This is a genomic window from Microcoleus sp. FACHB-68, assembly GCF_014695715.1.
In the GTDB taxonomy this organism is placed as follows: Bacteria; Cyanobacteriota; Cyanobacteriia; order Cyanobacteriales; family Oscillatoriaceae; genus FACHB-68.
The window spans coordinates 403700-461370 of record NZ_JACJOT010000006.1 but is presented as its reverse complement, the minus strand read 5'-3'; the positions used below and the strand labels follow the sequence as shown (position 1 = coordinate 461370).

Sequence of the window (57671 nt, the reverse complement as noted above, 5' to 3'; positions counted from 1 at the left end):
ATCGTAGATGCAGTCGGCGTCTGATTTTTTCTCTGAACACTGTCTGGACGTCTGCCACTCTCCGCATCTTTGCGTCCTTCAAACCCCGATGGCCCAGTTGCCTTTTTGATGACTTCGTAACACTCGCAGACTTGATTTTCTAATCCGACGCGGTCAACAATGGTGATCCGACCGCGTGAGCACTCGATCAGTCCAGCGTCGCGCAGTAGTGCAGCCGCCACCGTGACTCCAGCACGGCGAACGCCTAACATCTGACTGGCAAGTTCTTGAGTAATAGCCATTTCTTCGTTGTGCAAACGGTCGGCAAATGTCAGCAGCCAGCGGCACAATCGCTGATCTAATGCGTGCATTTGATTGCAAAGAGCGGTTTGGGAAGTTTCAATAATCCGCGATTCTAACCGGCTCAACACCAACTGTTGCAGCACACCACCTCGGTTGAACTCTTTTTTGAATAGGTCTGGGGGCATCTTATAACCCCAACCTTTGGTAATCATCACGCATCGAATCAACTGCAAGCCATTGCTTGCAAAAATTGCTCTTTCGCCCAGGATACCTTCGTCTCCGACGATGCTCAACTCTATTTCTTTACCTTCCACACTGCCCAGTGTTAAAGACGCGATGCCCTCAGTGAGAAAGTAAACGCTCTGGGGAGGTGAGCCGGCTTCATGCAGAACTTGACCCTGACGCAGAGACACTTTTTTTAAGTGAGGCGAGAGCCTTTGATATTCTGCATCAGGCAAGGCACCCAAAAACGAGTTTGTGAGAGCAGAAGCACTTTGATATCTTGGGTACATGATATTTGTCCAATTTTTCAAAGATGATATATAACTAAGTTTTTTGAGTATTAATGCAACTATTAAGCTTGCTGCTAGCTTTCGCCTAGATATTATAAGTGATTAATATCTGTATGGTGCGGTCTAATTTGACGATCTCAACAATTCCCCACACAAGACTGCCTACCAGAAAATTCAGTTGCACCTCACTTACGGTCAAGGCAAGGGTATTATCCATCGGTGTCAATTTAAGGCTGAAATGTCCTCAATAGGGCCTGATTCAGATCCTCCAAGCCCCTCTTACCAAGCTATCCATTAGTCGCATCTTTCTTAACCTTTGGGAGAGCGATCGCCTTTGGCACAAGCGTTGCTGATCGCTCTCCCGCTATCAAACTCCTATTCCCTCATGACAAATTCTCATGCTGCCGGTGGTGATCGAACTGCTGGCAGAAGTCATCGACTTCATAAAAAACTTGGGTGATGTCGAGTTGCGAGCTGAACTTTTTGGAGATTTAGTACAGTCGCCACATTTCGTCGAGACTGTTGCTGACAAGTTGAGCAGTTTGCATGAGTTTGGTGCTAAAGGAATATTAGTCCGATTCTCGCAGACACCATCCACATCCGTAACAAGTTAAGGTGGGGAGCGGTTTGTCTATGGGCACAATTGCTTTAGAAACAGGGAAAGGGGATAAATCAAGCTTGTGAAAAGACTTATGTAGGGCATTGACAATCGCCAAATCTTGATTGAATTAAAAACTAACTTCAGCATCAATCTTCAGGCGGATTCTCCTCAGGGAGTAACTCAGCTTGAATAGAGAAGACCGTGTATGCATACGGATGGCTCTTCATGAAGCGCGACGCCATAGGCAAGTTTGTTAGCAATTGGAACTCGGAGACGAAACAACGAGTGAGCGTATCTCTGACTAATACAGCATGGCGAGCGCTCGATAAAGAGGCTCACAGGCGAGGAATTTCTCGCTCTGAAGTCATTGAACGCTTTGCCCGCACTCTGGAAGGCGAACAGTTGCTGGTTGCCCAAGAAACTGAAGGTAAGGTGGAAACAATTCTTGAAAGCATTACGGATGCTTTTGTCGCCTTCGATCACGACTGGCGCTACACCTACGTGAATCAGGCGGCAGCTAAAATCCTGCACAAAACGCCAGAAGAACTACTGGGAAAGCACGTTTGGAATGAGGTTTTTCCTGAGTTGGTCAATGGAATTGCCTATCGCGAACTACATCGGGCAGTGGCACAACAGGTTCCTGTTTCCTGGGAAGAATTTGCGGAACCTGTCCAGTGTTGGCTAGAGGCAAATGCCTACCCGTCTGCGGAAGGTGTCGCAGTTTATTTTCGGGATATTACAGAACGCAAGCAAGCGGAGGCAGAACGAGAACGGTTATTGCACGAGCTTGAAATTGAACGTGCCCGATTTGAAGCCGTTTTACGACAGATGCCGGCTGGTGTAATGATTGCCGATGCGGCATCCGGTAAATTAGTTCTGGCGAACGAACAAACCAAGCAACTGGTTGGGTATGGCTACGAACAGTTGCTTGAGCTTGAGGAATATACACCAATTCTTCCATGTGAAATCTTTCGCTTAGATGGTCAGCTTTATGCCCCTCACGAGTATCCATTGGTGCGATCACTAAAAACAGGTGAGGTTGTTACCAACGAAGAGATAGAAATTCATCGAGATGATGGTAACCGCCTTTTCATTAACGTCAACTCAGCACCAATTTTAGATAACCAAGGGCAGATTGTTGCAGCCGTTGTTATCTTCCAAGACGTGAGCGAGCGCAAACTTGTAGAGCAAGCCTTACGCGAAAGCGAATCGCGGCTACGAAGTTTATTTGATGCAAATCTTATTGGCATCATCATCGGTAATTTTCAAGGCAATATTTTAGAAGTCAACGACGCTTGGCTTGCCACTTTAGGTTACACGCGAGAAGAAGTTTTATTGGGAGAAGTAAACTTCCTTGAGATTACTCCACCGGAGTTTCGGCATTTAGACCAACAAGCAATGGCACAGATGAAACAAGTTGGTCGCCATGCGCCGTTTGAGAAGGAATACATTCGTAAAGATGGTAGCCGGGTTCCCGTTTTAATTGGGACTGCCTATTTAGGAGGACCTAACGATTTAGGTGTAGGCTTCTTGATCGACTTAACAGAGCGCAAACGCTTGGAATCAGAACTGCGCCAGCGAGAGCAACAGTTCAAAATGGTTGCTGAAAATTCCCCAGACATTATTAGCCGAGTTGATGCAGAATTTCGCCATATTTATGTCAGCCCTTCTGTAGAACTGGCAACAGGTATTCCATCAGAGCAATTTGTTGGCAAGACCAATGTTGAGCTAGGAATGCCAGAAGACCTCTATCGTTTTTGGCATGATAGTTTACGGCAAGTCTTTGCAACCGGGCAGGAACAGACGATTGAATTTAAGTTTCCGAGTCTAAATGGTATTCGATGGTATCAGGCGCTTATTGTACCTGAATTGACAAGTTATGGCTGCGTGGAAACGGTACTAAGTATTGCTCGTGATGTAACGGATTACAAACAAGTTGAACAGGCATTACGAGAGAGCGAAGAACGCCTGCGATTGGCATTAACGGCGGCTCAGATGGTGGTCTGGGATATGGATTTGCCGACCAATCGAGTGGTGTGTTCTGCCAATGCTCTAGAAGTTTGGGGTCTTCAAGAAGGCACAGGAGAAGACTTTTTTGCGCTCATCCATCCAGACGATCGACAACGGGTGATGCAAGCGGCGACAGGAGCAATTGCTGGAGAACAGTCCTACGTGCAGGAGTACCGGGTAATTTGTCCCGACGGCGTTGTGCGCTGGATCAACAGTCAGGGGCGAGTTTATCTGGATGAAACCGGACAGGGAGTTCGCATTGTTGGCGTTTCGGTTGACATCACCCAACGCAAACAGATCGAAGCAGAGCGTGATCGCCTTTTAAAACGAGAACAAACTGCCAGACTGGAAGCAGAAACCGAACGCAAGCGGTTGCATGAGATCCTGATGCAATTGCCTGCCATGATTGGCATTGTTAAAGGTGCCGATCTTGTGTATGAATTTGCCAATCCAACCTATCTGCAAGGGACTGGGCGCACTCCAGACATGATCGGGAAATCAATCCGGGATGTTTTCCCGCAGATAGAGGGGCAAATTTACTTTGATGTCCTTGAGCGCGTTTACCGGACGGGAGAAACGTTCATTCGGAATGAGTCACCTGCTTACTGGGATCGCAACGGCGATGGTGTGTTGGAAGAGGGATTTTTCAACTGCATCTGTCCGGCTTGGCGGGATGCTGAGGGAACTATTCAGGGCGTGTTGATTTATAACATTGAAGTGACAGCCCAGGTGCGGGCAAGGCAACAGATTGAACAACTACTCAAGAACCTCCAGCAGAAAGAAGAAATTCAGCAATTCCTGCTCGAATTGAATGAGGCGATTCGTGCCATTCAAGACCCCAAGGAAATTATGTGGCAAGTGGTTTGTGGCACAGGACAACATTTCCAAGTCACTCGCTGTACCTACGGTGAAATTGATTCCACTCAGGAATACGTCATCGTTGAGCGCGATTTCTGCAATGGTGTAATCAGCGTGGTGGGCAAACACCACCTGGATTCCTTTGGTCCTGAAATCATCGCTGAATTAAAACAGGGTAGAACAATCGTCGTGGACGATGTTGATAGCGATCCTCGGACTGCCGGAGTCGGGGCGGCTGCCTTTGACGCAATTCAAACCAAATCTCTCCTATGTGTTCCCTTGGTGAAAGAGGGACGGTTTGTCGCATTGTTGGTGTTGCACCATGTCTGTGTTCGCCACTGGACGGAGGAAGATGTGGCGGTGATGGAGCGAATTGCTGAAAAAACCTGGCTAGCCGTGGAGCGATCGCGGGCGGAAGAGGAATTGCGCGAAAGTGAAGCTCATCTGCAACTGGCAGTAAAAATCGGACGCATGGGAACGTGGGACTGGGATATGCAGACCGATGCATTGCTTTGGTCAGAAGGACACTTCATGGTGGTAGGTCTTCAACCGAATGAGTGCGAACCGGGCTATGAAGTTTGGGCAAGTCGGGTTCATCGCGATGACCTAGCAGAAGTTGAGGCGAAACTTCAGCGAGCCATAGCTGAGAAGAAAGAGTATCACCATGAATATCGCCTGTGTTGGTCAGATGGCTCGATTCACTGGGTCGAAGCAAGAGGACAGTTTACTTATGATTCTCAGGGAAATCCCAAGCACTCGATCGGCGTCGTCATTGATATCACAGAACGCAAGCAAGCGGAACAGGAACGGGAACAACTCCTAGAGCGCGAACGCATTGCCCGTTCTCACGCAGAAGCCGCACAGCGCCAACTGGAAACCATCTTTGAAACATCACCGATTGGACTTGCTCTGTTAGATTCCGAGCAGCGATTTATTGCCATCAACGAAGCATTAGCAGAAATTAATGGATTAACCCGCGAGCAACACTTAGGCTATTCAATTCCAGATCTTTTTGGTCAGTCCGATCCAAAATTAGTTGAAGTCTTTCATCAGATTTACGCCACAGGCAATCCTTTCATTTCACCGAACTTTGCGGTGAATGTTCCCGGACGCAGTGATCGCCGGCCCGGCTACTACAACGTTTACTATCTTCCGACCGTTAACTCAAATGGTCAGGTCGAAGGCGTTCTAGTTTATGTGGTAGATGTGACTGAGCGCGTCAGATTAGAGCTTGCCCAACGGTTTCTCTCTGAGGCAAGTGCCGTCCTTGCATCCTCACTCGATTTTCAAACGACTCTAGAACGAGTCGCGCAGCTTACAGTGCCGGAATTAGCGGACTGGTGTACGGTTCACATGATAGAAGAGGATGGTGAGATCGAGCAGATTGCAGTTGCTCACATCGAGCCGGCTAAACTGGAATGGGCCTATCAGATTAGAGACAAGTATCCACTGAACCTGAATGACCCTCGCGGTGCTGCATTTACATTGCGAACTGGGCAACCTGATTTAGTGCCGGAGATTCCCGATGAACTGTTGGTACTCTCAGCGCGTGACCCAGAGCATTTGGAAATACTGCGGCAGGTTGGATTCAGCTCGGTAATGACGGTGCCACTACGAACTCAGGCACGAATTCTAGGGGTCATTTCCTTTATCGGTGCCGAATCTGGACGACGGTATACCTCAGCAGATTTGCAACTGGCAGAGGAATTGGCTCGTCGTGCTTCTTTGGCGATCGACAATGCTCAGTTGTACCGGCAGGCTCAACGCGATCGCACAAAAGCAGAAGCCGCTAACCGAATTAAAGACGAATTCTTGGCGGTGTTGTCCCACGAGTTGCGATCGCCCCTCAATCCGATTCTGGGCTGGACAAAATTGCTACGAACTGGGCGACTCGATGCCACAAAAACCCAGCAAGCCCTGGAAACGATCGAACGCAACGCCAAGCTGCAAGCGCAATTAATTGAGGACTTGTTGGATGTCTCGCGCATTCTCCAAGGAAAAATGACGTTAAACGTCGCTCCAGTGCATCTAGCGGCAACGATTGAAGCCGCCCTGGAAACGGTACAACTAGCAGCCGAAGCCAAACACATTCAAATCCACACCACGTTTAATCCTATTTCAAAAACGGTTTCAGGTGATACCAATCGCCTCCAACAGGTAGTCTGGAACCTCCTTTCCAATGCCGTGAAATTCACCCCAGCCGGCGGACGAATCGAGGTGCAACTAGAGCAAGTTGCCACGTATGCTCAGATTCAAGTTAAAGATACTGGAAGAGGCATCAATCCAGACTTCTTACCCTATGTGTTTGACTACTTCCGTCAAGAAGATGGCACAACGACCCGACAATTCGGCGGATTGGGATTGGGACTCGCGATCGTCCGCCATCTTACCGAATTACACGGAGGAACCGTTCACGCAGACAGCTTAGGACAGAACTTAGGGGCTACATTTATCATCCGGCTCCCATTAAACATTGTCGAGCCGGAACCCTCTTGTGATGACAGGCACCCAGAAAGTGCAACAGATTTAGCAGGTATTCAGGTCTTGGTTGTGGACGACGATGCAGATATGCGGGAGTTGGCAGCATTCACCCTAACGCAATCTGGCGCACAAGTTGCCACAGCCGCTTCGGCTGCACAGGCGTTGACCCTCCTGAATCAATCTATCCCCGATCTGCTGTTATGTGACATTGGGATGCCAGAGATGGATGGCTATTCCCTGATTCGGCAAATTAGAAAGTGGTCACCTGAACAAGGAGGCACGATTCCAGCGATCGCACTAACTGCCTATGCCGGAGAAATCAATCAGCAGCAAGCCTTAGCTGCCGGATTTGGGATGCATATCTCGAAGCCTGTGGAACCTGAGGAATTGGTGAAAGCGATCGCGCGTTTGCTGAGATCGGCCAGTTAAATACAATTAACCATGTTCTTGATCTGTTGAACCAGTGTTTCTGGGTCCACAGGTTTGGCGATGTGCCGTTGAAAACCTGCGGCAAGTGCCTGTTGCTGATTCATCTCTCCAGCATAGGCAGTTAGTGCGATTGCAGCAATATTATTTTCTTGCTCTGATTCCAGCAATCGCACCTGACGCATCAGCATATAGCCGTCCATCTCCGGCATCCCGATGTCGCTGATGAGAATATCTGGCTTCGATTGCGTCAGTAGTTGTAATGCAGCGATTGCGGATGCTGTTGCCGTCACTTCTGCACCTGCTTGTTCCAAGACGAAAGCGAGGAAATCAAGAGAGTCTGCTTCATCATCGACAACCAGAATCCGGATGTTTGTTAGGGGTAAAGTGTCAGGAACAGTCGTGAACAAGTTAGTGGTAGCGGTTTCATCTTTCGGCGTGGCACTTTCCCTTCTCAACGGCAGTCTGACTGTAAAAGTCGCCCCTTGTCCCTCTCCTGGACTGTCTGCTGCAACAGTTCCTCCGTGCAACTCGACGAGCTGGCGCACGATGGCCAACCCTAACCCTAATCCCCCAAACTTGCGGGTTGTGGTGCTATCCGCTTGCCGGAAATACTCAAACACATGGGGCAAAAAATCTGGAGAAATTCCCTTGCCCGTATCCCTCACCTGAATTTGTGCCTCAGACGCGATTTGCTCTAATGTGATTTCTATCTGTCCGCCAGTTGGAGTGAACTTAACCGCGTTGGATAGCAGATTCCACACCACTTGTTGCAAGCGGGTTGAATCACCGGCAACTTGACCAATAGCCGGTTTAAATCGCATCTGAATTTCAATTGACTTCGCCTCTGCTGCCAGACGGACTGTTTCCATTGCCGCTTTAATGATGGATGGCAAATTAACGGGACAGACATTGAGGCTCAACTTTCCTTGAAGAATTCGAGAGACATCGAGCAAATCTTCAATCAGTTGCGTTTGCAATTTAGCGTTGCGCTCGATCGTTGCTAGGGCACGATCTGTGGCTTTTTCATCCAGCTTGCGTTCGCGAAGGAGCCTTGCCCAGCCCAGAATCGGATTGAGGGGCGAGCGCAACTCATGGGACAACACGGCTAAAAACTCATCCTTAATCCGGTTCGCTGACTCTGCTTGTGTGCGGGCACGCTGTTGGGCTTCATACAGCCGCGTGTTTTCAACAGCCACCGATGCCATTTGTGCCAGTTGCACCAGAATCGCTTCGTCTTCTTCTGTAAACTCACCTTCGTACTTATCGGATAGCTGGATTAACCCAATGTTGCGTCCGTCTCGCCCCACGAGAGGAGCAACCAACCAACCGCGCATGGGGGGATGCCTGTCTGCTGCCTCGCCAAACCCTTTCCACCTGGGGTGAGCTTCCAGTTCTGCCTGGGTCATTCGCATGGATCGGTTCAAATGACAGACACAGGCATAGATTCCAGATCCATCCGTCTGGTCGTTATAGTCTTGCCACTGGGCATACTTGTCGGACAGGTAAACAGCATTAATTGCCTGTGCCCAGTTTTGATCGATTGTCAGGCTTGTGACCGACTGGTGAGTGCCAATGATTTGATATGCCTGCTCGGTAATCACTTGCAGCACTTCTTCAACAGAAAGGGTTGCGTTGATCGCTAATGCTGCCTGCGTCAAGCCATGCAGTTGCCGGCTATAATGCTGCTCTTTGATCAGCGTTTGTGTTCGCATCTCCTCGGTCTGTTGCCGCTCTAGTTCAGTCGCAACCCGTAGGGCAAAAATTGTCAGCAGGGATTCTGCAAGCTGAACATTTTCCAACGGCTTGCCGTCCATCACGCCTAGCAAGCCTAACGGTTTGCCTGCCGAGTCAAAGAACGGAATTGCCACATAGCTTTCCACGTTCAAGGGTTCTAGAAGGGGAGCTTTGGGAAATAACGCTTGCACACCACGGGGGTAGCAACACATTTTTTGTTGTCGAATGACTTCTCGGCAAGGTGTGTCCTGCAACAGATATTCAAAGTTGTCGATAATTTTACCTTTAGCACAAGCCACGATTGTTGTAATCGCTTCCGGGTCGCCTCCAGTGAGCAAACCAATATAGGTATAATCGCTTCCCAGTGCCTTCGTGAAGTGTTGTACCAGAGCCGAAAAAAATGCCTCACCCGTCACGGCAGAAACGCCCTGCGTCACCTCTAGCAGAGCCGCATCCAGTTGAGCAATTTTACGCGCTGCCAGCCGTAGCTCTAATTCGTCCACAACCATTGCCGCCAAATCTGCCAAAGTCGCTTTTTGCTCATCAGTTAAGGCATTACGCGGTTTCATATCTAACAAACAAAGCGTGCCGAGGTTAAAGCCATCTTGGGTAATCAACGGTGCACCCGCATAAAACCGCAGACCTGGTTCATTTTGTACGAATGGATTACAGGTGAGGCGCTTGTCTTGCCGGGTGTCGGGAATGACTAGAACATCGTCAGATAACAGCGCAAAGCTGCAAATGGTAGCATCCCGTTGCACTTCCCGTACCTCAAAGCCGTAGCCGGACTTGAACCAGGCTCTCGATTCGTCTACCAGAGAGACTAGGGCGATTGGCACATCAAACAGACGAGCCGCTAGTGACGTAATGCGATCGAATGCCGATTCAGGTGGAGTATCCAGAATCTTGTATCGCCGCAGTGCCTCTAATCTTTCTACCTCATTGGCAGGTAAAGAGGCGGTTATGGCAATGGGTTTAGAAGAAGTTTCAGTCATGGGTTTTGAGTCAGCGAGCGAGTGGAGAATGGGAAATGCAACGGGAATGAGATTGCGTTATTCAGAGGTGCCTGACCAAGGCTGCGTTAGCAGCGCTTAACGAAGTTATCGCCTGAATTAGGTATTCTGGCTCTACAGGTTTGGCGATGTGCCGTTGAAAGCCGGCGGCGATCGCCTGTTGCTGGTTCATTTCCCCCGCATAGGCAGTGAGGGCGATTGCAGGAATTTGTCCACCTCGATCAGATGGTATCGCTCGCACGCGCCGCATCAGCATATAGCCATCCATCTCTGGCATCCCAATGTCACTGAGTAAGATGTCTGCGGTTGATTGCACCAATACTTGCAGTGCTTCATCTGCCGATGCGGCGCAAATCACCGTTGCGCCGGCTTGCTCCAACACAAAACTGATATAGTCACGAGTATCTGCGTCATCATCCACAACCAGGATAGAAAGACCGGCAAGCGGTGAAGTTGCAAGCTCATCGGCTGAAGAATTGGGACTCGGTTCGTTCTCTAAGCCGGCAGTTTCCTTGATCAGCGGTAGCCTGACGGTGAAGGTTGCTCCCTGCTCTTCACCCAGACTTTGGGCTATTACCGTGCCACCGTGTAATTCTGTGAGATGGCGGACAATTGCCAACCCTAGCCCTAATCCGCCAAATTTTCGGGTTGTGGCACCATCTGCCTGACGGAAATAGTCAAATACATAAGGTAAAAACTCGGAACTGATGCCCTGGCCCGTATCGCTGACCGTGATTTGAGCATCAGAGCCAATACGCTCCAGGCGAACTTCTACCCGTCCTCCTTCGGGTGTGAATTTCACAGCATTCGATAACAGATTCCAGATGATTTGCTGTAGACGACCTGAATCCCCTGAAACCTTCCCTATTGCGCCGTCAAGCGCCGTGTGGATTTGAATCGACTTGGCTTCTGCGGCTAAACGCACTGTTTCCATTGCTGCCGTAATCGTGGCGGCTAAATCAACAGGAGCAATGTTGAGACTCAGTTTGCCTTGCAGGATGCGGGAAACATCCAGCAAGTCTCCAATCAGTTGCGTTTGCAAGTTAGCATTACGCTCGATCGTTTCTAGTGCTTGAGCCGTCTTTTGTTCATCCAGCTTGCGGCTGCGGAGCAGTTTTGCCCAACCTAGAATCGGATTGAGAGGCGATCGCAACTCATGCGACAACACTGCCAGAAATTCATCTTTAATGCGATTTGCTGCTTCTGCTTGCTCACGGGCGGCTTGTTCCCGCACCAGCAGTCGTTCACGTTCGGCTTCTGCCCGTTTGCGCTCAGTAATATTGCGGCTGACGGTTGCCAGTCCAATCGGCTGGTCGTTCTCGCCTCTGATGTAAAAAACGTTGTATATCATCCACAACGCTTCGCCAGTCTTGAAATGACGGAAACGAATTTCCACTTCCGCCTGTCCAGAGCGCAAAACGCAGGGGAAAAATTCATTGACGATAAAATCCTGATCTTCGGGAAAGAAAAATTCTCTGACTGGAGCTTCGTTGTATTGCCGCGTGTCATCCAGCCCGACCATTTGCCTGCCGGCTGCATTGATATAAAACGACACTCCATTCAGATCGCACATTCCGATAAAATCCGTGCTGTTATCAGTGAGGGAAACAAATTTTCGGATTTCAAGTTCCGCTTGTTTGCGATCGGTAATATCGGTATGCGTCCCCAGCATTCGCAATGGCTGCCCCTGATTGTCCCAAGAAACAATCTTGCCAATCGAAAGAATCCATTTCCAATCCCCTGATTTGCTTCGCTGTCTGAACTCCACCCGGTACTCATCGCGTCTAAGAGCAACGTAATCTTCATAAGCCTGATAGACTACTGCTACATCATCAGGATGGAGGCGATCTGCTGCAAGCATCACTGCTTCGCTATCGCGCCACTTAGCGTTCGTTTCCTGAAATTCATCCGGCTCATAGCCGAGCATCCGGGCGTACTCTGGAGAGACGATCGCATCACCCGTTTGCACATTGAGGTCATAAAGTCCTTGATTTGACGCGATCAAAGCCAAACGGAGGCGTTCTTCGCTATCTCGCAGGGCTGATAATGCCTGCTGTCGTTCTGTAATGTCTTGAAGAATGAGCAAAATTGCATTGACACTGCCGCCCTCGTCGTAAAGTGGAGCTGCCGAGATATTCAGAATCACATTTGAACCATCGCGCTTGCGGCAATAGGTTTCCACGCCAGAAAAGACTTCTCCATTGGTTACTGCCTCTCGAAGCTGCCGGCATTCTTCCTGCTTCTCTTCTGGGACAATGGGCAGTCGTTGACCTAAGAGTTCTGCTTTACTCCAGCCAAATAATTGCTCTGCTGCTGCATTCCACAGTTGTACGGTCATATCCGCTTCAATGACAACTATGGGCAGCGGCGAAGCCTGGATGAGCGTACTCAAGGTTTGTAAGGTTTGCTGGAGTTCTTGTTGGACTCGCTTGCGCTCGCTGATATCTAGAAGGGATACCAGCACACGATCATAGGATTCTGAAGTCGATGGGAAGGCGATCGTAACCCAGACATGGAAGCGATCACCTTGTAAGGTTCGCAGTACAGTTTCTGCTGCAAAAAAGGGTTCTTCAGCAGCGATTGCTATTAGTTCTCCAATAAACGCTTCCTGGGTTTCAGGGACAAAGATTTGGTGCAAAGAAGTCAACAATTGAGCCTTGTCTTGTGCGCCAAACATTTGCAGTGCTGCCTGATTCACATCCCGAACTCGCACCATATCCGCCGCTTGTTGCACAAATTCGGGATGCTCGACAAAGTACTGGTGAAAATCGCGCACACCTGCCACTTTGAGTTGGTTGATCGCGGCTTTTACTTGAGAGAAATCTTCTTCCCAAATGGCAACGCTCACCGCCTCAAAAATGTAGCGGTAACGCTGTTCTTTAGCTACCAGCGCGGCTTGTGCCTGTTTGCGTTCCGTGATGTCCCAGGCAATACCGAGGCAAGCCAGATTTCCCTGCACATCGTGAGTTAAATTAGCCCAAATCTCTAAATCCACCATTCGACCGTCTTTACGCTGATGTTGGGCTTCCAACCCATCCAGCGATCGCCCACTCAACACACTTTGAATGCTGGCAAGAAATTCTTGAGGTCGATGGGGAATAGTAGGCATAAACTGCCCGATCGCTTCATCTGCACTCCAACCAAAGATCTGCTCTGCTGCGCGATTCCACAACTTCACAATTCCTTGTGGATCGAACAAAGCAATGGCGACTGGACAGGCATCAATTAGGGTTTGTAGCGTCTGGTTTGTTCGCTCAAGTGTCTCCTCTGCCCGTTTGCGTAAGCGAAGCTCGTCGTAGACAGCGGTAATTTCGGTAACCAAGACAGATAAGCCCGTTGCCGAGGGATAGATGTGGTTCTCAAACCAACGTTGCCAGGAAGAGTAGAAGTACTCGAAATGAACAATTCTTTGCTCTGTCGCTGCCCGATGCAATTCCATGTAGAACTGAGTCCCAACCGTCTCCGGAAACAGCTCCCAGATACACTTGCCTAAGAGGTCTTCCCTAGACATTCCTACAACTTCCACAACCCTGTCGTTGACGTAGGTATAGCGCCACTCGCGATCCAGGACTAAAAACTGGTCGTTGATACTCGCTAACACGGTTTCTAGTTGTTCTTTTGCAGCTTGCTCTTTAACATATAATGCTCGCTCCCGACCGGCTGCTTCTTGCTGTGCGGCTTCTGCTTGTTTGCGTTCGGCTTCGCTGCGTTTACGTTCGCTCAAGTCAAGCACAAAACCGATGACGGTCGTTTCTCCCGTAATGGCAGCGCCATGCAGTACGGGAACACGAGAACCATCTTTGCGGATGTATTCTGTCTCAAAAGGCGTACAGACTCCCGTAGTTGTGAGTTCTTGAACTGCTCTGTTACTCACCTCACGGGATTCTGGTGCAGTCATCTCGCGCCAACGCACTCGACCAGAGCGTAACTCCTGCTGTGTGTAGCCAACCATTTGTAGAAAAATATCATTGGCTTCAAGGATGGGTCCGTTCAACTGGGCCACAATCATCCCAATGATGTTAGACTCTGCCAAACGACCAAACCGTGCTTCGCTTTCGCGCAGGGAGTGCAAGTTTGCTTCGGCTCTTCGCAGCGCAACTCGTTGTGCTTCATTGAGTGAATTAATCAGGATGGCTGCCATCACGAAAACGCCCAGCTGCACTAGGGTTCCCAGATTAGGGATATTGAGCGAGTAGCTTGGCTCAATAAAGAAGTAGTTAATTGCCAGCGTAGACAAAGCCGTTGCCAGTAGCCCTGGTCTTAAGCCCCCATACCAAGCACTGACCATCACGGCGGCGAAAAAGGGTGGAGTCGGTGTTGGGGCAAGATAGGGACTGAACTGAAGGTTTGTCCCTACTGCTAAGGCAACAGATAGCAACGCAACGCCATAGTGCAACAGTTGGGCCGGCAAAATCCTCCACCTTCCTCGCCTACCCTTGACAAATTCTGAATTCGCCTCAGTCATGGAACACTCGACTCCTCTGGTGAAAAGTATGGGTTTAATAGTTTCTGGCTCCTATCCTGAAGGATAGCCTCAGGTGAATTTTTCAGCTCCTTTAGTAGGGTTTTAATTTGCTTTAGTGCCAATGCCGAGGGCTGAATGTGACCATTTTCCCAGCGATTGACGGTACAGTAAGCGACTCCCAATCTTGCTGCAAACTGCTCCTGACTGAGCGCCGTTAACTGCCAAAGTTCACGAATGAGATGGCTAACTTCTGGTTTCTTAAGCATGATCGCCTCTTGAAGCACCAGAGTTCGAGGAGGAATTAGACAAATTCAGGCAGATGTAGCATTTGCTATATCTGATTGTCTGTTACTAGAGGGATATACTTATCTATCTTGCAGGAGAAGTCGGTAGACAATGCCGGCGCCATTGCTATTGTGGTTGTGATCGCCTTCTCGTGTTGCAACAGGAGCTAGATAGCCACAGTTAAGGCACATCGCCACACCCATTGAACCAAAGGGGTTGATACAAGCGATATCCATCTTATTTGAACCTCCTTCGCCAGAGCCATCTCGCCAAAGCATCTGTATTAAGGCAGATTTTCCTTAGGCAGCAACTGAGCTTGAATGAAGAAGACCATCTTACTGCCTATGCTGGAGAGGTCAATCAGCAGCAAACAAGCCATTCTGCCGAATTTGGGCTGCATATCTCCAAGCCTGTCGAACCTAAGGGATTGGTAAAAGCGCTCGCCCATTTGCTTCAACACTGAATGATTTGAGTTTTAAGCACGTTGTATCTTGATTTCCTCAAAATAACTGACAGAATAGGTAAGTAGGCAGGACTAACCGCAATGGATGTTGATCGCACAAACTCCTTAAATCATCGAGAAGAACTTACTGTAAATTTTGCTCAGGAGTTTTGTGCGGACTGCAATGCGATCGAAGCACGATTTGCGGCGATCGTAGAGCACATGGCTGAGGCATTCATTTCCATTAATTCACAGTGGCACTGCACCTATGTCAACCGTAAAGCAGAGCAGCTTTTAAATAAGAAGCGGCAAGACCTAATTGGCAAAACGATATGGACAATATTTGCAGTCGAGCCTACCTCTGAGCTATATCAGCATAGTCATCGAGCGAGCGCAGCGCAAACGGCGATCGAGTTTGAAGAACACTACCCCTCACTCAACAAGTGGTTGAGAATTCGCCTCATCAACAGTGAAGATGGCTTACTTCTTTACTTCCAAGACACGAGTGAAACATCTCAAGCCGATCGACAATTGAAAGCCGAAATCGCCAAGTGTCAGCAGGTGGAAGCCACTCTTCAGAAAGAACAGGACTTTTTGAAGGCAGTTCTAAACAACGTTCAAGCCGGCATTGTAGCTTGCGATGCAGATGGCATATTGACGGTATTTAACCAAGCCGCTAAAGATTTTCATGGATTACCTCAGCAGCCAGTCCCACCCGATCGCTGGGCTGCATATTATAACTTGTATTTGCCCGACGGCAAAACATCCATGAATACAGAGGATATTCCCCTGTTTCAGGCATTGCAAGGATACAACGTTCGTGATGTGGAAATGATGATTGTTCCGCAGCAGGGAACTGCGCGAATGCTGTTAGCAACTGGACAGGCGATTATTGCCCCAACCGGCGAAAAACAGGGTGCTGTTGTCGTGATGCACGACATTACACAACGCAAGCAGGCAGAAACGGCTCTGCGTGAGCGTGAAGCGCAATTATCGAGCATCTTCCAAACTATTCCTGATGGCATCACTATTCTAGATTCTACCGGAAAGATTATTGCTGCAAATAGGGCAGCAGAGAGGATTTTAAGATTGACTCGCAGTGACATTGTGGAGCGAGGCTATAACGATTTATCCTGGTTCATTACAACCGTGGATGGTCATCCTTTCCCAGAAGATGAACTGCCGTTTGTGCGGGTGATGCAAACAGGTCAGGCTATTTATGGCATTGAACATGCCATTAACCATGCCGATGGAACCCGCACGATTCTCTCGATCAATGCTTCCCCTTTGTTTGACAAAGAAGGGCAAATCATCAATGTCATTGCTGCTTTAAGTGACATTACAGAGCGCAAGCAAATCGAAGAAGAACGAGTACAGCTGGTTCAAGAACAGGCAGCCCGCGCCGTAGCAGAGGTTTCTCAGCAACAATCAGCATTTTTAGCAGAAGTGAGTGCTGTTCTTTCCTCTTCACTGGAGTATGAACAAACTCTCCAAAGCGTTGCAAAGCTGGCAGTTCCTTATTTTGCAGATTGGTGTAGTGTCGATCTACTGAATGATGATCGCACGATCAGTCGTGTTGCGGTGGCTCATTGTGATCCCGAAAAAGTCCAGTTTGGCTGGGAGTTGGCTCAACGCTTTCCCAGACATCTCGATGATGGGTATGGCATTGCTAAAGTCATGCAAACAGGACAGGTTGAAATTGGAATTGAGATTACAGATGAACAGTTAGTTGCCGCCGTGCCGAATGCCGACTACCTGGAAATGTTACGGGGAGTTGGGTTAAAGTCCTGCATCATTGCACCGCTACAGGCACGCGGACGCGTGTTGGGTAGCATTACGTTTGTGTTTACTGAATCTGATCGCCACTATCGCCTGGAAGACATTCCCTTGGCTGAAGATTTAGCTCGTCGGGCAGCGATGGCCATTGATAATGCTCGTCTCTATAATGAAACACAACAAGCGAAATTAGCCGCCGAACTCGCTGCTAACCGGACGGCTCGATTGCTCGCGGTGATGAAGGCGCTTTCTGAATCGCTAACCTCGGCTCAAGTGGCTCAGGTGATTATTGAACAGGGAATGTCCGCACTGGGAGCGAGTTGTGGCTTGGTTGCCGTATTAAACCAGGATGCAAGCGAACTGGAGATTATTCAAGGGATCGGGTATGAGCACGTCGGAGAGTTTCAGCGTAGTTTTTCGATTCATGCACCCTTTCCTCTGGCAGAAGCTGTGCGAACAGGGCAACCTGTTTGGGTAGAAACCATCGAAGATCGAATTGCCCGCTATCCTGATTTAGCCCAAATGTATGCCAAGGTTGGTTTTAAAGCCTGGATTTCAGTGCCATTGTTGATAGAAGGACAAGCCGTTGGTGGACTGTCGCTCAGTTTTTCCACCGTTCCCCAGCTTTGTGAGAGCGATCGCGCTTTCATTCTGGCACTGGCACAGCAATCAGCACAGTCAATCGACCGAGCAAAGCTCTACGAGTCAGAACGGCAAGCACGGGCACAAGCCGAAACGGCTAACCGGATTAAAGATGAGTTCTTAGCTGTCTTGTCGCACGAATTGCGAACTCCGTTGAATCCGATTTTAGGTTGGACTCGACTGCTGCGAAGCGGAAACCTAGATTCCAGCAAGATGGCGGCAGCTCTCGAAACGATTGAACGCAACGCCCAGTTGCAAGTTCAACTGATTGAAGACTTGCTCGATATTTCTAGCATTCTGCAAGGCAAGCTAAGTTTGGACTCTACTCCAATTAATTTGAAAACAACTGTTACAGCCGCGATCAAAACAGTTTGTCTGGCCGCCGAAGCGAAGAACATTCAAATTCAAACCCAGCTTGAACCGACTGTGGGGGAGGCGTTAGGAGATGCTACCCGATTGCAGCAGGTTGTCTGGAATCTGCTCACTAATGCCATTAAGTTCACCCCAGCCGGCGGTCGAGTTGAAGTTGAGTTAAAAACGATTGATTCCTCTGCTCAAATTCAAGTTAGGGATACCGGAAAAGGAATTAAGCCAGAATTTATTCCTTATGTCTTTGATACGTTTCGACAAGCCGATAGCAGTATTACGAGAACCTTTGGTGGGTTAGGGCTAGGATTAGCGATCGTGCGTCACCTCGTTGAGCTACATGGTGGAACTGTCAAAGCGGAAAGTTCTGGAGAAGGACAAGGCGCAACATTTACCGTCACGCTTCCCTTGTTAGCCAAGAGCAAGGACGCCAACAGTGACACGAAGGACAATTTATCCCTCAATGGTCACACTTTACCCTTGGCTAGATTATGCATCCTGGCAGTCGATGACGAAGTAGACAATTTAGAGTTAGTTCAATTTATCTTGGAGCAAGCGGGAGCCACCGTGATCTCTGTCTCTTCAGCAACGGATGCGCTACAACAACTGAATGAATCTAAGCCAGATGTTTTGATTGCTGATATTGGGATGCCACACATTGATGGCTACACGCTGATTCGTCAAATCAGACAACTATCCCCAGAGCAGGGGGGACAGATTCCTGCGCTCGCGCTCACAGCCTATGCAGGTGAGACAAATCAACAGCAAGCCCTGGCAGCCGGCTTTCAAAGGCATCTTTCCAAGCCGGTTGACCCTGAAACGTTAGTGCAGACAATTGAGCAATTCTTCATCGAATCGGGTAAGGCACAGTATTAATAATAGTGTGGGGGATGTCACGTATTGAGGATTAGCCATAATGCTGCTTGGCATAGATTTAGGAACAGGCTCTGCTAAGGCATTGCTCATAGCGACAGACGGAACCGCTATCGGTGAGGCGTCAAGCTCCTATCCTGTTCATGCACCTCACCCCGGATGGGCTGAGTCGGAGCCTGGGGATTGGTGGTTAGCTGTTGGCGAGGCTGTTAGGAAGGCAGTGGGAAATCACGCCGATCAGGTACAGGCGATCGCACTTTCAGGGCAAATGCACGGTATTGTCCTAGCTTCGGAGTTAGGTCAGCCTCTGCGTCCTGCTATCCTCTGGGCCGATACTCGCTCCAGTGCCACGCTTAACACTTATCATTCGCTCGATGCCGCTATTTTAGAGCGCTTGGGCAACCCCATTACGGCTGGAATGGCCGGCCCAACTTTGTTGTGGCTACGAGAACACGAGGCTACTGTCTACAGCGCAGCGCGTTGGGCACTTCAGCCAAAAGATTGGCTACGGTTACGGATGACTGGAGAAGTCGCAACCGAACCATCTGATGCTAGTGGTACTTTGCTTTACGATGTTGTGTCGGACAACTGGGCAGAGGATGCCATCTGGGCGCTGAATCTACGTGGCGATTGGTTACCAAAAATTATCCCCTCTAGTGCGATCGCCGGCTACCTAACAACTATTGCTTCAGAGCATCTTGGCTTAAGAGTTGGCTTACCCGTAATTGCTGGTGCTGCGGATACGGCAGCGGCGGCACTTGGTAACGGACTACTAGAGCCTGGTTTGGTTCAACTAACCATCGGCACAGGCGCTCAAATCATTACACCTCGCTCCCAACCGATTATCGATCCTCATGGTCGTACACATCTCTATCGAAGCGCCGTACCTAAGCAGTGGTACGCCCTTGCAGCAATGCAAAATGCGGGCTTAGCGCTTGAGTGGGTGCGAGGTATCCTCGGCTTGAGCTGGGAGCAAGTCTATACTAGAGCGTTTTCTGCTCCCCCAGGATGTGAAGGGTTGACATTTTTGCCATACCTCACGGGTGAGCGAACTCCACACCTTGACCCATATATACGCGGGGCATGGGTGGGGCTTGGACTTCATCACACACAGGCGCACCTGATGCGGGCAGCTTTAGAGGGAGTTGCTTTTGCCTTGCGACAAGGTTTTGAAGCACTGGAGGCAACAAATTTTAAAGCGACAGAACTGCGTTTAGCCGGCGGTGGAACGGCAGAAATGCCTTGGAAACAATTACTGACCGATGTATTGAGAATACCCCTCTATGCAACTACAGTTGCTGCTGCTTCCGCGCGTGGTGCTGCTCTACTGGCGGGTATCGGAATTGGCGTATACGCAGATGCTAATGACACCATCAAACTGGCAGCCACACCAACGCTTGCTGCAACTCCCCAATCAGTTGATTCAGCCTTAGAAGAGGCTTGGATGCGGTATCAATCCCTTTATCCACGGCTTAAAAAAATCTCATAGGAGTTATGCCTCACGGAGGAAGAAGTAGAAGGTATCTACAAATTAATTAGAGCCATTCTCGAAATCATGAGGTACAATCGCAACAATGAGTAAACCCGTTACGAATATTTTTTTGAGTTACATCAAGCATTGCGTTAACGATGCCATCGATTCAATCTTTTTTCCGGGTTAAACAGCAGATTGTCCCCCATCTATGACAATCTCAGCTCCTGTAACAAACTTAGATTCATCTGAAGCAAGATACAGAATTGCATAAGCAACATCATCAGGTTCACCCCAAACTTTCAGGGGAATGTCTTTTACAACCTGATTCATCCGTTCCTCGCGTTCTTCTCCGCTAAGAAATGGCTCCCACAAAGGTGTTAAAATTGCTCCAGGCAGAATAGAATTGCAGCGAATTTTATAGCCTTGCTGGGCACAATATAGGGCGATAGATTTAGAAAACTGCTGAACACCGGCTTTACTCGCACCATAAGCCGTTGCAAACGGAGTGCCGATGATGCCGGCATAGGAGGAAACATTCACAATTGAACCGCCTCCATGTTCTTTCATCACAGGAATCGCGTATTTACATCCCAGAAACACGCCTTCCATATTCACACTCATTACCTGCCGCCAAGTCTCCAAAGTTGTGTTTTCTGGATTTTGTGGAGCTGTCATGCCGGTGACTCCCGCACAATTCACCAAAATATCCAACTTGCCAAACGTAGTGATCGTTTCAGAAATCACCGATTTCCAGAGTGTTTCATCCGTTACATTATGCCACAGAAAAATTGTGCCGGCAATTTCCTCAAGCGCTTTCCCCTCGCTCTCATTCATATCTGTTATGACAACTTGAGCGCCTTCACGTACCAGCATTTGAACAGTCGCTTTACCAATTCCTGAAGCGCCTCCCGTTACGAGAGCAACTTTCCCTTCAACACGTCCCACCATCAATCTTTTCCTATATATTTCTAGTTTGTTTTAGAGCAGAGATGTTGGCTTTATCTGCCCCTAAAAAATAGAGACAAAAATAGAATAATTTTTTAACAAATCTCTAACCTTTTTTCAATCAACTAACCGATTCCACCGCGTATATCTGCTAGCTTTAAATTAATAACAGACAAACCTAAAATGAGTAAAAACAGCACTAAACCAATTGTACAAGCATAGCTCATTTCTAATTCTCGAAAAGCCTTTTCATAAAGATAATATACAATGGTTTTAGAACTGCTTCGCGGCCCTCCTTGAGTCATGATATAGACTTCTTCAAACACTTTGGTTGCAGAAATTGCTGAAATCACTGCAACCAATAATAAATAAGGTTTCATTAAAGGAACGGTGATATCCCAGTGCTTGCGAATGCCATCTGAACCATCAATCGCACCGGCTTCATACAGCTCAGCAGGAATCGCTTGCAAGCCGGCTAAATAAATCACCATGTAATATCCCAAACCTTTCCAAATCGTAACCGCCATGACGCTAAAAAGGGCAAATTTGGGGCTAGTCAGCCAGGGAATTCCCTCACCGGCACGTACCAAGCCAAGCATTTGAAGCAGTTGGTTTAGCAAGCCGGTTTCTGCATAAAGCCACTTCCAAGCAATGCCGGCAACCACCATTGAAATCACCACCGGCGTGTAATAAGCTGCCCGAAACCAAGCGATTCCGCGTAGTTTTTGATTCACCAAAATTGCAAGTGCCAGAGGTGCCGCCACCAAAATCGGCACGACACAGAGCAGATAAAGTAAGGTATTCCAAAGCGTTTGTAAAAAAATCGGATCTGCAAACAATTTCCGAAAATTAGCGAACCCCACCCACTGCGGTGCTTCAGTTAGATCATATTCAAAGCGGGTGAAACTGAGGTAAAAAGCTTGAAATGCCGGCCAAAAAACAGTTAGCCCTAACAACAACAGGGCGGGAAGCAAAAACAGGTAAGGCGTCAGACGCTGCCGGTTAATACTAGAGTTTAAGGATTTTAGATTCATTTTTTACTGGGGGACTGAAGACGATAGGCTAGAAACTTTCAATCCCTAATTTTACGTTCTCGGAGCATATATGGGCATTGCCAGTGTTCTTAAGTTATGATTTAGATGGCTACTTTACAGGAAATTAACACCCTGAACAAAGAAAACCACGAAACAATAAGAGAAGTTAAAACCGGCACTCTTCAGCAGGGAAGCATCACAAAAACAGTCGTTTCTTGATCAGGTACACTCTCGATAGTTAATTCACCTCCATGTAATTCTGCTAAGCGTTTAGAGAGGCTTAGCCCTAATCCCGTGCCTTGCTGTTCATATATCTTACGCTCAAATTGCATATAAGCTCCCACCTCTGCAATTTGTTGCGCCGTCATGCCCCGTCCCTGATTCGTGACAGATAAAATAAATTGATTATTTTCGATGCGGCTGGCAACTTTCACTGGCGTGCCGGTTTCAGAAAACTTAAAAGCATTATCCACCAGTTCCTCAACGAGCTTCATGAGCCGCTCTGGTGATATTTTCACGCTCGTCTCTTCAATATCTAAATGCAGATCGGGGGCGCGACAGACTTGTTTGGCGTGAGAGGCAGCAGCATTTTTAATAATGGTCTTGACAAAGCTTGTCTCGCTGTTTTTCAGCCCTTGAACTCGTTCTGTATCGGTTGCGATTAGCTCTAGTTCGGCATACAGCAAAAAATTTTGAGTAAGCCGATATAACCGCTTTCCAGACAGATGGATATGCTCTAGCATTTCCCGGACTTCTGATGGTTCGAGAGAATTGAAATCGTCAAGGAGAAGTTCTGAAAAAGCCATAATTCCATTCAGGGGAGTCCGCAGTTCGTGTGGCAACGACAGGATAATACTACTGCGTAATTTCTCAAGCTTTTGGGTTTGTTGCCGCTCAATCGCTGCTTGCTTTTCGAGCCGAGCGGTAATTGTTCTCAATAGTTCTTTAATCGTACACGGCTTAGATACATAATCGTCTGCACCCAGTTCCATTCCCTTCCGAGTCTGTGCTTTGTCTGCGAAAGCAGTCAGGAAAATGAAGGGAATTGTCGCTGTAACCGGATCTTGACGCAATGCTTCCAGTACGGCATAACCATCGATTTCTGGCATCATTACGTCGCACAAAATTAAATCCGGCAAATGTTCAGCAGCCAGTTGAAGGCCAATTTTGCCGTTTTCCGCTCCGATTGCTTTGAAATTTTCCGCCTCAAGCAATTCTCTAATGTTCTCGCGGATTTCACTTTCGTCTTCAATGATTAAAATCTTTGTCATTTGTTAGCTATCATTTGTCAGTTGGCAGGGTCGTAGCCAAGGGGCAATCAATCTCTGAATCTGTTTTTAAAGTTATCGCATGATAAGCTTCTCCTGTATAGCGATCAGATGCTCATAGCTCATTACCAATTTGAGAAGTTTAAGCATTAGTTATTCACTCATGACTCATCATCCTTCAGATAGAATTTTGTGAAAGTTGCAATCGATTACCGCCGGCAAGTAATTTTTCAAACTCAAAACTTGGCACAGGCCGGCTAAAATAGTAGCCTTGAATTTCATCACATTGATGCTGGTATAAGAAAGCCAGTTCAGCTTCGGTTTCCACTCCTTCTGCAATCACTTTCAAGTTTAGCTGATGAGCCAATTGAATTAAGACAGTCGTAATCGCTGTATTTTTAGCATCTTTATGAAGATTACTAACGAAACAGCGGTCTATTTTCAAAATATCAAATGGGAATTGCCGCAAATAACTTAATGACGAATAACCTGTGCCAAAATCATCAATCGCTATCCGCACTCCAATCGCTTTTAAAGCATTTAACTGCCGGATGGCTACCTCTGCATTTTGCACCAGAATGCCTTCAGTTAGCTCTAAATCTAAATACTCAGGATTGAAATTTGTTTTAGCTAATATCTCTACAACGCGTTGGCACAAATTGAGTTGAGTGAATTGCCGGCCTGATAAATTTACCGCCACGCGTAAAGATTCATACCCATTAGTTTGCCACGCTTTAGTTTGCCGGCAAGCGGTACTTAAAACCCATTCGCCAATCGATTCAATCAAGCCGGTTTCTTCAGCCAGCGGAATAAATTTTGCCGGCGAAATAGAGCCGCGATCTCGATGATGCCAACGTACAAGTGCTTCACAGCCAACTATTTTGCCGGTTTCCAGGCTCACTTGAGGCTGGTAGTGTAATGCAAGTTCTTCGCCTTCTAAGGCATAGCGTAGATCGGTTTCTAGAGCTAGCTGATCAGAATCTCCAACAGGGAAAGCCGGTGTGTAAAATTCATAGCCATTTCCCCCCTGCTGCTTCACCCGATCCATTGCCTTTTTGGCATATTGCAATAATTTATCCAGTTCGCTGCCATGACGAGGATAAAAAGCGACGCCAATGCTAGGAGTAACAAAAACTTCTCTACCACCTATAAAAAAAGGTCGGCATAAATTGTGTTGCAGAATTTGAACAGATTCGGCAACCGCTTTTTTGTGTTCAACAGGTGCTAAAAGAATGGCAAATTGATCGGCATTTAAGCGAGCAACTGTGCTGCCGTCACAAACTCGATTTGTGAGCCGATCTGCCACAGCTTTCAGTAATAAATCACCAAACTCATATCCTAGGGTCTCATTAATTCGGCTAAAGCGGTCTAACCCTACACACAAAATTGGTACAGTTAAAAATCCCAAGTTTTTTGTTGAGGATTTCTCAGGATCTTTTGCTGTGAGTGCAGCCATCATTTGATTGAACCGATCTTGCAAAGACAGCCGATTTGGTATCTTGGTTAAGCTGTCGGAATAAAGCAAATTATTCAGCCGATCTGATGCCTGGTTTAGTTGTGTAATGTACTGCTTTTGCAAAGCTGCGGATTTTTTCAGCCGCGTTGCAATCGCCCTCAGCAGTTCATCCGGTGTACACGGCTTCGTCAGATAATCATCCGCACCCAGATCCATGCCGGCACGCACATCAAGCCGGTCGGCTCTGGCAGTCAGAAATATAAAAGGAATGGTTGCCGTACTCGGATCATTTCTTAACGCATTCAAGACGCTGTAGCCATCCATTTCTGGCATCATCACATCGCAGATAATTAAATCTGGCAATTTTTCAGTTGCCATCTGGAAACCGATTAGCCCATTTTCCGCCCCAATGGCTTCAAATGCCTCTAACTCCAGCAGTTCTAAAATGTTTTCCCGGATTAATTCTTCATCTTCTATGACTAGAATTTTTGGCATAGTTCTTGCAAATTATTAACAAGGTTACAACTCAGTAAATTCGTTTAAGTTTTGTATTTTTTTAAAATACTATTCTTTGAAATTTGAATTGAGATTAAAAGTTCTGATAAAATTTATTCGACTAAACAGTTTAGCATTTTCATGCGTGAGCAAATCTTGCAAGTTAGCAAGCTGATTAATGATGGCGATTTCGCGGGCGCACTCTTCTTGTAAAATTTTGAGATAGCGGGTGCGAGCTTCTTCAGTTGGAGAAATTTTTAGCATCTGAATTGCCATTGTGATATTCGACAGCGGATCGCGCAACTCCTGAGAAAGGCTTTGGAGCAAATCTTCTGCGGTGGTGTTCATCTGCTGAAGCTCTCGCACTCTTTGCTGTAGTCCTTTGGCTCGCTCGCGCTCAGTCGTGTATTGTTGCTTATAGGCAGCGTGTTTTTCTAGCCGAATTGAAATCGCTTTGAGCAATTCATTCGAGGTACAGGGTTTCGTTAAATAATCGTCTGCTCCTAATTCCATTCCCTTTCGCGTAGAACTTCTATCATCTTTTGCTGTTAGAAAAATTAAGGGAATTGTAGCCGTCACCGGCTCACTTCTTAAGGCAGCCAGCACGGCGTAACCATCAAGGTTTGGCATCATAATATCGCAAATAATTAAATCGGGCAGATGTTCTTGAGCTAACTGAATGCCTAGAAGGCCATTACTTGCCTCAAGCGCTGCAAAATTTTCTGCATCCAGCAGTTCTAAAATGTTAGCGCGGACTGCTTCTTCGTCTTCAATAACTAATATTTTTTTCATTTTTCTAAGTGGGAAAGCTCCAAACTAAACATGGTTTCTCATTGGCAGCGTCACCGTAAATGCAGTGCCGGCTCCCACTTCACTTTGACACGATATCTCCCCACGGTGCAAGTCCACAGCTCTTTTAACAATGGCCAATCCCAGGCCGGTTCCAGAAATCATACCGACGTTTGTTCCTCGATGGAAAGTCTCGAATAGACGTTTTTGATCTTCTGGGGTAATGCCGATCCCTTTGTCTTCAATGTAAAAAACTGCTTGATCATTCTCACAGGTGAGTTTAAACTTAATGGGGCTTTTTGAGGGAGAATATTTAATAGCATTAGAAAGCAAATTATTGATAATGTGCCGCAGTAGTTTTTCATCCATTTCGGCTTGAGTACAGTCGCCTTGACAAATCCAATCAATGGAGTGCTGATGAGCCGTAATGAGCTGAATTTCTTCCAGAAGTTCTCGGCAAAATTTTTTTAAATCTACACAAGTTGGGTTAAATTCTAATTTGCCGGCATCCGCTTGACCAATCACCAAAATGGAATCTAACATTTCAGCCATCTGTTTGATAGCGGTTTGAATTCGATGTAAATGCGTAACTTTTTTCTCCTCTGTCCATCGATCTCCATAGTTTTCTAATAAAGTCGCGGAAAAAAGAATCGTAGACATGGGAGTGCGAAACTCATGGGAAACCATCGAAACAAAGCGAGACTTCAGCTCATTCAGTTCTTTTTCTTTTTCCAACGCTTTACGAACTTCGGCTTCCGCCTTGGCTCTTGCCAAAGCAATCTCCAAAGTGGTGTGTAAATCTCTTTCCTCAAAAGGCTTGACGATATAGCCAAAAGGTTGAGTTTTTTTGGCTTTTTCTAAAGTTGTTTCATCCGTATGCGAGGTTAAAAATACCACGGGAACCTGATAGAGGGTGCGAATCACTTCAGCCGCTTCCACGCCATCCATATTTCCTTGCAGCATAATATCCATCAACACTAAATCTGGATGAATTTCTGCAACTTTCTCTATCGCTTTTTCTCCAGAGGAAACAATTGCATTTACCGCATATCCCAAATTCTTTAAACTATTCTTTAAATCAAGAGCAATAATTCTCTCGTCTTCGACGATAATAATACTTGCCTTAGTCATTACTCATTCCTAATCTTTAATGTTTTCCAAACTGAATTTGAAATTCAGTCCCACGGTCAGTCTTTAAATTAATGGTTCCTCCCAACTGCTCAGCTAAATTAAAAACTAACTGTAACCCTAGGGAATCGGTTTGCTCTAAATCAAAATCTGAAGGCAACCCGACTCCATTATCGCTGACCAGTAAAATATAGTCATTTGCTTTGTTCAAGGAAAATTCAACACAAATTTTCCCACCGAGATCGGAGGTAAATGCGTATTTAATTGAATTAGAAACTAATTCATTAATAATTAAACCGCAAGGAATTGCTGTATCAACATCAAGGGAGATATTATCCACTTTTAATTTCAACTCAATCGCCTGGGAAGAAATCCCATAGGAACTAAATAAATTTCCTAGCAGGTTGCGGATGTAGTCGGCCAAATCAATTTTAGCCAAATCTGAGGAGCGATACAATTTTTCATGAATGAGCGCCATTGAACGAACCCGGTTGTAGCTGTCCTTAAACAGCGCCTGCGCCTCAGGGTCCTTAAGGTATGACGATTGCAGCTTAAGCAGACTGGAAATAATTTGCAAATTGTTTTTAACGCGGTGGTGAATTTCTTTAAGCAGCACCTCTTTCTCTTTTAGGGAAGCTTTTAGTTGCTCCTGTGCCTGTTGGCGTTCAGTAATATCAATCGCCACCGAGACAGCAGCGGCACCTTCCTGGTATTTCTGAGCGGCGATCAGGTAACTTTGCCGGCTCCCATTGACTTGTGCGTCAATCACTTGGTTGGCGGCTAGCTTAGAACCGGCAAAAAACTCACGCATAAATTCACCAAATTCCAAGCCACCTTCAAAAAAGCCGAGTTCTTGGCCGGCAAACGCTTCTGGAGACACATTGAAATAAGCAGCCAGATGCCGGTTTACGCCGAGATATTGTAAATCTGAACTTATCCAAGAAACAAATCCCGGCACAGCATCTAAAACCGCACGCAATTGATCCTTTGCAGCCTTTAGCGCCTCCTCTGCTTGCTTGCGTTCAGTGATGTCTGTTTCAATGCCAATAAAGTGAGTGAGAGTGCCGCGATCATCGTAAATAGGCGCAAGATTTAACTCATTCCAAAATAAAGATCCATCTTTGCGGTAGTTGCGTAAAACGACGCTGCACTCTTTCCCTTCTTTAAGCGCACGCCGCAGTTGTTTTAACCCCACTTGATCAGTCTCGTTGCCTTGCAGAAACCGGCAGTTTTGTCCAATCACTTCTGCTGCGCTGTAACCCGTCATACGCTCGAAAGCAGGATTAACATAAATCAACGGCATATCCGGTAATCTGGCATCGGAAATCGCAATTCCATTGCTGCTGGCTGCAATTGCCCGTTCCTGCACTTTTAATATCTCCTCCACCTGCTTACGTTCGCTAATGTCGCGACAGACACAGATTAACCCACCATCTGCAATCACAGTCAGCGAAACGTCTGCTAAAAATGTCGTGCCATCCCGTTTTTTGCCCGTTGCTTCTCCTTGCCAACTTCCCTTTTGCCAAAGTCCGGGTAAAATATCGCTCTCGAATCGCTGAATTTCGTCTGGGTAATACACTTGTTGCCAAGTTTTGCCGGCTAGTTCACTCGCCCTGTCATATCCAAATATTTTGACGTGAGCCTCATTCAGGTAGATATATTGACTTTCAGAATTGAGAATAGCGATGCCATCCATTGCCGCTTCCACGGCAGCTAACTGTCGCTGTAGCGCCTCCTCAGCCTGCTTACGCTCGGTAATGTCCATTACGACACCGCTCATTCCCAGAGGCCGGCCTGTGGGGTGACGCAGGACGTAACCCTTCGCGGCAACCCAGTGGACGCTGCCATCTGGCCAGAGGATGCGATGTTCGACATCATAGGATTTTCCTTCCTCCAAACTGCGAGAAATCGCCTCACTCAGATACTGGCGATCCTCCGGATGGATACGATGGAAATAAGCCTCCCAAGTTCCAGAAAATGCGCCACGGGCAAAGCCGAAAATTGATTCGGTTTTCTGGGACCAAGTGATCTTGCCCGCTTCAATATCCCAGTCCCAAGCGCCCATTTGGGCAGCATTAAGCGCCAGACGCAGCCGCAACTCACCCTCACGCAGCGCCTCTTCCGCTTCCTTGCGTTCGGTGACATTGCGAGAAACGGTTACGAGTGCCTCAACCTCATCGGTGTCTGGGTTGCGGACGCTCCTGCCGGTGGATTCAAACCAAATGTAACGGTTATCTTTGCGGCGGATGCGATAGGTGACGGTATAGGTGTCCGGCTGCTCTAGGATGTTGGATTGGCACGTTTGGATCACCGGCACATCTTCTGGATGGAAAAACTCATAAGCCGAGTGTCCCACCAGTTCATCTGGCTCATATCCTAGCAACGTGCGGCACGCCGGCGAGGTGTAGAGATAAACGCCCTCTGGGGTATGCCGGCCAATCATATCAGTCGCATGATCTGCCATCAACCGATAGCGTTCCTCGCTTTCTCGCAGCGCCGCCTCTGCCTGTTTGCGGTCGGTAATATCGCGAGCCATACCGCGATAACCCCGGAATACCCCATCTGCATCAAAAACCGGCGCTCCACTGGTTTCAAGAATAACCTGCCGGCCATCTTTGTGAATGTTTGTGTTTTCCACACAGACTAAGGGCTGTTGAGTTGCAACCATCGGCCCAAGAATCGTAGAAACGCGAAAAGCCTCTTCTGAAGCCATCAAGTCAAAAGGTGTTTTACCCAAGACTTCTTCAGGTTCGTAGCCCAACAAATCGCGCACTTTGGGACTAGCGTATGTGTAGACAGCATTTTCATCGATTTCCCACACCCAGTCGCTGGTTGTTTCAATCAAATTACGAAAGCGATCTTCTGATTCTCGCAGTGCCTCTTCCACCTGCAATTTTTCGGCAATTTCCCTTCTTAATTGTTCGTTCGCCTCGCTCAACTCTGCTGTGCGCTCTTGCACTCGCATTTCTAACGCTTGGTTGACTTTTTGCAGCGCTTCTTCTGCCTGTTTAATAAGCGTAACGTCCTCATAAGTGCCGATAATTCCCACAACATTGCCGGCACTGTCATGCAGGGGAATTTTATTCGTATCTGCCCAAGATTCTTTGCCATCCGCTTGACGCTGGGTTTCGATGATATGAAATTCGGGCGTATCTGTCTCCATCACACGCGCATCGCACTCGCGGAACCAGTCAGATTCCTCTTTTTTCCAGGCCAAATCGTAATCTGTTTTGCCGACAATCTCTTCAGGCGTACTAACACCGGCAGCTCGTGCAAAGTTACGGTTGCAACCCAAATAAACAGAATTTCTATCTTTCCAGAAAATTAACTGGGGAATATTATCCATCACCAATTGCAGCATCTGCTTTGACTCTTGCAGTGCTTTTTCAGTTTGCTGGCGCTCTGTGATATCGTTGCAAACAGCGAGAATGTGGCGGGCTTGACCATCTGGAGACAGCAGCGGCGTTTTAATTGTTTGGAAGCAGCGAACCTCTCCATTCGGGCTTCTGACTATTTCTTTTGGAATCATCTTAGGCTGCAATGCGCTCATAACTTCTTGATCGGCAGCCAAAAACGCTTCAACTTCTACGGTATTTGGATTAAAATCTGCATCTTTCTTGCCAATTAAATCTTCAACCGTTGTTCCATAAATATCGGCAAGCGCTTGGTTAACTAAAGTAAACTTTCCTTCCCAATCTTTAACAAAAATCAAATTGGGGTTGGTATCAATGACATGACGCAGAAACTCTTGTTGTTCTTTTAAAGCCAACTCCGCCTGCTTGCGCTTACTAATATTCAGGGCAGTCCCTTCGCAGTAAAGCAGTGTGCCGGCGGAATTCCTTACTGCGTGGGCGTTCTCGGAAATCCAAATGATGCTGCCATCAGCCCGATAAACTTGAGACTCAAACTCGGATACACTCCCGTGTTCTTGTATGAGTGCCATGAACTCATCGCGTCGCGTTGGATTGACATATAGCTGCCGTCCAATGTCTGTGAGGTTAGCAATGAGTTCTGCCGGCGAGTTGTAGCCATAAATGCCGGCTAGGCTAGGATTGGCGCTGATGTAGCCTCCTTCCGGTGTGGTTTGGAAGATGCCTTCAATGGCATTCTCGAAGATGCTACGATATTTGGCTTCGCTTTGTTGCAAAGACTTTTCCACCCGTTGTCTCTCCCGTTTTTCGGCTTGCACCTGCTCACTGAGTTGGACTTGCTCGATGGCGAGGGCACATCGCTCAGCAATTAACTTGACAAATTCTACTTCATCTATATTCCATTCTCGTTCCCGATCACACTGATGCAGGGCGATTTCACCGAGATAAGATTGCTGCCCGCTCAATGGCACAATCAAAATGGCGCGAATGCCACACTCGTCAGCGGATTGCTGAAGTGCCGGCGCGACAGTGGCATCAATGTGCGGCAAAATGACGGGTTCATCTTGCGCTAAAGTTTGGTGATAATTTCTAGAAAAATTACACGGGTTGCCGGCAAGACTTTCTGGTTGGACTGTACTTTCTAACCTCTGGCAAGTCACCATCTGAGTGCGAGAATCTGGCCAAAAAATCAGACAGCGGCTAACTTCAAGCGCTTTTTGCAGTTGGTTGGCGGTTGTTTGCAAAATCTCATCTAATGGCACTTGCTGGCGAATCGCTTTGCTAATACACTCACTCATCCGGATCTGCTGGGCTTGTCGCTTTAGTTTTTGAGATTGTTGTTGAATTTGCCGAAAGTTTGCTTGGGCTTGCGCTGTGCGCTGTTGCACCTGTTTTATGAATTCGTTGTTGCGGCGCAACAGCAGTTCAATTCTTTTGGGTTGAAGTTGAACCTCGGCAGGCTGAGATATTTTTACAGTTTGGTGCGGTTGCGCCGGCTCAAAAACTTGTGGCAAGTCCATCGCTGTAACAGTCCCTAGCAGAATTTCCTGAACATTCTCTTATCGGCTAGAAATATGACACCCGATTTAGTAGGATGACTATCTCTCCAAAAAAATTGCTTTACAAAATTTATTGAAAATAGACAACTTTAAAGTTTGCCGCCACAGATTTTTCTAATCATTCAAGAAATCTGCTGCCTTCATAACTCAAAAAAATATCAATATTTTCTACCATATCTCAGTTTTTCTGAAATGGTTGTGCCGGCAGAAACCGCTGATTTAGATTGCTGTAAAAAAAGCGGTATTTTGTATATTCAAGTTCAAATTATTTATTCAATCAAAACTTAAAGGGAAGCGGGATGGCGGATGAGGGATCGCGGATGAAGTGAGAATTGCTGGTTGTGCTGTATCAAACTCTACCGAACGAAACGGGTAAACCGGCTAAGGTTTGTAAAGAACTAAATTGTGATCTAGGCTACACCACCATGCGGTTAGAGCAGTTGCAAGCCTTCTTAGCAGTCGCTGAAACCGGCAGCTTTCAGCAAGCAGCCCGAAAGTGCGGCGTCACCCAATCAACCATCAGCCGGCAAGTCCAGGCGCTAGAAGCCGACTTGGGTTTGCCGTTGTTTCACCGAACAGCGCAGGCTAAGCTGACTCTAGGAGGCGAACGCTTCTTCCCTCACGCCCGCAAAATTTGTCAGGAGTGGGACAATGCCACGCAAGAATTAGCGGATTTACTGGCAGGGAAACAGCCAGAACTTTGCGTTGCCGCCATTCACTCGGTGTGCGCCTACAGCTTGCCGCCGGTGTTGCAAAAATTTGGTCAAGATTATCCAGATGTGCAGTTGCGGGTGACTTCCCTCGGCAGTGATCGCGCCTTGAAAGTTCTCAAAGATGGACTGGTGGATATTGCGATCGTCATGAATAACCGCTTTTTAACGGCGAGTCCGGATCTGATGGTGGATGTGCTCTACAACGAACCGCTAGAGATATTAATGGCAGGGGATCATCCCCTGACTCAGTATGAAGCGGTTCCTTGGAAAGAATTAGGGCGTTACCCGCAAGTGCTGTTTAAAGATGGTTATGGAATGCAGCGCCTTGTGCAAGAACAATTTGAACGGCGGGGAATGAAGTTACAAACAGCGTTGGAGTTAAACACGCTGGATGCTTTCCGAGGCGTGGTGCGTCAGGGAGAAATGATTGCGCTCTTACCTAAGTCTGCCCTAATTGAGGCGCTGAGCGATTCGAGTCTTGCAATTCGCTCGATTGAAACCGACGCAAAGGGGCTTGGTGAGCCGGCTTTAACGCGTCAGGTGGTTCTGGTTACTTCTCGCGATCGGCTGCAAATTCCGCCAATTCAGCGCTTCTATGAACTGGTGCATGAATTAGTGCCGGCGAATTTTAACCAATTACCGGGAAAAAAGCAGTCAACCCCGACACAACCCGTTCAAGTCGCATAATGCTTTAATCGAGCGTAGGCGATTTGGTGTTTTCTACCATTTTGCGAAACAGCCGACAGGTGATTGATTCAAAAATCAATCAAAGCTTCAAAATGGTATTTAGATGTTGGGGGGAGTCACAGGCATGAGCAACGCATTTAGGGAATTACTGCGGAAAGTAGGCAGTGGCAACCACACCGGCAAAAATTTAAGCCGTGAAGAGGCAGCCGCCGCAACGAGGATGATGTTGCTAGAAGAAGCAACGCCGGCGCAGATTGGGGCATTTTTAATCGCCCACCGGATCAAGCGCCCCACCGGCGAGGAATTGGCGGGGATGCTGGATGCTTATAGTGAACTCGGACAAACATTGCAACCTGCCGGTTTTAGCCGCCCTGTAACGGTTTTAGGCTGTCCTTATGATGGGCACGATCGCTACGCGCCGGTGACTCCGATAACAGCTTTAATCTTAGCGGCGGCTGGGGTGCCGGTGGTGCTACATGGCGGCGATCGGATGCCAACTAAAGAAGGCATTCCTCTGATTGAAATTTGGCAAGGTTTGGGCGTTAATTGGGATCGTCTAGATATCGGGCAAACTCAGCACGTCTTTGAGAAAACGCTACTAGGATTTGTTTATCTACCGAACCATTTTCCCCACGCTTATCAAATGGTTCCTTACCGTTCCCAAATTGGCAAACGTCCCCCCTTCTCGACGCTGGAGTTGATTTGGTGCCCCTATGCCGGCGAGGCTCATATTGTTGCAGGATTTGTCCACCCCCCCACAGAAGGAATGTTTCAAGACGCTTTAGCGTTGCGAGGCATCCAGCGGTTTACAACCGTGAAGGGATTAGAAGGCAGTTGTAATTTACCCCGCGATCGCACGGCAATTATTGGCATCCAAGAACCCAATGTACCTTTTGAGCGCATCCTTCTGCCTCCCCGTGATTATGGTTTTGATGGCAGTGATCTGCCTTTTGAGTCTAATGCTCAGCTTGTGGAACAGATGCAGGCAGTTTTGCACGGAAAACCTTCTGAATTAATGCAGTCTGCGATTTGGAATGGTGGGTTTTATTTGTGGCGTTGTGGTGTGTGTGCAGATATGCCGGCGGGAATTGCTGAGGCTGAAGCAATGCTGACAAAAGGTGATGTTGCTGAGAAATTAGCGGAAATTACCAAAGCGGTTTCTTCTGTGCAACTGACTCCGCAAGTTTGATCGGATGTTTATGATCAGCCGGCAAGGTTAACATTTTTAGCAGAAAAATCGAGAATTCCTCCTTAAAACAGAACCCTAAAATTCAAGAATCCTCGAAAATCTAAATATAAATTAGATTGAGGAAACATTCATGTCTGTATTAGAAGGTTCTTGGACGCACGAATATATCACCACGAATGGGGTGAAACTTCATTATGTCACCCAAGGGGAAGGCCGGCTAATGCTGATGCTGCACGGATTTCCAGAGTTTTGGTACTCTTGGCGGCATCAAATTCCAGAATTTGCCAAAAATTATAAAGTGGTTGCCGTTGATTTGCGCGGCTACAACGACAGCGACAAACCAAAAGAACAGTCCGCTTATATGATGGAGGAATTTATTAAGGATGTGAAGGGAATTATCACAAATTTAGGTTATGAAACCTGCATTCTTGCTGGACATGATTGGGGAGGGGCAATCGCCTGGAGTTTTGCCTACGCACATCCAGAAATGGTGGAAAAATTGATTATTCTCAATCTTCCCCATCCAGCAAAATTTGCTCAAGGATTCATGACTCCCCAACAATTACTGAAGAGTTCCTATGTGTTTTTCTTCCAACTGCCGGGGTTACCGGAATCGTTGTTGCAGTGGAACGATTATCAAGCGATTGGCACGGCTTTAACAGGTATGGCGGTGAATAAAAGCACGTTTTCCCCGGCAGATATTGAAGCTTACAAAAATGCTGCCGCCAAGCGGGGTGCGCTAACTGCCATGCTCAACTACTACCGCAACGCTTTTCAGGGCTTTTTCAAACCGCAGAAATGGGGAATTTTGGAAGTTCCAACCCTAATGATTTGGGGTGAAAAGGATACCGCACTAGGTAAGGAATTAACTTACGGCACAGAAGCTTATGTGCGAAATTTTCAAATCCACTATATTCCCAATTGCAGCCACTGGGTGCAGCAGGAGCAACCGCAGTTGGTGAATCAGTATATGCGTGAGTTTTTGAGCCAGAATTGATTAAAGTTTGTATAAGCCGCGCTTTTATACATGGGAGATTTTGATGCAATCGCTTAAGATCGCAAGAGTGTTACTTGCATTCTCAGGTTCTAAGCGATGGCAGATTTATTTGGAGATAATAGCAACAACCGGCTCGAAGGCAGCGCCCAACCTGACTTGGTTCGCGGCTTTCAAGGCGATGATATCCTCTACGGGCAGGATGGCAATGATTACATTGAGGCGGCTGAAGGTAATGATAACGTATTCGGCGGAGAAAATAACGATACCTTAATCGGCTTTGATGGAGACGATTATTTTGAAGGCAATCCGGGTGATGATTGGGTGTTTGGGAATCAGGGAAATGATGTAATTTATGGCGGCACCGGCAGCGATATTCTCCTGTGCGGTCAAGGAGATGATCAGGTTTATGGAGAGGACGGCAACGACTATCTCAATGGCAATATCGGCAACGATGATATTGAGGGCGGTGCCGGCAATGATACTTTGTACGGCGGTCAAAATGATGATTTTCTTTACGGGGCATCCGGTAATGATCTGCTATCCGGCGATTTCGGCAATGACTTTATGAGCGGTGAAGATGGTGAAGACACGCTGATTGCCGGCTTTGGTCAAGATGATATGAATGGAGGCAACGGTAATGATCTATTTTTATTTGCAACTGGCACGGGTTACGATTTAATTGAAGACTTTCAGGTTGGGCGAGATCGGATTGGGTTAACCAATGGTTTAACTGTTAGGGATTTAACGATTGCGACCAGCCCCACGGATTCAAGAGATTCTGTAATTCAAGTTACCAGAACCGGCGAGTATTTAGCGGTTATCTACCGAGTGAGTGCTTCAGACCTTGATTCGTCTGATTTTCAGGTTTTTTAAGCAGGCATTTTCGTTTTAAACGCAATCAATTCTCTCGCTGCCGGTTTGGTTAATTAAACTGGGTGCATCCCAGATTTACAAAATATTGTCACAGGGAGCATCTTGCTTCCTAAAATGAAGGCTAGCGGGCAAGATGCCCGCACTACAAATTTCCAATGTCGGCGCAGTGTGTCGTCAGGGATAGGCAGATGAATCTGTTTAATGACTCACCGGCAAGCCGAGTTGCATCACTTGCACGCATTCACCGGCAGAAATCAATTTTTTGCCCACCGGCACGACGGCTAATCCGGTTGTTTGGGCTAAATTAATTAAATTCCCTGAGCTGTGGCTGCCACCGGCAAGCTGAAATCTGTACACGCCATCGATTAAATGCAGTTGCCCCCACAGGTAGCTTTCCCGCTTGCCATCTGATCGCAAGTCATATTGGGTTCGCGCCGGCAAAAACACTGGCTGCCAACCTTTAGATAAGCCGGCTAACTTTTTCAATGCCGGCTCGACGAAGCGCCAAAATGTTACTAAGGTGGAAACGGGATTTCCTGGTAAACCAAAGTACAAAACTGATCGCTGGGTGGAAGCCGGGGGAAATGTGGCAACGGTTAAGGGTTTACCGGGTTTAACCGCAACCGAGGTGATGTGAATTTTGGCTCCCGAAGTTGCCAGAATTTCATCAACATAATCATAATCGCCCACGGAAACGCCGCCGGTGGAGAGAACCACGTCAGCAGTAGCGACGGCTTTGGCAATGGTATCTCTCAGTGCTTCTGGTTCATCCGGCACAATCCCTAACAGCACCGGCACCGCACCGGCTGCTGTCACGGCGGCTGCTAAAGCATACTGATTGGAGTCTACAATCTGCCCTGGTTGCAGCGGTTGCTCAGGCGTGACGAGTTCGTTGCCGGTGGAGATAATCGCCACACGGGGACGTCGGTATACGGTCATTTGGGTACATTGAGCGGCTGCGAGTACAGCTATTTCCGGTGCCTGAAGTGCAATTCCCGCCGGCAGCAGTGGGTTGCCGGCTTTGTAGAATGAGCCTTGGTGGCGCACAAACGCGCCCGATTCTGCCGGCTGGGCTAATACCACGACGCAATTGCCCTCGCGCCGCGTGACTTCCTGGATTACCACCGTATCTGCCCCCTCTGGCATCATTGAGCCGGTGAGGATACGGGCGGCTTGTCCTGGTTTAATCACGACTTGAGGTTTATAGCCGGCTGGAATCTCTTCTACAATTTCCAGCTGTACGGGTTGCTGGGCGTTGGTATCGACAACATCTTTATAGCGCACCGCATAGCCATCCATTGCGGAGTTATCCCAGTGAGGAAAATCTAGCCGGCTGATCACCGGCACTGCTAGGATGCGCGAGTGGGCTGAGAGCAAGTCCACAACCTCAACGTCTTGTTGGTGATCGAGAGGTTCAACCAAATCTAAAATGATTGACTCTGCTTCTTTAACCGGCAACATAGCCATCTTCCCTGCTTCCAAACCTGTGCGTTTGTTTCAACTCTCAAGTGAGAGTTGAAAAATGAAAAATTAAGAACGAAGAATATTTTAAATTCTCTCGCTTAATTCTTCTTTTTCAATTGTCCCCCGCACCGGCAGTTCTGCTTCACGTTTCATCCCGCTTCTCTTCGGGATTGGGGGGGGGTTCACCAATTCCCAGTTGCTTTTTAGATTTTTTCAGTTGACGCCAAAGCCGTTTAATGTCTTCATAAGCTTGTTCTGGGGAAATCTTACCTCCCGTTTCTAAGGCGCAGATAATCGTCACTTTTTGCGCGAATTCCTGTAAATTTGCATCAAATGCCAGGTTTTCGGGCGTAAATTTGCCGTAGAAGCGACTGCGCGGCGATAAAAAATCAGAGGGTTCTACCATAAGTCTATCCACCTTTTGTTAAATTTTGTATCTGAGCTATATTGCAATTAGATAACTGCTGCGCTGACTCGTTGCCGATTGAAGTTGTGAGTGCCGGCGGTTGCCATTGGATCGAAGTGAATAGCAATGACGCTTCTGTTAGATCATTGTAACGAGCCTCCCTTTTTAATCTATTCTTAATCCAAGCTTAACCGGCAAGCTATGAATTGCCATCGGCACTTTGACATAAAGTTGAGTCTGCAACAGTTTTGCCTTAAAGTTGCAGGAAATGGGAAAGCCCCATTCCTTGTGAAATTTCTAATAAAGTTTGGTTTGAAGCCAAGATGAACCTCTAAAATTTAAAATCTAAAATAGTTGTAAAACAGTTTCACTGTCTGTTTAACGTAAACAGATTGCGGCACCCCTTTCCCACTTTCCTAAAAATAGAGACTCCTGATGCAAACAAATACCGAACTCAACGCGAATCAAGATGTGGAAACCGATACCCTAGAAGAGGAGACATCGCTGACGCCTGATCGCTACCAGCAGAAGATGCAGCGACGCAAAGAAGTGCAGGAAGAACGGCTGGCGGCACGAACCCAAGAAAAAGGCTTGATTGTCGTGCACACCGGCAACGGGAAAGGCAAAACCACAGCAGCGCTGGGAATGGTGCTGCGCTCCCTGGGACATGGCTACCGGGTGGCAATTGTACAATTTATTAAAGGTGCGTGGGAGCCGGCGGAAAAGGTTGTGTTTAGCCGGTGGGCGGATCAGTTAGAGTTTCACGCCCTTGGAGAAGGGTTCACCTGGGAAACTCAAGACCGGCAGCGTGATATCGAAAAAGCCCAGCACGCTTGGCAGACTGGTTTGGAATTTATTCGCAATCCTGAATTTAAACTGGTGCTGCTTGATGAAATCAATGTAGCGCTCAAACTTGGTTATCTAAGCGTTGAAGAAGTGCTGGCGGGTTTAGAGCAAAAGCCGGCAGACTCTCACGTGATTCTCACCGGCAGGGGCGCACCGGCTGCGCTTATTGACCAAGCAGACCTCGTAACTGAAATGACTTTAATTAAGCATCCCTTCCGTGAGCAAAACGTTAAAGCGCAACCCGGCATTGAGTTTTAAGTTTTAAAGGAGTACAGAGAACAGTAGAAATTGCTTTACTGGTTCCAGACTTGCTGTTGATAGGTTTCTGTACAGGTACTGAGGATGCGCCGGTCGTTGGCACTGAAGCTGTCGATCGGGTGCAAATCCAGAAGTGGGACAGAATAGGGATAAGTTGTTCGTTCGTAGCTATTAACAATGGTTACGTCTAAGCGCTCCGACTGAGCATTGCCGAATACGCAGTCAAAAGAAGAACTCGGCATATAAAAAGCCCCAATCAGCCGGCCACGGCGCACTTCAAATACCATATAGGCTTTCCCCACCTGTTCCGGTTCTGGATCTTCGCCAAACAGGTAAACTCCATCGGCTAAAAGCTGGCTCTCAGTTCCAGTGAAGGTATCTGCGGGCGGCAATTGACCAATCAGACGAAACTTATGTTCCGCTTGCCCCGCAGCCAATTCAATCCCAACAGCCCCTAGGGTGCAGGAAGCAGTTACGGTAGCAAATATGCTTTTTGCGACGAATCCCGAAGCTTGGGTTCTCTTCGCTTGCGGCCTAGAGAAACTGTTCAGCATTTGAAGGCTCGATGAAAAAAAGTGGACAAATCTGTTGCACACCCTGATTGTCCCCCTAGAGGTTTCAATAATTAATCCTAGATGAGAATCTAGGTACAGCACTGGCTGTTTGCATTGGCTTCAACTCGGTTACTTTTAATTTCTGAAAATGTTTACAAATGTTCATAAAAAAATATGGCGAGAAAAAAATTCCCGCCATACATCGCATATAAAAGGTGAGTAGATTAGAGATTTAGGAGAATTAAGAATTCTCCCTCTCCTAGCTCTTAGCTAGCCAAATACTCGCGTACATTGGCCTGCCGGCGGCGTAGCTGGGCTAAAGCTTGGTGTTCAAGCTGGCGCACTCGCTCGCGACTGAGACTGAGTTGCTCACCCACTTTTGCCAAGGACAACTCGCGGCCATCCTTGAGACCGAAGCGCAAGCTAATAACTTCGCGTTGTTGCGGAGTCAATTCTGCCAGCAGCGTCTCCAAGTCTTGGCGCAGCAATTCCTGGGTGGTGTAAATTTCGGGAGAAGCGGCTTCATCCTCCAGCAAGTCTTGCAATTCCGTGTCGTGGTTGTCTCCAACACGGATATCTAAAGAAACTGGGTGACGAGCCATCGTCAGGTATTCGCGGATCTGAGCCGGCTCTAAATCTAGAGCTTGACCAATTTCAGCCGGCGTGGCGCTGCGACCAAGCTGCTGAGTCAGTTCTCGCTGTACTTTTTTGATTTTGTTCAGCTTTTCGGTAATATGGATCGGCAAGCGAATCGTCCGCGCTTGCTGTGCGATCGCTCGTGTGATCGCTTGGCGAATCCACCAATAGGCATAAGTAGAGAATTTGTACCCTCGCGTAGGGTCAAACTTTTCCACGCCTCGCTCTAAACCGAGTGTGCCTTCTTGAATCAGATCCAGCAACTCCAGATTGCGCTTTTGGTATTTCTTAGCGATCGCTACCACCAAACGCAAGTTGGCTTCGATCATCTTTTGCTTGGCACGCTGTCCCACCAACAGAATTCGACTGAGTTCGGCTTCAGAAATCTCTACATGAGAAGCCCATTCTTGCTGGTTTGGTTCGCGGTTCAGCTTGGCAGACAGCGCTTCTTTGGCTTCGACAAACGCCATCATTTGCTGCACCTGCTTACCCAAGACAATTTCTTCCTCGTGGGTTAACAGCGGCACCCGCCCGATCTCGTGCAGATAGGTTCGTACGATATCAGCCGGTGCAGATGGCCGTGCGCCCATATAAGTGGGGTTGGCGTTCATGGTACGGTTTTTTGCAGTGGGCATGGGTGACTCGTGACTCCCTAACGTATAACAAACTATTATTCACCTGCCTGCTCTAATGGGCAGGAACTCGCGGTTTAGTCGGTTGCAGCTTCTATAAGCTCTCTCGTTTAGGGCTAGCGATCGGCACGAACCTAGGGCCAACCCCCCTGGCAACAGACCATAAATACTGAGAGTATCTTTAAGTCGAACTCGGTATGAGTTTACTTTTCTCTATGTTATTCCAATTGTAGACTCCCGTAAATACCCCACGGTTCTTTCTCAAGTCTGATATTCTCAAGCTTTCCCAAAATTTAAGAAACTACGATCGCGCCTGCCTCTTCTTTATCTGAGACTTATTTTCTCTCAGCGCAAAACCCCCTTATTTCTATGATGAACGAGCGATTGTGAACTGGGTGAGGAGGGGAGAGTGCAATCACCGAACCTTTTCAGGCGGGAAATAGGGTGATAACCATACGGTTGTTTTGCTCACTGAATTTCAGCCGGCACACCCAGGAATTCGTTTGTTGAGCTTGCTTATAAAGGGCGGTTATTTTGACAAAACCGGCTGCTGCACAAGATGCTTTTACAAATTCGTTTTTAAACTGCTACCAGTCATTGAATAGGTTTCTCTGCATTAATGGCAGATATGTAGCTTAGAAAAAGCGAAAGGGCAGATCAATTATGTGCAGATTTTCTATCATGACTGCAACAAATTCCTGCCCTCTCTTCTTCCATGCCCTATTAAGGATTCTCCACAGAAGTTGACACGACAGGGATAGTTAGCCGTTGACGGGTGGAAATGGGTGTGCCGGTGCCAATTTGAGCAAAAGCGAGTGGGCTGCCTGTTTGCGAGCCAATTTCGACATCTGTAAATACAACTGTGGATAGATGTGTCACGGGATCAATATAACTTGAGAAGAAGTTGCCACTCGCTTCTGAGGTGCCAATTTTTAACTTAAAGTTTCCGGGGAGTTTTCTGCCAATGGGTAAGCCGGTTATTGTCCCAGAAACTTTGCCATCTACAGGTTCATTGAAGGTGAGTTTTAACGCGGGGATATTTTCTTCTAAAATAACTGCCCCAGAAATAAACGCCGGTTGGCCACTTTCAAAGGCTCCAATATCAGGGGCATCACCGGCAAAACCATCGGTGAAAGGAGGTAGAATTTGGCCGGCATCAATGGCAGAAGAAGTGCCTTGTAGTTGATAATTTCGGGTTGCCGGCGCGATATATTTTGGATCGGTTTCAGCAGCAACAATGTTGTTTTCAAATATGATATCAGCTCTTGGTTTGGTTCTGCTCAATTCTGAATAAACATTGTTTTTTAGAACAGTGCCGGCAAATGTGTTGCCGGTGGGTTGGAACCAGATTGAATCATCAAACGTATTGTTGTAGATGTTGTTAAAGATTGCCGGATCACTGATACCAGAACTTCGAGGTCTTAAAGCGAGTCCTTCTGAAGAGGCTTCCCAAACAACATTGTGATGCACATTAAAATTGTAAGATTCATCCAGATAAATTCCGGGTCCACCATAGTAACTCAAATCGTAATTTAACAGAGATTTGATGTCGTGGACAGCGTTGTAAGCGATCTGACTGCCTTTTCCATCTGTTTTAAAGGCGAGAATTCCCCCATTATCAGAAAGTTGTAATCCGCCATTATAGGCTTCGTTATACATAACGCTGACGTTATCCAGATCCCTGAGATTAATCAGGGGTGTTGCGCCATTGTTAAACAAGGTATTATTGACGATCTGAGTTTGGGTGCCGGCGGCCATAATGGGCGCAGCATCTAAGCCGGCATAAGCGGTATCGTGAATAACAGAATTGGAGATTTTAGTGCCAATACTGTTTTTGTCAATTCTGACGCCACTATCATAACTGTAGGCGATGTGGCTATTGCGAATTTCGTTATAATTACCAGCTATTCTGATACTGGGAGTGCCGACAAGATATAAACCCGGAATAACTTGAGAGTGGGAACCATACTTCACATCAATTTTATCTAAAAGGATGTGGCTGCTATTTTGGTTGGTATTGATATTTGCCCCAAAAATATCAATGCCTTCAATCGTGATATGAGATTTATCTCTTAATTCAAAAGCCGTAATTCTTGCTTTGGCTTCAACGGTAGAGATTGCCGGATCTCCGTTATTAGGTGCCCAGAGATACAGGGTCGTGGAGTTGGGATCATAAAACCACTCTTTAGCGGTATCTAAAGCCGAATAGCTACCCCATAGATAATAGTAATTAGATTCTTGAGGTTTATAAAATTCAGCAGCGCCCCATTTAAAGTCAAAATTGATTGTACCCGGTGCAGAACTGGTGACATCTCCCGTTTGCGGGTGCCAATTTAAACCGGGAACAAAATTAATTTTTGCGCCATTCCAGAAGTTAGCCAACTGCGTTAAATCTGAATCTGTATAAGTGCCGGTGATTATCGCATCTCTCGGCGCGTTCGGATTACTAACAGTTCCCGTATCTGAAACGGCATTATCTAACCGAGTCACTTCAGCGGGATTTTTATCAATATTTGGCCATCGGGCTTCTACCATCATTTGCCCATTCACAAAAATTTGGTTATTGCCTTCACCCAAATCCCCATTCATGGGCGCTTTATAAATATTTCCTTCATGTAAATTCCAATTGGTTACTAAGTCTGCCCCACTCACAATGACTTCTTCATCTTTGTAGGGTTTAAAAACAATGGGTTGCTCAGCCGTTCCAGAATTAGCGGGAGTTATTTTTTCTCGATAGGTGCCGGTTCTGATGTAAACAGTATCTCCAGCTTGAGCAACGGTGGCAGCTTTTTGAATCGTTTGGAAAGGTTCTTCAGGAGTGCCGGGGTTTTCATCAGAACCGGCAGGCGAGACATAGTAACCAGGTGGGAAGACTTCAGGAAGCGGCTTGGGTGTAAAGATAAAATCATTCGGGCTAATTTGGTCTGCGTCAATGCCCTTTAATACTGCCAAATACTCGCCGGTGAGTTTGTCTTGAATAATGATATTAGGGACGTTTTCAACTGTCTCTTGAACAATATTGAGATCCTCAAAGGTCAAGGGTTCAATTAACTTAATTAAATCTTCGTTATTGACAAAATCTGTGATAAAATCAGCATTCGCGACAGCAGGGCCGCCGGTTCCCTGACCAATCACAAAAAGGTCACTTCCCAAACCACCGGCAATGGTATCTGCACCAAGATTGCCGGCAATCGTATCATTGCCAAGATCGCCGGATAAACTATCGTCGCCGGCATCCCCATTTAAACTATCTTCCCCTTGCCCTCCTTGCACGGTATCATTTCCTTCACCGCCCAATAAATTATCTGCCTCTACATTGCCATTTAAATAATCGTTGCCGGCATCACCAAAAAGACTATCACTTCCTTCATTGCCGATAACCGTATCATCCCCCAATTCGCCATAGCTGAAATCATGACCCAGATCGCCAAAAACTTGGTCATTATCTAGGCCGGCTTGCAAGGTATCATTCCCTGTACCCCCGTGAAGGATATCATCTCCTTGGTTGCCATAGAGTTTGTCATTTTCCTGGTTTCCATTAATATAATCATTAGCTCCCAAGCCGAGGATCACATCATCCCCTGGAATCGCTAAAATTAAATCTCTCTGGCTCGATGCTTCTAAAAAATCAGCATTTTTCGTCAGATAATAAGCTGCATCAAATCCGCCGCTAGGACTGCGCCTTTCATTCAATCCATGCAACGAAAAATGTTCCCAACCAGAACTATAAACACCCCCATCAACCGCTGCTTTGACATCAAGATTTTGTCCTAAGTAATAGGTTTCGTCGTAAATCGAAGAAAATGCCGCAAGTTCTGGAGAAGTCATTAGAGATGCACCTCAAATCTGATGAAAAGTTCTAACTTTAAATCGGGGTAAACTTATTCCGCCTCTCCGGCCAAATCGAGAGGCAATAGAAACTTTTTATAACTGTTTTGACTAACAAATGAAAGCTAACGTTCCCTTAGCAAGAATTTGTTACATTTATCAGTGTTTAAAGGGCAAAAATTCATTACCTTTATAAACGATAGTTTTTGAGCTAACAACCGAGTTTATACTGAGGCTTTTTACTTTTAAACAGGAGTATTGATGAGTTAAACTAGCCTACCAAGCTCGGCCATTCTTAAAATAGAATTGGGTCTTAACTTGAACTTTAAGCGATGAAAAGACCGCTTGCCAGCTCGTTCACTATTATTTACACTTGCCGGCAAAATATTAGAGCTTTAGAGATAAATTCCTAATTTTCAAAGCCTGGAATCCGCAAAGAAAAAGGCTTTTACCAGAAAAGCCTGAGTCGATTATGGACGCGTCCAGTAACCTGCCCTAACGTTTGTAGAGTAGATGCAAAAGTTCAAGTTTTAAAAAGGTCAAGCCTTTCAGAGCAGTTAGATTTTGTAGAGTAGTAGATGCAGCCCTAAACGGGTTATCTGTCAAAGGTTATAGCCTGAGTGTGACACAGTCAAGACTGGAACCTCAATTGAGATAACGTTGCGATTATACCATAAAACTTATATCTGGCATCTAACAAAAATAATATTAAACTTGCCATCTTTGGGAAGAAAATACCTATAACTTTGAAGGAGTAAGATGCTGCCGGCAAAACTGCACAGCCGTTGCCACATCACTCGTTTGTTGCGGATACTCAATAGCCGGCCTATCTATCACCACCACCGGCACACCCAACTCACTGGCAACGATCCGCTTCACATCCTCACCACCGGCAACCCCAGATGCCTTTGTCACCACCAGAGAAATCTGCCACTGCTGCCAGAGGGATCTCTCCAAATCCAGCGAAATCGGCGGACGCAGTGCAATCAGACGATCAGGCGTAAAACCAGCCGCCAAAGCTGCCTCTAGCGCCGGCACAGAAGGCAAAATCCGGGCAAATAGGGTGCATTTATCTTGCCAAGGTTGAAATAAAAGTAAAGTCCGGTATCCGACAGTTAACAGCACTCGCTGTCCTGTTAAAATTTCACTTCTTAACAGCGTGTCAAAACTGTCTAAGCAAATGTAAGTTTGGGAATTTTCCCGACCCTGATCAGAAAAATTTGGATGATCGGCGCGGGAGATTAAATCTAACCTTGGGCGTTCGTAACGCAAATAAGGAATTTGATATTGACAAGCAGCCGCAATAGCGAGTTTAGAAACTTCGACCGCGTAGGGATGGGAAGCATCTAAAATTACAGAAATTGACTCGGCTTGCAAAAATTGCGCTAGCTCAATTGCGTCCAATTTGCCAACCCGCACACGCAACAGAGGTGCTGATGGATACAAAGCTGTAGCGGCTTCTGTAGTGACAGAAACAGTACAAGGCCATTGCTCCTGAGCAATCATTCTAGCCAGAGTCGCACTTTCTTGAGTTCCGCCAACCAGCCAGATGCGACCATTATGATGCCGGCACATCAGACTATCATAAACATCTGCATTCATCTGCGTTTATCTGCGGAGGCAGGTGGAACTCCTATGACGAGCAAAGCACATTCGGGTTTCACCTGCGGAATCTGCGGTTAAAAAATCTTAACCCTGACAAAAACCTTAGCACCGGCACAGAAACAAAGCACTCCTTAAAATCGAGTTTTATACAATTGAAATAACTCCCCCGGCTGTCGCTTAACAATCTGAGCACCGGCAGCTTTTATCGTTTTTTCCCAATCCGCTACTGGTTCAAGAAACACTTCAGCCCCCAGATAAGTTTCTAAAATCGCCCAATTTTCCGATAAAGGTGCCTCTGGATCAAGCACATCAAAAACAAAAAAACCACCCGGTTTAAGCACCCGCTTAACCTCAGCCATCACCGCATCCCAATATTCCAGAGAGAAATAACAGCTAAAACCCGTCGCAATTGCCAAATCAAACTGAGCCGGCTCGTATTTTAACTGGTGCGCCGGCCCTTGTTCTACCCCTTTAAACAATTTTGAATTAAGTTGGGGGCCACGGGCATTTAAAGCCTCCCGCGCCACAGTGCTGATTTCCTGGCCGTAAAAATAGGCTTCCCAATCGCGCCACGGATAGATTAAAAAGCTAACACCACAGCCAATATCCAAGCAGCGTTGATTCTTTTGGGGTTGGGCAATTTCCCAGAAAGGAGAAACAATTTTAGCTTGCAAAGTACCGGCAGCCCACTCGTGAAAAATCGGCATCGCTTCAACTTCCGCCGGCAGATCGAAAGGTTCTTTTCGATACTGCCGGTTAAAGCGCAAAGCCACCTGAGACAATTGAGATTGCCAGTTATCTGATGTCAGGCTGAAATCATAGGAACGTTCCGACGGACTATCTTTACCGCCCTGAACCGACAAATCGCGCTTTTTAGACATCAGTTCATTACCGGCCCTTTAGTGCCTTAGTAAAGTTCTTGCGATAGGACGGATTTGCCGCCCACAGCACCGGCCACAACAGCGCTAACCTGACTCGGTTGGGTAGCGTGCGATCAAAATTTGTGCGCTCAAACCCCTTCCAAAACTTCCACATCCCCACTCCATAACCTACTAGCAAGGCGAAAAAGATAAACTGACCCATAATTACAATCTATTCCCAAAATGACTAAAGAAATTAAGATTGAAAACATCAAGCCGAATCTGACCATTAGGGTAAGAGTAGATCACAGCGAACCCGGCTCAAACCCTTCGCTGCAATAGCGTGACTACGCGGATTGACCTGCGGGCCGGTACTGGCCTTCTGTTTCCGTTCAGGTACGCTAACAAGCGAATTCTAGCGACCCTTCAAAGAAGCTTAGCTTCAGTTCTAGTTTATCCAGTTTACCCACCCGTCTGCCTTGGTCTTATTCCCAAACCGGAAAACTTTACACCGCCCTATCCTTTTACAAAGGTTCGGCGTTGTTCAATGCCCAGCAACTCTAGTGCTTTCAACGCGCAACTGTGCCACAGTAAACCCCGACTGGTGTTTAATAAATATTAAAGATTAAGCATGATCTGATTCATCCTGTTACACATTGGCAAAATCTCGTCCCCACAACGGCTGTAGATTCAACCGATAATCTATATTGAGGAGCGGCTGTAAAAGCCAACCTATTCTGAGGCAAGAGCGGATCTGAGTAGGAGCCTAGAGTTCTACCTCAGATGGAGACTAGAGATCGACCATCCGAACGCGCAGAATTCGCCACGATTTAATGAAGCGTGCTAAACAGCTAAGGAGGAATTATGCGAGCAGTGCTAATGGCTGGAGGCTCAGGAACGCGGCTGAGACCGCTGACTTGCGATCTGCCCAAACCGATGGTGCCTATCCTGAATCGACCGATTGCTGAACATATCATCAATCTTCTCAGAAGGCACAATATTACAGAAATTATTGCGACACTGCACTATTTGCCAGATGTCATGCGTGACTACTTCCAAGATGGCAGCGACTTTGGCGTGCAGATGACCTACGCCGTAGAGGAAGATCAACCATTAGGAACTGCCGGCTGCGTTAAGAATATTGCAGAACTGCTCGACCAAACCTTTTTAGTTATTAGCGGTGACAGCATCACCGACTTTAATTTAGCCGCCGCGATTCAGTATCACAAACAAAAGAGGTCAAAAGCCACGATTGTTCTGACCCACGTTCCCAATCCGATTGAATTCGGCGTGGTGATTACTGATAAAGAAGGCCGGATTCGTCGGTTTTTAGAAAAACCTTCCACGAGCGAAATTTTTTCCGATACCGTCAATACCGGCATCTATATTTTAGAACCCGAAGTTTTAGAATATCTGCCAGCTAATCAAGAAAGCGACTTTTCCAAAGATTTGTTTCCCTTGCTTTTAGAACAAAATGAGCCGATGTATGGCTACGTTGCAGAAGGTTACTGGTGTGATGTTGGGAACCTAGACGCTTACCGCTCCGCCCAGTACGATGGCCTGCATAACAAAGTCAAACTCGATTTTGCCTACGAAGAGCGTTCTGTAGGACTGTGGATCGGCCAAAACACTTATATCGATTCCACCGCTCACATTGAAACGCCGGCGCTGGTTGGCAACAACTGCCGGATTGGCCCTCGTGTGCAGATCGATGCCGGCACCGTCATTGGCGACAACGTCACCATCGGTGCTGATGCCGACATCAAGCGCCCCATCATCTGGAATGGCGTCATTGTCGGCGATGAAGCCCATCTGCGAGCCTGTGTAACCGCCAGAGGAGTACGAGTAGACCGGCGTGCTCATGTCTTAGAAGGTGCCGTCGTTGGGGCGCTCTCAAGCGTCGGAGAAGAAGCGCAAGTCAGCCCCAACGTGCGAGTTTGGCCCAGCAAAAATATCGAATCTGGGGCAACTTTAAACATCAACTTAATCTGGGGTCACGCCGCCCAGCGCAATCTTTTTGGCCAGCGGGGCGTCTCTGGACTCGCCAATATCGACATCACCCCAGAATTTGCCGTCAAATTAGGAGCCGCCTACGGTTCTACCTTAAAACCTGGTGCCAATGTCGCCGTATCCCGCGATCAGCGCAGTATCTCGCGCATGGTTTCCCGGTCGCTGATTGCCGGTTTAATGTCTGTAGGAACCAATATCCAAAACCTAGAAGCCACAGCGATTCCTGTAACCCGCACAGTTGTGCCCACCTTATCCGTTGCCGGTGGCATTCATGTGCGCGTACACCCCGACCGGGCTGATTCCCTGTTGATAGAATTCTTTGATGAGAACGGCATTAATATCACCAAAGCCCGCGAGAAAAAAATAGAGGGGGCTTATTTCAAAGAAGACTTCCGGCGGGCACAGATTCATGAAATCGGCCACATGGCTTACCCCAGTCAAGTGATCGATCTTTACAGCACGGCCTTTGAAAAGAATCTTAATACAGAAGCAATTCACCACAGTCGCGCCAAAGTGGTCATTGACTATGTTTATGCGGTTTCTGGAGCCGTACTGCCGCAGTTGCTGGCCAAATTTGGCTGTGATGCAGTGGTACTCAATGCCAGTCTTAACCAAAGCGCACCCTCTACAGACGACCGGGAGAGCCTGCTCATTCAACTGGGTCATGTGGTGGAAGCGCTCAGGGCTAATTTTGGCGTCCAGGTATCTGCCAATGGGGAACAGCTCATTCTCGTCGATGAATCTGGCAGCCCCATTCGTGGGGAAATGCTGACCGCAATGATGGTGAATATGATTTTGACTGCAAATCCCAGGGCGGCGGTGGTGGTGCCGATTCACACCTCAAGTGCGGTTGAGCAAATTGCCCGCCGGCACGACGGTCGAGTGATTCGCACGAAAGCCAATCCCACCGCCTTAATGGAGGCGTGTCAGATGAATCCGAATGTGGTTTTGGGCGGCAGTGGCGAGATGGGTTTTATTTTCCCGCAACTGCATCCAGGGTTTGATGCGATGTTCTGCATTGCCAAGTTAATTGAGATGCTGAGGTTGCAAGAGCGTTCCCTGGCCCAAATTCGCTCGGAATTGCCCCGCGTTGTCCATCGCTCCTATACCATGCGCTGCCCTTGGACGATTAAAGGGGCTTTGATGCGCCATCTGGTGGAAATCCACTCAACGGATAGTTTGGAGTTAGTCGATGGGGTGAAGGTTTTTGATCGGATTCGGGATAATTGGGTGTTAATTTTGCCCGATGCCGGTGAACCATTGGTACACATTTTTGCCAACAGCAACAGTCCAGAATGGGTGGATGAAACCTTGCGGAATTACCGCAACCGCATTCAGGTGTTTATCGAGCAAGAGTCGTGACCGGCAAGCCCATACTAAACTTGAGGTAAGGATTGATGTATCAGAAAAGTTAATCGCTAGCCACTGCAAGAGGAACACGCTCGTTTATGAACAGCTGCATTTTGATGGCGGAAATTATTCAAGATCCGCAATTGCGCTACACTCCTGACAACCAAATCCCCATTGCTGAGATGCTGGTGCAGTTTCCCGGCAGCCGTGCAGAAGATCCACCGGCAACCTTGAAGGTGGTGGGATGGGGAAATCTGGCCCAAGAAATCCAAGAACGCTATCACCAGGGCGATCGGGTTGTGATTGAAGGCCGGTTGAATATGAATACCATTGACCGGCCTGAAGGGTTTAAGGAAAAACGCGCTGAGTTAACCGCTCAACGGATACACAGCCTAGGGGCGAATGCCGACTTCACCGCTCCTGCCGCTCCCGCATCTGCCCCTAGCAACGTGGTGCCCTTGGGTTCACGGACTCCAGCAACTCCCGCACCTCGCTGGAGCGACGCCCCAACCGGCGGGGAATCAAAGCCCTCATGGCAGCAATCTCCTGCTGCCAATCCCCAAACTCCACCGCCGGCAACACGTCCCGCCTCGACGCCGCCCAGTGCTGAGAGCGATTCAGATTCTAGCCTTGATGAAATTCCGTTTTAGGGGAATCGGCCAAAGCTACGCCCACAAGAACGCTATGGATGAGGGATGAAATGTATTTCTCTCCCTCTCTCCTAGCCTCTTTAAAAAGACTCTTCTAAAAAAAAGTCCAACGGTTCCTCTTCCCAACAAGGCTCAGGCCATAACCAGTGCAGATGAATGCTAACATCTGCTTCAATTTCATCGAGATCCTCTCGCTCAAACAAGTCTGCCAAGGCGGTTGTGTCTCGTTCTCTTAGGGGTGATAGGGGCGCGGCGTAGCTGGCAATTCCGGCACCGGCACTGCTCAGTGTGCGGGTTCGCTCCTCTGTCCCGCCTTGCGATTCTTTTCCCAAGAAGTGCCGCAAACGTCTGGCCGGTTTAGACGCCAACGCTCGCAAACTGAAACGAACTAGCTCAGCTAAGGCTGAGTCAACGCGGTCAATTGATGTACTCATAATTGGGGAAGGCTCTCACAACTCGCCGCAGCACTGCTAAAGCAACTTTGCTGAATCACAGCCGGCTTCAACATGGATTTTTAGGCTGGAAACAGTTGCTTCTTGCTTGTCTGCAATGTCGTCAAAATCCGGATGCTTTCGTCCCAGCTTCGACCACAAAAAAACAAGTTTTTAACAAGAATTAACATCAAACAAAACAAAAGAATGGTATTGAGCCAAGAGCGCTCTTAACAATCTTAGGTTTGCTGTCTTATTCAATAAAGTTCCAGCCAGTAGATGCACCCTCCCCACACTGATAATCAGCAAGCCGGTTTAAGGGCATTCTGTATCAGAAACTACTGGCACTCAGTGTTCGGGCAATTTTGAACAATGTTTAGAGGCCATTTTACCGCAGATTAATTTTCAATTTTCAATTTGAGATTGACTGTAAACGGGTAAGTCAAGAATCGGACTGGATTTCAGCGATTTGCGGCGTGTAAATTTTTAGAAAATTTACCGGCAGCCCCATCCTTAAGAAATTTGGAACAATAAAGAACTGTTAAAATTCTTTGTTAAATTTTTTACCGGCACCACTGCTGTTAAAAAAAATTTACACTCAAGCGTTTGATCTTTGCTGCCATCAAAACAATTGATCACGAGCCTGTTGCTCAATCAATTGCAAGTTAAACACTCTAGCAAAACCGGCAGCCACGTCTTGACGCACTGAGTCTAACTCAATGCCGGGAATAAATTGTGCCAAACTGCCCACCGGCTTATCGGAAATTCCGCAAGGGACAATGCGCTCAAAGCCTTTTAAGCTAGGACAGACATTTAAGGCAAACCCGTGCATAGTAATCCACCGGCTAACTTTAATGCCAATAGCTGCAACTTTGCGTCCTTCCACCCAAACGCCTGTAAAACCGGCAACCCGTTCGCCTTTAAGTCCGTAAGTTTCTAAGACTTGGATTAAAACTTCTTCTAGCTGACGCAAATACCAGTGCAAGTCCTGCCGGTGCCGGCGCAAATTGAGAATCGGATAGCCAACCAACTGTCCGGGACAATGGTAAGTCACTTCACCCCCCCGCTCAACCCGGTGTACTTCAAACTCGGTGCCGGTGGGGTCAAATTTGAGAAAGTCCAAACTCGCGCCTTGTCCCAGCGTGTACACCGGCGGATGCTCCAGCAAAATCAAAACATCTTCTAATTCAGGGTTGTCGCGGCGTGCTGCCACCAGTGACTGCTGCCACCTCCAGGCAACCGAGTAAGGAACTTGTGCCTCGTTATATAACCAACAACGAGAGGGGTGCGGCTCAGGGTGTTCGGTGGAAATTGAGAAAATAGTCGAATCCATGCAAAAAATCAAGAGGAATTTGACGTAAATTCAGGCAAGAGTCAATAGAATGACATCACGATTTTTCAAGGAATGCAACAGATTTTGAAGAGAAACCAAAAGTCTCTGTTCTCCAGAATACAAAGTGATAGGGTGTATGTAGGTTAATTTATCGAGGAGATGACTTGGTTGGAACAACCCCTTCTTAATGCGCTGAGGAGAGCTGGTTGCAAGTAGAAGAATCTGCCCTGGTTGATTCATAACCCTTCAAGGTCGAACGCCTGAGGACACAAAAGAGCGACGCATCGCCGGCGACTTCACTCTTGCCGGACAAAAAGCCAATCCTCTTTCTCAGGGTGGCGCAAGCGAAGACAGACACAGTAAAAATGGGATTCAACCCCAACGCCTTGATAGCAGAGAATTACCAACATTCTCAGCTCCGGTTTTGACAAAAAGTCCCTGAAAACGGGCGAAACCATTGGATCAAGGGAAGCGGTAATATCCGCCCCGCTTTCCCCCCACCCTGAAAGGATGAAGGATGAAGGAAAAACAATTAATTCCACCTTCTGCCTTACACCTTTACCACAGATGGGGAATTCAGCGGAAAGATAGAATATGAAGCTTGTTATCCACGGCAAAAATATTGAAATCACCGACGCGATTCGTGAGTACGTCAATCAAAAGATTGAGAAAGCGGTGAGTCACTTTCAGAACTTGACAATGGAAGTGGATGTGCATCTGTCAGTAGCTCGAAATCCTCGGATCACCCCGAATCAAGCAGCTGAAGTGACAATCTACGCTAACGGAACGGTGATCCGCGCCGAAGAAAGCAGCGAAACCTTGTATGCCAGCATCGATTTAGTCGCGGATAAAATCGCTCGGCAGTTGCGTAAATATAAAGAAAAACGCCACGAGCAAAAAACAAACGTTCAACCAACCGCTAGTGTAGAGGTTCCGGAACAAGAGCAAGTGGTGGCCGATCTAATTGGTGATCGCACTGCCGAACTTCCCAGCGAAGTGGTACGGACAAAGTATTTCGCCATGCCGGCAATGACGATTGCTGAAGCCTTAGAACAGCTACAGGTCATCGATCATGACTTCTATATGTTCCGCAACGCCGAAAGCGGGGAGATTAACGTCATATACGAACGAAAACACCACGGCGGTTATGGGGTGATTCAACCGCGTAACGGCAATGGCCATACAAATGGTAAAAACGGAAAGACCGCTCACAGTAATAGTGCAAGTCCGGAGAAGTCAAAATCTGGGCAGGTATAAGCGCTAAGTAAGTAGCCGGTAATGCCTGCTCAATCAGCGCAGATCGGGCATTACCGAACCCCTTGAAGGCTTACAAATATAACGGACAATTTGAAACAATTTAATAATAAAGCCGGCTCAACATTAACCCCTGCAAGTCGCGATTAACACATAAGCGCACATCAATCTTAAGCCAGACGATCGCTAAGGCAGACAAGTATTAAAATCAAACGATTTGAATGTCTAACAGATCGATTCTCAGGCTAAGAGGAAGATGACTCATGCATGAAATTTCAGATGAAAACGCAAAGGCGGCACACAAACACGCCAGCTTGTCAGAAAAACATGGCAAGTCAGTCGAAAACTGCGGGAACGTTCTCAAGGATCTGAGCCAGGGCGCAGAAGAAGAGGGGAAGTTAATCGAAGAATACGGTAAGACAATACAGGAACACGCTCGATTAGCCCAAGAATTCGCTCAGGCAATCCCAGAAAACAAATCAAACTCCACAGAACTGTACGTGAAATCAGCAGAGGAACACTCTAAAGCTGCACAATTACACGCGGATGCCGTTAAGGAGTATTTAAAGGTAGGAAAAGCGTATATAGATAAAACTCGTGGAGACTTGGACAAGCAATCTTGATTTGCAGTTGTTGTCTTTAAGTCTCACCAGTAAAAACGCACCAGAGGTCTAAGTTTGCACAGACAAGCAGTGGTTTACTCCAGACAGGAGGTTAGATCACTTATGACTACGAGGCGTTGCTGAAGGTGTAATGCTAGAGTCGGTACAATAGAGGGATGCAGTGTCCTCAATGCCACTCAACTCAAACAGCTAAAAACGGGCACCGTCGAGGAAGACAATGCTACAAGTGCAAGCAGTGCGGTCGTCAGTTCCTCGAATCCTACCGTCGTTGGCGCTACTCAGAGGTATGATTCTTCCAAATACCAAACGAGTTTTCACAGCTTTAAGCTATCGGTTCATACCCTGAATCAGCAACATCGTAGATCTGTAATTTAAGTCAGATCTACAAAATTAAACTATGCGCTCGCCTGCGGTAGCAAAATTCCTGAGATTATCCCGTAAACGTTGATGAACGTGATCGCTTTAAAATCGAAAAGATTCTGCTGCAAACCCTACTCTATTTCCAAATTCGACCCGATGACTTAATGGCTCCTACTACTGCTGTCACGATTTCCACCAAGGCCAAAGGTTTTGGAGAGAAGAAATGAGGTAGAGAGCGCCTCAATCCACATTTCCCACAATCAAGTCCGGAAGAATTACAAAAGTCAATCAATGTACATCGCTCATTCAGGTTTAATTAGATGCCATGAATAAAGCAATGTACATTGACTTTTCAATCTATATATCTATTTTTTAATTCTTAAAAACCTCCTTGATGCTATCAACAGTGCGCTCAACAGCATTCTTTGTATTGTCTACTGCTTCTTTAGTTCGAGCCGCATCTTCCTCTGCTCTTTGCTCAATTCGATCCCTATCTCTCTTGGCTTTGCGCTCAACGAAACTACCATCGTTATCCGTTGCTTGATCAACGCGAGCGGCATTTTTATTTGCAGTTTCCTTAACCTTATCTTTCGTATCCTCGATGAAATTTTTGGCTCGGCCAGCATCAACACTTGCTTTTTCTTGAACCTGATCGCCCGCGTCTGTCGATGCGATCAAGCTTGCAGCAGGAGAAGCCATTGCGGCGGTGTTTGAGAAAAACGCACCTTGCCAAACGAAGGTGATCGCTGACAGACAAAACAGAGTTGTTGCTATCCAGCGTCCTACAATGGAAAGCCGTTTCGTAAAATTATTCAGTTTCATTGAATACAATCTTTATGAGATTTAGCATTCTATTTGTACTTGATTTGGCTCATTGATCAAATCGTCCCCCAGATAGAGGTTCTTCTGTCATAAGTTTTTGAACGAATTCACTAATTTGATAGATTGAACGCGACGGTTCTCGTGTTTGTCATGCTTACTGGAGTTTAGACCGAAAACGTTGTCAACACAGCTCAAGCGACCGCAACTGGGAACCGCTTTGCTAGATTGGGCGGGTCAAGGCACTCCCGAGAAGCATTTTAGGATAACTTCCATCGGCGTTGCTGAAAGAGTAATGCTGAAGTGGAAGAATAGAGGGATGAAATGTTCATCGACTCAACAATGAAATGTCCTCAATGTCACTCAAGTCAAACGGCTAAAAACGGTGATCGTCGAGGCAGACAATGCTACAAGTGTAAGCACTGCACTCGTCAGTTCCTCGAATCCTACCGTCAGTGGGCTTACTCGCCACAGGTGAAGCAATTATGTATCAAGATGTATCTCAACGGCATGGGACTGCGGGGCATCGAACGGGTCAGTGAGATTGATCATACAACCTTGATGAACTGGATTCGAGCAGCTGGCCATCGATTGCCCGATGCGCCAGAGGCCGAAGAAATTCCAGAAGTGACAGAGTTGGATGAAGTGCAAACCTTTATTGGCAACAAAGGCAACAAAGTTTGGATTTGGACGGCTGTCAATCACTTTAGGCCAGGGATTGTGGCCTGGACCATCGGTGATTCGCCGAAGGCGACGCTGCGCGATCGCAGCGCCCAAACCTTCAAGTCTTTATGGCACACCGTCAGGTGTTGGCAGTGTTTCTTTTACGTCACAGATGGTTGTACGGTTTATCCAATGTTTATCGAAGCGGGTGCTCATCTGGTCAGTAAGACCTATATGACTCGTGTGGAGGGGGAAAACACCAGGTTACGACACTACATAGCACGACTACATCGCAAAACCTTATGCTATTCCAAATCCTTGGAGATGCTCAAGTGTTCACTT

The 57671-nt window shown here is 47.2% G+C and carries 36 protein-coding genes (2 of these 36 running past the window's edge); 13 read left to right on the top strand and 23 right to left on the bottom strand.

The genetic code is table 11. The features are described 5' to 3' along the window. Nucleotides 1-794 carry the 5' portion of a Crp/Fnr family transcriptional regulator gene (locus H6F73_RS06515; protein ID WP_190757967.1) on the bottom strand. It extends 16 nt beyond the left edge of the window, so the window shows 794 of its 810 coding nt (coding positions 1-794); it begins with the start codon at nt 792-794; its stop codon lies off the left edge, out of view. An 826-nt stretch (nt 795-1620) separates the two neighbouring features. On the opposite strand from H6F73_RS06515, the gene H6F73_RS06510 reads away from it, so the two are divergent. Next, nucleotides 1621-7173 (top strand): PAS domain S-box protein, encoded by a 5553-nt coding sequence (locus H6F73_RS06510; protein WP_190757966.1) that lies wholly within the window; start codon nt 1621-1623, stop codon nt 7171-7173. On the opposite strand, the gene H6F73_RS27205 is transcribed toward H6F73_RS06510, so the two are convergent. The 4 genes from H6F73_RS27205 to H6F73_RS06490 form a co-directional block, all read right to left on the bottom strand. Continuing rightward, complete coding sequence (locus tag H6F73_RS27205) at nt 7170-9902, bottom strand: GAF domain-containing protein (protein ID WP_190757965.1); 2733 nt, start codon at nt 9900-9902, stop codon at nt 7170-7172. The two genes, H6F73_RS06510 and H6F73_RS27205, sit on opposite strands and share 4 nt — an antisense overlap. A 61-nt stretch (nt 9903-9963) precedes the next feature. Beyond that, nucleotides 9964-14385: a PAS domain S-box protein gene (locus H6F73_RS06500; RefSeq protein WP_190757964.1), complete on the bottom strand. Its 4422-nt coding sequence runs from the start codon at nt 14383-14385 to the stop codon at nt 9964-9966. After that, the gene (locus H6F73_RS06495; RefSeq protein ID WP_190757963.1) at nt 14382-14651 is read right to left on the bottom strand and encodes a helix-turn-helix domain-containing protein; all 270 of its coding nucleotides are present in this window, start codon (nt 14649-14651) and stop codon (nt 14382-14384) included. The genes H6F73_RS06500 and H6F73_RS06495 overlap by 4 nt, the downstream gene beginning before the upstream one ends. 99 nt (nt 14652-14750) lie before the next feature. Further along, nucleotides 14751-14906, bottom strand: a complete 156-nt coding sequence (locus H6F73_RS06490) for a hypothetical protein (RefSeq protein ID WP_190757962.1) — start codon at nt 14904-14906, stop codon at nt 14751-14753. Between the two features lie 308 nt (nt 14907-15214). Here H6F73_RS06490 and H6F73_RS06485 point away from each other — a divergent pair, with 308 nt between their 5' ends. Both H6F73_RS06485 and xylB read left to right on the top strand, forming a co-directional pair. After that, nucleotides 15215-18772, top strand: coding sequence for a PAS domain S-box protein (locus tag H6F73_RS06485; RefSeq protein ID WP_190757961.1), 3558 nt, complete (start codon nt 15215-15217; stop codon nt 18770-18772). A 40-nt stretch (nt 18773-18812) separates the two neighbouring features. Then, a complete protein-coding gene (gene xylB / locus H6F73_RS06480; protein ID WP_190757960.1) occupies nt 18813-20258 on the top strand; it encodes a xylulokinase in 1446 nt (481 codons plus the stop codon). A gap of 168 nt (nt 20259-20426) precedes the next feature. On the opposite strand, the gene H6F73_RS06475 is transcribed toward xylB, so the two are convergent. The 7 genes from H6F73_RS06475 to H6F73_RS06445 all read right to left on the bottom strand — a co-directional run bounded on the left by H6F73_RS06475 (nt 20427) and on the right by H6F73_RS06445 (nt 32249). Next, nucleotides 20427-21191 (bottom strand): glucose 1-dehydrogenase, encoded by a 765-nt coding sequence (locus H6F73_RS06475; RefSeq protein ID WP_199330441.1) that lies wholly within the window; start codon nt 21189-21191, stop codon nt 20427-20429. A gap of 122 nt (nt 21192-21313) precedes the next feature. Then, nucleotides 21314-22222 carry a sugar ABC transporter permease gene (locus tag H6F73_RS06470; RefSeq protein WP_190757959.1) on the bottom strand — a complete coding sequence of 303 codons (909 nt, stop codon included), beginning with the start codon at nt 22220-22222 and terminating at the stop codon, nt 21314-21316. Nucleotides 22223-22404: 182 nt separating this feature from the next. After that, a complete protein-coding gene (locus H6F73_RS06465; RefSeq protein ID WP_190757958.1) occupies nt 22405-23493 on the bottom strand; it encodes a response regulator in 1089 nt (362 codons plus the stop codon). Between the two features lie 175 nt (nt 23494-23668). Continuing rightward, nucleotides 23669-25441 (bottom strand): EAL domain-containing response regulator, encoded by a 1773-nt coding sequence (locus tag H6F73_RS06460; protein WP_190757957.1) that lies wholly within the window; start codon nt 25439-25441, stop codon nt 23669-23671. Between the two features lie 69 nt (nt 25442-25510). Beyond that, nucleotides 25511-26233 (bottom strand): response regulator, encoded by a 723-nt coding sequence (locus tag H6F73_RS06455; RefSeq protein WP_190757956.1) that lies wholly within the window; start codon nt 26231-26233, stop codon nt 25511-25513. Between the two features lie 24 nt (nt 26234-26257). Then, a complete protein-coding gene (locus H6F73_RS06450) occupies nt 26258-27361 on the bottom strand; it encodes an ATP-binding protein (RefSeq protein ID WP_190757955.1) in 1104 nt (367 codons plus the stop codon). A gap of 16 nt (nt 27362-27377) precedes the next feature. Then, nucleotides 27378-32249, bottom strand: coding sequence for a PAS domain S-box protein (locus tag H6F73_RS06445; protein ID WP_190757954.1), 4872 nt, complete (start codon nt 32247-32249; stop codon nt 27378-27380). Between the two features lie 464 nt (nt 32250-32713). On the opposite strand from H6F73_RS06445, the gene H6F73_RS06440 reads away from it, so the two are divergent. The 4 genes from H6F73_RS06440 (at nt 32714) to H6F73_RS06425 (ending at nt 36747) form a co-directional block, all read left to right on the top strand. Further along, on the top strand, nt 32714-33688 hold the full coding sequence (locus H6F73_RS06440) for a LysR family transcriptional regulator (protein ID WP_190758340.1): 975 nt from the start codon (nt 32714-32716) through the stop codon (nt 33686-33688). A 124-nt stretch (nt 33689-33812) separates the two neighbouring features. Beyond that, nucleotides 33813-34877 carry an anthranilate phosphoribosyltransferase family protein gene (locus H6F73_RS06435; RefSeq protein WP_190757953.1) on the top strand — a complete coding sequence of 355 codons (1065 nt, stop codon included), beginning with the start codon at nt 33813-33815 and terminating at the stop codon, nt 34875-34877. A gap of 130 nt (nt 34878-35007) precedes the next feature. Continuing rightward, complete coding sequence (locus tag H6F73_RS06430; protein ID WP_190757952.1) at nt 35008-35874, top strand: alpha/beta hydrolase; 867 nt, start codon at nt 35008-35010, stop codon at nt 35872-35874. Nucleotides 35875-35970: 96 nt separating this feature from the next. Next, nucleotides 35971-36747 carry a calcium-binding protein gene (locus tag H6F73_RS06425; protein WP_190757951.1) on the top strand — a complete coding sequence of 259 codons (777 nt, stop codon included), beginning with the start codon at nt 35971-35973 and terminating at the stop codon, nt 36745-36747. A 198-nt stretch (nt 36748-36945) separates the two neighbouring features. Here H6F73_RS06425 and glp read toward each other — a convergent pair whose 3' ends face one another. Then, a complete protein-coding gene (gene glp / locus H6F73_RS06420) occupies nt 36946-38208 on the bottom strand; it encodes a gephyrin-like molybdotransferase Glp (protein WP_190758339.1) in 1263 nt (420 codons plus the stop codon). Between the two features lie 145 nt (nt 38209-38353). Beyond that, nucleotides 38354-38617 (bottom strand): hypothetical protein, encoded by a 264-nt coding sequence (locus H6F73_RS06415; protein ID WP_190757950.1) that lies wholly within the window; start codon nt 38615-38617, stop codon nt 38354-38356. 435 nt (nt 38618-39052) lie between these two features. Between H6F73_RS06415 and cobO the strand changes: the two genes are divergently transcribed. After that, nucleotides 39053-39721 carry a cob(I)yrinic acid a,c-diamide adenosyltransferase gene (cobO, locus tag H6F73_RS06410; protein WP_190757949.1) on the top strand — a complete coding sequence of 223 codons (669 nt, stop codon included), beginning with the start codon at nt 39053-39055 and terminating at the stop codon, nt 39719-39721. Between the two features lie 35 nt (nt 39722-39756). Here the strand turns inward: cobO and H6F73_RS06405 are convergent, their stop codons facing one another. From H6F73_RS06405 to H6F73_RS06380, 6 genes are all read right to left on the bottom strand, one after another. Further along, nucleotides 39757-40275 carry a hypothetical protein gene (locus H6F73_RS06405; RefSeq protein ID WP_190757948.1) on the bottom strand — a complete coding sequence of 173 codons (519 nt, stop codon included), beginning with the start codon at nt 40273-40275 and terminating at the stop codon, nt 39757-39759. A 266-nt stretch (nt 40276-40541) separates the two neighbouring features. After that, a complete protein-coding gene (locus H6F73_RS06400) occupies nt 40542-41546 on the bottom strand; it encodes an RNA polymerase sigma factor, RpoD/SigA family (protein WP_190757947.1) in 1005 nt (334 codons plus the stop codon). A 720-nt stretch (nt 41547-42266) separates the two neighbouring features. Continuing rightward, nucleotides 42267-45371, bottom strand: a complete 3105-nt coding sequence (locus H6F73_RS06395; protein ID WP_190757946.1) for a right-handed parallel beta-helix repeat-containing protein — start codon at nt 45369-45371, stop codon at nt 42267-42269. Nucleotides 45372-46109: 738 nt separating this feature from the next. Further along, nucleotides 46110-46973, bottom strand: coding sequence for a cobalt-precorrin-6A reductase (locus H6F73_RS06390; protein ID WP_242072349.1), 864 nt, complete (start codon nt 46971-46973; stop codon nt 46110-46112). A 134-nt stretch (nt 46974-47107) separates the two neighbouring features. Further along, complete coding sequence (locus H6F73_RS06385; RefSeq protein WP_190757945.1) at nt 47108-47857, bottom strand: class I SAM-dependent methyltransferase; 750 nt, start codon at nt 47855-47857, stop codon at nt 47108-47110. Between the two features lie 7 nt (nt 47858-47864). Beyond that, the gene (locus H6F73_RS06380; protein WP_190757944.1) at nt 47865-48059 is read right to left on the bottom strand and encodes a hypothetical protein; all 195 of its coding nucleotides are present in this window, start codon (nt 48057-48059) and stop codon (nt 47865-47867) included. Between the two features lie 641 nt (nt 48060-48700). Between H6F73_RS06380 and H6F73_RS06375 the strand changes: the two genes are divergently transcribed. Next, nucleotides 48701-51208, top strand: coding sequence for a mannose-1-phosphate guanyltransferase (locus tag H6F73_RS06375; protein ID WP_190757943.1), 2508 nt, complete (start codon nt 48701-48703; stop codon nt 51206-51208). 86 nt (nt 51209-51294) lie between these two features. Continuing rightward, on the top strand, nt 51295-51846 hold the full coding sequence (locus tag H6F73_RS06370) for a single-stranded DNA-binding protein (RefSeq protein WP_190757942.1): 552 nt from the start codon (nt 51295-51297) through the stop codon (nt 51844-51846). Nucleotides 51847-51926: 80 nt separating this feature from the next. On the opposite strand, the gene H6F73_RS25935 is transcribed toward H6F73_RS06370, so the two are convergent. Then, nucleotides 51927-52280 (bottom strand): hypothetical protein, encoded by a 354-nt coding sequence (locus H6F73_RS25935; RefSeq protein WP_199330440.1) that lies wholly within the window; start codon nt 52278-52280, stop codon nt 51927-51929. A 619-nt stretch (nt 52281-52899) separates the two neighbouring features. Then, nucleotides 52900-53610, bottom strand: a complete 711-nt coding sequence (gene lipB, locus H6F73_RS06360) for a lipoyl(octanoyl) transferase LipB (RefSeq protein WP_190757941.1) — start codon at nt 53608-53610, stop codon at nt 52900-52902. Nucleotides 53611-54204: 594 nt separating this feature from the next. On the opposite strand from lipB, the gene raiA reads away from it, so the two are divergent. Together raiA and H6F73_RS06350 are read left to right on the top strand one after the other, a co-directional pair. Next, nucleotides 54205-54867, top strand: coding sequence for a ribosome-associated translation inhibitor RaiA (gene raiA / locus H6F73_RS06355; RefSeq protein WP_190757940.1), 663 nt, complete (start codon nt 54205-54207; stop codon nt 54865-54867). Nucleotides 54868-55127: 260 nt separating this feature from the next. Next, on the top strand, nt 55128-55487 hold the full coding sequence (locus H6F73_RS06350) for a hypothetical protein (protein WP_190757939.1): 360 nt from the start codon (nt 55128-55130) through the stop codon (nt 55485-55487). 732 nt (nt 55488-56219) lie between these two features. Here the strand turns inward: H6F73_RS06350 and H6F73_RS06345 are convergent. Continuing rightward, the gene (locus tag H6F73_RS06345; RefSeq protein ID WP_190757938.1) at nt 56220-56669 is read right to left on the bottom strand and encodes a hypothetical protein; all 450 of its coding nucleotides are present in this window, start codon (nt 56667-56669) and stop codon (nt 56220-56222) included. A gap of 339 nt (nt 56670-57008) precedes the next feature. Here H6F73_RS06345 and H6F73_RS06340 point away from each other — a divergent pair, with 339 nt between their 5' ends. Then, on the top strand, nt 57009-57671 hold the 5' portion of the coding sequence (locus H6F73_RS06340) for an IS1 family transposase (protein ID WP_190758336.1). It continues 51 nt past the right edge of the window; only the first 663 of its 714 coding nucleotides appear in the window; its start codon is at nt 57009-57011; the stop codon falls past the right edge of the window.

Bases quoted from the DNA above. Each gene is read 5' to 3' on its own strand.
- H6F73_RS06455 (WP_190757956.1), bottom strand. From the start codon at position 26,233: ATGAAAAAAATATTAGTTATTGAAGACGAAGAAGCAGTCCGCGCTAAC.
- H6F73_RS25935 (WP_199330440.1), bottom strand. From the start codon at position 52,280: ATGAGTACATCAATTGACCGCGTTGACTCAGCCTTAGCTGAGCTAGTT.
- H6F73_RS06370 (WP_190757942.1), top strand. From the start codon at position 51,295: ATGAACAGCTGCATTTTGATGGCGGAAATTATTCAAGATCCGCAATTG.
- lipB (WP_190757941.1), bottom strand. From the start codon at position 53,610: ATGGATTCGACTATTTTCTCAATTTCCACCGAACACCCTGAGCCGCAC.
- H6F73_RS06350 (WP_190757939.1), top strand. From the start codon at position 55,128: ATGCATGAAATTTCAGATGAAAACGCAAAGGCGGCACACAAACACGCC.
- H6F73_RS06435 (WP_190757953.1), top strand. From the start codon at position 33,813: ATGAGCAACGCATTTAGGGAATTACTGCGGAAAGTAGGCAGTGGCAAC.
- cobO (WP_190757949.1), top strand. From the start codon at position 39,053: ATGCAAACAAATACCGAACTCAACGCGAATCAAGATGTGGAAACCGAT.
- H6F73_RS06460 (WP_190757957.1), bottom strand. From the start codon at position 25,441: ATGCCAAAAATTCTAGTCATAGAAGATGAAGAATTAATCCGGGAAAAC.
- H6F73_RS06500 (WP_190757964.1), bottom strand. From the start codon at position 14,385: ATGACTGAGGCGAATTCAGAATTTGTCAAGGGTAGGCGAGGAAGGTGG.
- raiA (WP_190757940.1), top strand. From the start codon at position 54,205: ATGAAGCTTGTTATCCACGGCAAAAATATTGAAATCACCGACGCGATT.
- H6F73_RS06495 (WP_190757963.1), bottom strand. From the start codon at position 14,651: ATGCTTAAGAAACCAGAAGTTAGCCATCTCATTCGTGAACTTTGGCAG.
- H6F73_RS06430 (WP_190757952.1), top strand. From the start codon at position 35,008: ATGTCTGTATTAGAAGGTTCTTGGACGCACGAATATATCACCACGAAT.
- H6F73_RS27205 (WP_190757965.1), bottom strand. From the start codon at position 9,902: ATGACTGAAACTTCTTCTAAACCCATTGCCATAACCGCCTCTTTACCT.
- H6F73_RS06375 (WP_190757943.1), top strand. From the start codon at position 48,701: ATGCGAGCAGTGCTAATGGCTGGAGGCTCAGGAACGCGGCTGAGACCG.
- H6F73_RS06405 (WP_190757948.1), bottom strand. From the start codon at position 40,275: ATGCTGAACAGTTTCTCTAGGCCGCAAGCGAAGAGAACCCAAGCTTCG.
- H6F73_RS06445 (WP_190757954.1), bottom strand. From the start codon at position 32,249: ATGGACTTGCCACAAGTTTTTGAGCCGGCGCAACCGCACCAAACTGTA.
- H6F73_RS06345 (WP_190757938.1), bottom strand. From the start codon at position 56,669: ATGAAACTGAATAATTTTACGAAACGGCTTTCCATTGTAGGACGCTGG.
- H6F73_RS06400 (WP_190757947.1), bottom strand. From the start codon at position 41,546: ATGCCCACTGCAAAAAACCGTACCATGAACGCCAACCCCACTTATATG.
- H6F73_RS06390 (WP_242072349.1), bottom strand. From the start codon at position 46,973: ATGAATGCAGATGTTTATGATAGTCTGATGTGCCGGCATCATAATGGT.
- H6F73_RS06380 (WP_190757944.1), bottom strand. From the start codon at position 48,059: ATGGGTCAGTTTATCTTTTTCGCCTTGCTAGTAGGTTATGGAGTGGGG.
- H6F73_RS06475 (WP_199330441.1), bottom strand. From the start codon at position 21,191: ATGGTGGGACGTGTTGAAGGGAAAGTTGCTCTCGTAACGGGAGGCGCT.
- H6F73_RS06415 (WP_190757950.1), bottom strand. From the start codon at position 38,617: ATGGTAGAACCCTCTGATTTTTTATCGCCGCGCAGTCGCTTCTACGGC.
- H6F73_RS06485 (WP_190757961.1), top strand. From the start codon at position 15,215: ATGGATGTTGATCGCACAAACTCCTTAAATCATCGAGAAGAACTTACT.
- H6F73_RS06385 (WP_190757945.1), bottom strand. From the start codon at position 47,857: ATGTCTAAAAAGCGCGATTTGTCGGTTCAGGGCGGTAAAGATAGTCCG.
- H6F73_RS06425 (WP_190757951.1), top strand. From the start codon at position 35,971: ATGGCAGATTTATTTGGAGATAATAGCAACAACCGGCTCGAAGGCAGC.
- H6F73_RS06440 (WP_190758340.1), top strand. From the start codon at position 32,714: ATGCGGTTAGAGCAGTTGCAAGCCTTCTTAGCAGTCGCTGAAACCGGC.
- H6F73_RS06450 (WP_190757955.1), bottom strand. From the start codon at position 27,361: ATGACTAAGGCAAGTATTATTATCGTCGAAGACGAGAGAATTATTGCT.
- H6F73_RS06465 (WP_190757958.1), bottom strand. From the start codon at position 23,493: ATGACAAAGATTTTAATCATTGAAGACGAAAGTGAAATCCGCGAGAAC.
- H6F73_RS06395 (WP_190757946.1), bottom strand. From the start codon at position 45,371: ATGACTTCTCCAGAACTTGCGGCATTTTCTTCGATTTACGACGAAACC.
- H6F73_RS06470 (WP_190757959.1), bottom strand. From the start codon at position 22,222: ATGAATCTAAAATCCTTAAACTCTAGTATTAACCGGCAGCGTCTGACG.
- H6F73_RS06490 (WP_190757962.1), bottom strand. From the start codon at position 14,906: ATGGATATCGCTTGTATCAACCCCTTTGGTTCAATGGGTGTGGCGATG.
- H6F73_RS06510 (WP_190757966.1), top strand. From the start codon at position 1,621: ATGAAGCGCGACGCCATAGGCAAGTTTGTTAGCAATTGGAACTCGGAG.
- xylB (WP_190757960.1), top strand. From the start codon at position 18,813: ATGCTGCTTGGCATAGATTTAGGAACAGGCTCTGCTAAGGCATTGCTC.
- glp (WP_190758339.1), bottom strand. From the start codon at position 38,208: ATGTTGCCGGTTAAAGAAGCAGAGTCAATCATTTTAGATTTGGTTGAA.